The 57,671-nt window shown below is 29.6% G+C and carries 57 protein-coding genes and 1 tRNA gene (2 of these 58 cut by a window edge); 20 read left to right on the top strand and 38 right to left on the bottom strand.

The features are described from left to right. On the bottom strand, positions 1 to 302 hold the beginning of the coding sequence (locus AALI31_RS01210) for a ribonuclease H-like domain-containing protein (RefSeq protein WP_489884704.1). The gene continues 406 nt to the left of window position 1, outside the view; the window shows 302 of its 708 coding nt (coding positions 1-302); the start codon lies at positions 300 to 302; its stop codon lies beyond the left edge, outside the window. Positions 303 to 792: 490 nt separating this feature from the next. Between AALI31_RS01210 and AALI31_RS01205 the strand changes: the two genes are divergently transcribed. Further along, a complete protein-coding gene (locus AALI31_RS01205; RefSeq protein ID WP_489884703.1) occupies positions 793 to 1,938 on the top strand; it encodes a pyridoxal-phosphate-dependent aminotransferase family protein in 1,146 nt (381 codons plus the stop codon). Positions 1,939 to 1,957: 19 nt separating this feature from the next. On the opposite strand, the gene AALI31_RS01200 is transcribed toward AALI31_RS01205, so the two are convergent. From AALI31_RS01200 to AALI31_RS01190, 3 genes are all read right to left on the bottom strand, one after another. Beyond that, a complete protein-coding gene (locus AALI31_RS01200) occupies positions 1,958 to 4,309 on the bottom strand; it encodes a GH36-type glycosyl hydrolase domain-containing protein (RefSeq protein WP_489884702.1) in 2,352 nt (783 codons plus the stop codon). Positions 4,310 to 4,427: 118 nt separating this feature from the next. Further along, positions 4,428 to 5,468, bottom strand: coding sequence for a hypothetical protein (locus tag AALI31_RS01195; RefSeq protein ID WP_489884701.1), 1,041 nt, complete (start codon positions 5,466 to 5,468; stop codon positions 4,428 to 4,430). A 10-nt stretch (positions 5,469 to 5,478) separates the two neighbouring features. Further along, a complete protein-coding gene (locus tag AALI31_RS01190) occupies positions 5,479 to 6,291 on the bottom strand; it encodes a mechanosensitive ion channel family protein (protein WP_489884700.1) in 813 nt (270 codons plus the stop codon). A 306-nt stretch (positions 6,292 to 6,597) separates the two neighbouring features. On the opposite strand from AALI31_RS01190, the gene AALI31_RS01185 reads away from it, so the two are divergent. Next, the gene (locus AALI31_RS01185) at positions 6,598 to 9,519 is read left to right on the top strand and encodes a hypothetical protein (protein ID WP_489884699.1); all 2,922 of its coding nucleotides are present in this window, start codon (positions 6,598 to 6,600) and stop codon (positions 9,517 to 9,519) included. Positions 9,520 to 9,560: 41 nt separating this feature from the next. Further along, positions 9,561 to 9,956 carry a hypothetical protein gene (locus AALI31_RS01180; RefSeq protein ID WP_489884698.1) on the top strand — a complete coding sequence of 132 codons (396 nt, stop codon included), beginning with the start codon at positions 9,561 to 9,563 and terminating at the stop codon, positions 9,954 to 9,956. 36 nt (positions 9,957 to 9,992) lie between these two features. Here AALI31_RS01180 and argS read toward each other — a convergent pair whose 3' ends face one another. After that, positions 9,993 to 11,687: an arginine--tRNA ligase gene (gene argS / locus AALI31_RS01175; RefSeq protein WP_489884697.1), complete on the bottom strand. Its 1,695-nt coding sequence runs from the start codon at positions 11,685 to 11,687 to the stop codon at positions 9,993 to 9,995. A 1-nt stretch (position 11,688) separates the two neighbouring features. Continuing rightward, entirely contained in the window at positions 11,689 to 12,333 is a 645-nt protein-coding gene (gene trmB, locus AALI31_RS01170; protein WP_489884696.1) for a tRNA (guanosine(46)-N7)-methyltransferase TrmB, read from the bottom strand. A 151-nt stretch (positions 12,334 to 12,484) separates the two neighbouring features. On the opposite strand from trmB, the gene AALI31_RS01165 reads away from it, so the two are divergent. Continuing rightward, positions 12,485 to 13,261, top strand: a complete 777-nt coding sequence (locus tag AALI31_RS01165) for a biotin--[acetyl-CoA-carboxylase] ligase (RefSeq protein ID WP_489884695.1) — start codon at positions 12,485 to 12,487, stop codon at positions 13,259 to 13,261. Positions 13,262 to 13,280: 19 nt separating this feature from the next. Here AALI31_RS01165 and AALI31_RS01160 read toward each other — a convergent pair whose 3' ends face one another. From AALI31_RS01160 to AALI31_RS01135, 6 genes are all read right to left on the bottom strand, one after another. After that, a complete protein-coding gene (locus AALI31_RS01160) occupies positions 13,281 to 13,646 on the bottom strand; it encodes a hypothetical protein (RefSeq protein WP_489884694.1) in 366 nt (121 codons plus the stop codon). A gap of 78 nt (positions 13,647 to 13,724) precedes the next feature. Next, positions 13,725 to 13,961 (bottom strand): hypothetical protein, encoded by a 237-nt coding sequence (locus AALI31_RS01155; protein WP_489884693.1) that lies wholly within the window; start codon positions 13,959 to 13,961, stop codon positions 13,725 to 13,727. Between the two features lie 220 nt (positions 13,962 to 14,181). Next, entirely contained in the window at positions 14,182 to 14,583 is a 402-nt protein-coding gene (locus tag AALI31_RS01150) for a peptidylprolyl isomerase (protein WP_489884692.1), read from the bottom strand. A 17-nt stretch (positions 14,584 to 14,600) separates the two neighbouring features. After that, a complete protein-coding gene (locus AALI31_RS01145; protein WP_489884691.1) occupies positions 14,601 to 15,230 on the bottom strand; it encodes a hypothetical protein in 630 nt (209 codons plus the stop codon). A 21-nt stretch (positions 15,231 to 15,251) separates the two neighbouring features. Further along, positions 15,252 to 15,593 (bottom strand): hypothetical protein, encoded by a 342-nt coding sequence (locus AALI31_RS01140; protein WP_489884690.1) that lies wholly within the window; start codon positions 15,591 to 15,593, stop codon positions 15,252 to 15,254. Positions 15,594 to 15,717: 124 nt separating this feature from the next. Then, the gene (locus tag AALI31_RS01135; RefSeq protein ID WP_489884689.1) at positions 15,718 to 16,266 is read right to left on the bottom strand and encodes a CRISPR-associated protein Cas5; all 549 of its coding nucleotides are present in this window, start codon (positions 16,264 to 16,266) and stop codon (positions 15,718 to 15,720) included. A 146-nt stretch (positions 16,267 to 16,412) separates the two neighbouring features. Here AALI31_RS01135 and rocF point away from each other — a divergent pair, with 146 nt between their 5' ends. Genes rocF through gdhA form a run of 3 tightly spaced genes read left to right on the top strand, consistent with a single transcriptional unit; the run spans position 16,413 to position 19,292 of the window. Beyond that, a complete protein-coding gene (gene rocF, locus AALI31_RS01130; RefSeq protein ID WP_489884688.1) occupies positions 16,413 to 17,306 on the top strand; it encodes an arginase in 894 nt (297 codons plus the stop codon). After that, the gene (locus tag AALI31_RS01125) at positions 17,306 to 17,920 is read left to right on the top strand and encodes a 3'-5' exonuclease (protein ID WP_489884687.1); all 615 of its coding nucleotides are present in this window, start codon (positions 17,306 to 17,308) and stop codon (positions 17,918 to 17,920) included. The genes rocF and AALI31_RS01125 overlap by 1 nt, the downstream gene beginning before the upstream one ends. A gap of 25 nt (positions 17,921 to 17,945) precedes the next feature. Next, positions 17,946 to 19,292: an NADP-specific glutamate dehydrogenase gene (gene gdhA / locus AALI31_RS01120; RefSeq protein WP_489884686.1), complete on the top strand. Its 1,347-nt coding sequence runs from the start codon at positions 17,946 to 17,948 to the stop codon at positions 19,290 to 19,292. 74 nt (positions 19,293 to 19,366) lie between these two features. Here gdhA and AALI31_RS01115 read toward each other — a convergent pair whose 3' ends face one another. Continuing rightward, on the bottom strand, positions 19,367 to 20,629 hold the full coding sequence (locus tag AALI31_RS01115) for a BadF/BadG/BcrA/BcrD ATPase family protein (RefSeq protein WP_489884685.1): 1,263 nt from the start codon (positions 20,627 to 20,629) through the stop codon (positions 19,367 to 19,369). Next, positions 20,569 to 21,123, bottom strand: coding sequence for a TetR/AcrR family transcriptional regulator (locus tag AALI31_RS01110; RefSeq protein ID WP_489884684.1), 555 nt, complete (start codon positions 21,121 to 21,123; stop codon positions 20,569 to 20,571). The genes AALI31_RS01115 and AALI31_RS01110 overlap by 61 nt, the downstream gene beginning before the upstream one ends. A 129-nt stretch (positions 21,124 to 21,252) precedes the next feature. On the opposite strand from AALI31_RS01110, the gene AALI31_RS01105 reads away from it, so the two are divergent. The 6 genes from AALI31_RS01105 (at position 21,253) to AALI31_RS01080 (ending at position 25,779) form a co-directional block, all read left to right on the top strand. Next, positions 21,253 to 21,828, top strand: coding sequence for a hypothetical protein (locus AALI31_RS01105; protein WP_489884683.1), 576 nt, complete (start codon positions 21,253 to 21,255; stop codon positions 21,826 to 21,828). A gap of 21 nt (positions 21,829 to 21,849) precedes the next feature. Beyond that, positions 21,850 to 22,275, top strand: coding sequence for a sugar phosphate isomerase/epimerase family protein (locus AALI31_RS01100; protein WP_489884776.1), 426 nt, complete (start codon positions 21,850 to 21,852; stop codon positions 22,273 to 22,275). A 208-nt stretch (positions 22,276 to 22,483) separates the two neighbouring features. Further along, complete coding sequence (locus AALI31_RS01095; protein WP_489884682.1) at positions 22,484 to 22,669, top strand: hypothetical protein; 186 nt, start codon at positions 22,484 to 22,486, stop codon at positions 22,667 to 22,669. Continuing rightward, positions 22,641 to 23,831: an MFS transporter gene (locus AALI31_RS01090; protein ID WP_489884775.1), complete on the top strand. Its 1,191-nt coding sequence runs from the start codon at positions 22,641 to 22,643 to the stop codon at positions 23,829 to 23,831. The genes AALI31_RS01095 and AALI31_RS01090 overlap by 29 nt, the downstream gene beginning before the upstream one ends. A 59-nt stretch (positions 23,832 to 23,890) precedes the next feature. Beyond that, positions 23,891 to 25,225 carry a beta-N-acetylhexosaminidase gene (locus tag AALI31_RS01085; protein WP_489884681.1) on the top strand — a complete coding sequence of 445 codons (1,335 nt, stop codon included), beginning with the start codon at positions 23,891 to 23,893 and terminating at the stop codon, positions 25,223 to 25,225. A gap of 44 nt (positions 25,226 to 25,269) precedes the next feature. Beyond that, positions 25,270 to 25,779 (top strand): hypothetical protein, encoded by a 510-nt coding sequence (locus tag AALI31_RS01080; RefSeq protein ID WP_489884680.1) that lies wholly within the window; start codon positions 25,270 to 25,272, stop codon positions 25,777 to 25,779. Between the two features lie 160 nt (positions 25,780 to 25,939). Here the strand turns inward: AALI31_RS01080 and AALI31_RS01075 are convergent, their stop codons facing one another. The 4 genes from AALI31_RS01075 to AALI31_RS01060 form a co-directional block, all read right to left on the bottom strand. Beyond that, on the bottom strand, positions 25,940 to 26,425 hold the full coding sequence (locus AALI31_RS01075) for a DUF4358 domain-containing protein (RefSeq protein ID WP_489884679.1): 486 nt from the start codon (positions 26,423 to 26,425) through the stop codon (positions 25,940 to 25,942). Between the two features lie 91 nt (positions 26,426 to 26,516). Continuing rightward, entirely contained in the window at positions 26,517 to 27,611 is a 1,095-nt protein-coding gene (locus AALI31_RS01070; RefSeq protein WP_489884678.1) for a 6-phosphofructokinase, read from the bottom strand. A gap of 86 nt (positions 27,612 to 27,697) precedes the next feature. After that, positions 27,698 to 28,534 (bottom strand): undecaprenyl-diphosphate phosphatase, encoded by an 837-nt coding sequence (locus AALI31_RS01065; RefSeq protein ID WP_489884677.1) that lies wholly within the window; start codon positions 28,532 to 28,534, stop codon positions 27,698 to 27,700. Positions 28,535 to 28,664: 130 nt separating this feature from the next. Next, a complete protein-coding gene (locus tag AALI31_RS01060; RefSeq protein WP_489884676.1) occupies positions 28,665 to 30,542 on the bottom strand; it encodes a tetratricopeptide repeat protein in 1,878 nt (625 codons plus the stop codon). A 506-nt stretch (positions 30,543 to 31,048) separates the two neighbouring features. Here AALI31_RS01060 and AALI31_RS01055 point away from each other — a divergent pair. The 5 genes from AALI31_RS01055 (at position 31,049) to ytvI (ending at position 36,676) form a co-directional block, all read left to right on the top strand. Next, positions 31,049 to 32,392 carry a MurT ligase domain-containing protein gene (locus AALI31_RS01055; RefSeq protein ID WP_489884675.1) on the top strand — a complete coding sequence of 448 codons (1,344 nt, stop codon included), beginning with the start codon at positions 31,049 to 31,051 and terminating at the stop codon, positions 32,390 to 32,392. Positions 32,393 to 32,408: 16 nt separating this feature from the next. Further along, the gene (locus tag AALI31_RS01050) at positions 32,409 to 33,128 is read left to right on the top strand and encodes a type 1 glutamine amidotransferase (RefSeq protein ID WP_489884674.1); all 720 of its coding nucleotides are present in this window, start codon (positions 32,409 to 32,411) and stop codon (positions 33,126 to 33,128) included. Between the two features lie 33 nt (positions 33,129 to 33,161). Then, entirely contained in the window at positions 33,162 to 34,409 is a 1,248-nt protein-coding gene (locus tag AALI31_RS01045) for a phosphodiester glycosidase family protein (protein ID WP_489884673.1), read from the top strand. Positions 34,410 to 34,554: 145 nt separating this feature from the next. Then, a complete protein-coding gene (galE, locus tag AALI31_RS01040) occupies positions 34,555 to 35,553 on the top strand; it encodes a UDP-glucose 4-epimerase GalE (protein WP_489884672.1) in 999 nt (332 codons plus the stop codon). A gap of 64 nt (positions 35,554 to 35,617) precedes the next feature. Beyond that, a complete protein-coding gene (gene ytvI, locus AALI31_RS01035) occupies positions 35,618 to 36,676 on the top strand; it encodes a sporulation integral membrane protein YtvI (RefSeq protein ID WP_489884671.1) in 1,059 nt (352 codons plus the stop codon). Positions 36,677 to 36,877: 201 nt separating this feature from the next. Here the strand turns inward: ytvI and AALI31_RS01030 are convergent. Then, positions 36,878 to 36,960 (bottom strand) — tRNA-Leu (locus tag AALI31_RS01030). Between the two features lie 149 nt (positions 36,961 to 37,109). Between AALI31_RS01030 and AALI31_RS01025 the strand changes: the two genes are divergently transcribed. Next, positions 37,110 to 37,613, top strand: a complete 504-nt coding sequence (locus AALI31_RS01025; protein WP_489884670.1) for a DUF4883 family protein — start codon at positions 37,110 to 37,112, stop codon at positions 37,611 to 37,613. Between the two features lie 135 nt (positions 37,614 to 37,748). After that, positions 37,749 to 40,481 (top strand): ABC transporter ATP-binding protein/permease, encoded by a 2,733-nt coding sequence (locus AALI31_RS01020; RefSeq protein WP_489884669.1) that lies wholly within the window; start codon positions 37,749 to 37,751, stop codon positions 40,479 to 40,481. Between the two features lie 41 nt (positions 40,482 to 40,522). Here the strand turns inward: AALI31_RS01020 and folK are convergent, their stop codons facing one another. The 19 genes from folK to lepB form a co-directional block, all read right to left on the bottom strand. Beyond that, positions 40,523 to 41,353 (bottom strand): 2-amino-4-hydroxy-6-hydroxymethyldihydropteridine diphosphokinase, encoded by an 831-nt coding sequence (gene folK, locus AALI31_RS01015; RefSeq protein ID WP_489884668.1) that lies wholly within the window; start codon positions 41,351 to 41,353, stop codon positions 40,523 to 40,525. After that, on the bottom strand, positions 41,350 to 42,153 hold the full coding sequence (gene folP / locus AALI31_RS01010; protein WP_489884667.1) for a dihydropteroate synthase: 804 nt from the start codon (positions 42,151 to 42,153) through the stop codon (positions 41,350 to 41,352). The genes folK and folP overlap by 4 nt, the downstream gene beginning before the upstream one ends. Beyond that, positions 42,150 to 42,917, bottom strand: a complete 768-nt coding sequence (locus AALI31_RS01005) for an HAD-IIB family hydrolase (protein ID WP_489884666.1) — start codon at positions 42,915 to 42,917, stop codon at positions 42,150 to 42,152. The genes folP and AALI31_RS01005 overlap by 4 nt, the downstream gene beginning before the upstream one ends. A gap of 109 nt (positions 42,918 to 43,026) precedes the next feature. After that, positions 43,027 to 45,270, bottom strand: coding sequence for a DUF4214 domain-containing protein (locus tag AALI31_RS01000; protein WP_489884665.1), 2,244 nt, complete (start codon positions 45,268 to 45,270; stop codon positions 43,027 to 43,029). Positions 45,271 to 45,445: 175 nt separating this feature from the next. Beyond that, positions 45,446 to 46,837 carry an aminopeptidase gene (locus AALI31_RS00995; protein WP_489884664.1) on the bottom strand — a complete coding sequence of 464 codons (1,392 nt, stop codon included), beginning with the start codon at positions 46,835 to 46,837 and terminating at the stop codon, positions 45,446 to 45,448. Positions 46,838 to 46,969: 132 nt separating this feature from the next. Next, complete coding sequence (gene hprK / locus AALI31_RS00990; RefSeq protein WP_489884663.1) at positions 46,970 to 47,875, bottom strand: HPr(Ser) kinase/phosphatase; 906 nt, start codon at positions 47,873 to 47,875, stop codon at positions 46,970 to 46,972. Further along, the gene (locus AALI31_RS00985; protein ID WP_489884662.1) at positions 47,876 to 48,103 is read right to left on the bottom strand and encodes a DUF896 domain-containing protein; all 228 of its coding nucleotides are present in this window, start codon (positions 48,101 to 48,103) and stop codon (positions 47,876 to 47,878) included. Positions 48,104 to 48,352: 249 nt separating this feature from the next. After that, on the bottom strand, positions 48,353 to 48,580 hold the full coding sequence (locus AALI31_RS00980; protein ID WP_489884661.1) for a DUF1292 domain-containing protein: 228 nt from the start codon (positions 48,578 to 48,580) through the stop codon (positions 48,353 to 48,355). Positions 48,581 to 48,628: 48 nt separating this feature from the next. Continuing rightward, on the bottom strand, positions 48,629 to 49,012 hold the full coding sequence (locus tag AALI31_RS00975; RefSeq protein WP_489884660.1) for a PH domain-containing protein: 384 nt from the start codon (positions 49,010 to 49,012) through the stop codon (positions 48,629 to 48,631). Positions 49,013 to 49,059: 47 nt separating this feature from the next. Continuing rightward, a complete protein-coding gene (locus AALI31_RS00970; RefSeq protein ID WP_489884659.1) occupies positions 49,060 to 49,455 on the bottom strand; it encodes a hypothetical protein in 396 nt (131 codons plus the stop codon). A gap of 93 nt (positions 49,456 to 49,548) precedes the next feature. Beyond that, positions 49,549 to 50,931 (bottom strand): hypothetical protein, encoded by a 1,383-nt coding sequence (locus AALI31_RS00965; protein ID WP_489884658.1) that lies wholly within the window; start codon positions 50,929 to 50,931, stop codon positions 49,549 to 49,551. Between the two features lie 470 nt (positions 50,932 to 51,401). Next, positions 51,402 to 52,286 carry a DNA-3-methyladenine glycosylase family protein gene (locus AALI31_RS00960; protein WP_489884657.1) on the bottom strand — a complete coding sequence of 295 codons (885 nt, stop codon included), beginning with the start codon at positions 52,284 to 52,286 and terminating at the stop codon, positions 51,402 to 51,404. 2 nt (positions 52,287 to 52,288) lie between these two features. Beyond that, a complete protein-coding gene (locus AALI31_RS00955) occupies positions 52,289 to 52,912 on the bottom strand; it encodes a redox-sensing transcriptional repressor Rex (RefSeq protein ID WP_489884656.1) in 624 nt (207 codons plus the stop codon). 107 nt (positions 52,913 to 53,019) lie between these two features. Further along, positions 53,020 to 53,511 carry a hypothetical protein gene (locus AALI31_RS00950; protein ID WP_489884655.1) on the bottom strand — a complete coding sequence of 164 codons (492 nt, stop codon included), beginning with the start codon at positions 53,509 to 53,511 and terminating at the stop codon, positions 53,020 to 53,022. Then, complete coding sequence (locus tag AALI31_RS00945; protein ID WP_489884654.1) at positions 53,504 to 54,109, bottom strand: hypothetical protein; 606 nt, start codon at positions 54,107 to 54,109, stop codon at positions 53,504 to 53,506. The genes AALI31_RS00950 and AALI31_RS00945 overlap by 8 nt, the downstream gene beginning before the upstream one ends. 781 nt (positions 54,110 to 54,890) lie before the next feature. Continuing rightward, entirely contained in the window at positions 54,891 to 55,550 is a 660-nt protein-coding gene (rpe, locus tag AALI31_RS00940; RefSeq protein WP_489884653.1) for a ribulose-phosphate 3-epimerase, read from the bottom strand. 23 nt (positions 55,551 to 55,573) lie between these two features. Further along, positions 55,574 to 56,260, bottom strand: coding sequence for a hypothetical protein (locus AALI31_RS00935; RefSeq protein WP_489884652.1), 687 nt, complete (start codon positions 56,258 to 56,260; stop codon positions 55,574 to 55,576). 27 nt (positions 56,261 to 56,287) lie between these two features. Next, positions 56,288 to 57,373: a mannose-1-phosphate guanylyltransferase gene (locus AALI31_RS00930; protein ID WP_489884651.1), complete on the bottom strand. Its 1,086-nt coding sequence runs from the start codon at positions 57,371 to 57,373 to the stop codon at positions 56,288 to 56,290. Between the two features lie 67 nt (positions 57,374 to 57,440). Further along, positions 57,441 to 57,671 carry the end of a signal peptidase I gene (gene lepB, locus AALI31_RS00925; RefSeq protein ID WP_489884650.1) on the bottom strand. It continues 363 nt past the right edge of the window, so the window shows 231 of its 594 coding nt (coding positions 364-594); the start codon falls outside the window, past its right edge; it ends in the stop codon at positions 57,441 to 57,443.

The following is a 57,671-nucleotide window of genomic DNA, read 5'->3' as shown; positions in this document are numbered from 1 at the left end:
AAGGTTACTACATACTTCTTTTTAAATTCAGTACTCATCTTCTGAAAATAGTCTCTAACAAGTAACAATATAGTCTGAACTTCATATCTATTCTCTATCATGTACTGAACCACCGCTAACTTATTTAACTCCTCATCATAATAACAAGACCCAAACACACCAACACAAATAGGTCTCTTATAAACATAATGTTCTAGATCAAAATATACAGCATTCCTAAATACGTCCGGTGTACGCTCTCTATCTAAGACCTCATTGAGATCAAATTCCTCCACTTCATGATACTGCTCTAGTATTCTCATAAATCTTACCGCTCACTTATCTAACAATTTACAGTTACTATTATAAATTTACATTATCAATAAAACAATATAATTTTAAAATGTTAATTACAACTTACTTTAAATTAAAATTTCACAAAATAACTTCCATGTTAATCCCAAATCACAAAATTACATTTTGAAATTTGTATTTTAGATAAAACCACATCTCAATGTAAAATTTTTCTACAAGTCAGTTAATAATTTTATAAACACTTCTAATCCCATAACTCTCAACTATATATTGCAAATTATGTATAATTTAATCAATGTAAAATTATTTTTCTCAATTATTCCACACTTTTAATAATTTTATACACATTTTTTGTTAATAACTATATATTTTTTTGATTTATTACTAAATGTTTTAACAAAATATATCGCTTAAAAATTTTATCTACAAAATAAGTGTGAATATGTTTATAATTTTAAAATGACTATGTTAGTTAATTTAATTGGGAGGTTTTTATAAATGAAACTTACATATTATCCTGGACCAACTAGTGTGAATTCTAATGTTTTACTATCTAGAGCTAAAATTTTTACTAATCCGGATTGGGATTTTATTTTTTTTGAACAATATAAACTTATTTGTTCAAAACTCCAAATCATATTTAAGACTACCAATAAAATAATTCTAATGTCAGGAGAAGGTATGATAGGTCTTGAAGCTGCTTGTTCTTGTTTGACTGAAAAAGGTGACAAAGTTCTTGTTATAAGTAATGGGATATTTGGAGCAGGCTTCAAAGAACTAGTTGAAATGTACGATGGGGATGTAACTCTATTCGAATCACCGAACGATTCTCCATTCGAGTTGAATAGATTTGAATCTTTTCTCAATGAAAATAATAATTTTAAATACGCAACAGTTGTTCATTGCGAAACACCGTCGTCTATGCTAAATCCAATAGATAAGATTTGTAAATTGCTTAAAAAATATAATATTATAACAGTTGTAGACATGGTTGCATCTCTTGGAGGTAGTCCAGTAAATGTAGATGAGTCAAAAATAGATATTGCATTGTGTGCATCTCAAAAATGTTTTTCAGCTCCACCTGGATTGACTTTTCTTAGTATATCCGATGATGCAATTGAAAAAATTAAAAATAGAAAATCAAAAATCCCTACCTATTATATGAATTTTTTAAATTACATAGATTATTACGAAAAAAAATGGTTCCCATACACAATGCCTATATCAGATATAAATGGACTTGAAACTTCAATAGATAATATTTTAAATGAAGGTTTAGAAAATGTATTGACCAGGCATAAAAATATATCAAGCTGCCTCTTAAAATCAATGAAAGATAATCATATAAATTCATTTGTCCCTGATACATGTTCATCTGAGACTGTGTCAACAATACTTCTTGAAGAAAATATTAAATCCTCTCAAGTAATTGAGTTTGTGCAAAAAAAATATAACATATTATTGAGCGGATCATTTGGGTTTTTGAAAGATAAGGTTATACGCATAGGACACATGGGAGAAAACGCAAGATATGAAAATATAATTCCTGTTTTATCTGCACTCGAAAGTGCCTTTTCACACCTATACAAAAGAGAAATTAATTTAGTAAAACAATTTAATAAATACTATAATGAAATAAACTGAGATTGATGTAAACTCAATCTCAGTTTATTTTCACGACCACATCATAAATTTTACCTTCCTCAATATCAGTTATGAGGTTTCCTTCTATGTAATTTCCATTTACGAATATTTTAATGTCGTTTCTACTACCTTCATTTTCAAATTCTATATTAAATCTTGAATTTTTATATAATCTAGATATCGAAAATTTCTTCCAAGATTTAAATGGTTTTGGATCTATTAATAATCCATTTAATGTCGCTCTAACTCCTATCACAAAGTTTGTGATTATTCTATGAAACCAAACACTAGAACCTGTATTAAAACTCCAATTCCCAACTCCAAAAGTCTCTGAGTAATCTCCGTCTACGCTCGATGGCATTACATAAGGCTCTAATTTATAAGAATCTATGATCCTTGACTTGTTTGGAGGTAAGATTTTATCGACTATATCCTGAGCAATATCTATCTCATTTATCATTATGAATGCCAAAATCCCCCACATACATGAGTGATAGTATATAGATCCATTTTCTCTAGTTCCCTCAGCATATCTAGTTATATACCCTATATTAACATCTGGACTATCGTAAGGAGGATCCAATATTTTTAATCCAAACTCCGTGTTCAATTTTTTATAAACCTGCTCCATTATTTTAAACTTCCTATCATCTTGGGCAATTCCACTTATTACAGCAAAAGCCTGAGACATCAAAAAGATTTTCCCATGATCATTATCAATACTTCCAATGAATCCACTATTAGAAATTCCTCTTAGATACCAAAGCTTGTGAAATCCAAATTTATTTACTCCCTGTTTTATAAATTCCATGTATAGCTTTATTTTATCAAGAAACGAAAAATCTTCTTTTACTTCACATATTTCTGTGAATTCATCTAGTACCAAATATAAAAACTCGCTTACAAAAATACTTTCTCCTTTAAAGTTACTTATAGCATCGTTCCAATCATGTTTTAAAATATTTGACAAACCCCTACTGCTTAAATTCCTCAAAGAATATTCAATGGACTTTTTCAAATGCAAGTACAAACTCTCACATTTATCGGAGTCTGCATATCTAATTTCGTGATCGAGTATATCTGTATCACAACTTTCCTTTATGTAAATAGATGAAATATAAACAAGCCATAAATTATCATCGCTTGAATAAGTGTCTATTAAAAAATCTGATTCATCCAGAAAAAAATGTACAGCTCTGCCATTAACAAACTGCAAAGTGGCCTGAAAGAGAATTTGATTTTTAATGATATCCTTGCTGCTAGTCAAAAATATTAAAGAATCTTGAAGGTGATCTCTATATCCTATACCTTTGTTTGATTGATAATAAGATGCTTTAGAGAAAAATCTACACATTATGGTTTGATATTTACACCAAATATTTATCATAAAATTAATTGCAATATCTGGGGTTGTTATCTTTTCATCATCTATGAATTGTCTAACATAATTTTTAAACTTAATAAATTCAAAATCTATATCAAATGTAGTTTTGTATTTACTTAAAACATCTTTTATATCATCTACAGATTCCCCAATTCCCATGTAAAAACTAAGATTTTTAGTTTCACATAAATCAAGTTCGACAACATTGTGTATACAAGATATACAATCTAGATTTTTACCACAAGTATTAGAAAGATATTCCATGTATAATTCCACAGGATTTTTAAAACTCCCATACATACCTATAAAATTCTCTTTCGAGGTTTCATAAGATTTAATTTCCTCAGTTGAACCCATAAAAAACGTATACTTGTAGTTCCGATTGTTACAATTTCTATCTTTGTCAATTACACCCCAAAGACTTTTATTTACCGTTATTAAATTCATATTTTTTAAAAACTTTGTTTCAAAAAACAGTTTATCAAATTCTCTATTCTCTTCAGGAAAATTTGAGAGATACATTTCTGCACAAAGAAACACACTTAACTTTCTCGGCTTTTCAGATTTGTTATTTAGAGTTATACTAAAAAACTCTATTCTATCTTCCTTAGATAAAAATACCTTCAATTCCGAATTTATTCCGTTATATGTATGTATAAATTTAGAATACCCAAGACCATGTATTACTTTATAATCATTGCCACACTTTTCAGTTGGCTTATATGTTGCACCCCATATATCGCCAGTCTCGTCATCACGTATATAAACATATTTTCCAAAATCATCTTTTACAGAGTCTTGAATAAATCTTGTAATTCTATTTTCTATAGAGTTTCTACCCCATGAATATCCACCACCTGTCTGAGTAATTAGAATGGAATATTCTCCATTACTTATTATGTTACTCCAAGGTTTTGGTGTTCTAGGATCAGTAATTACATATTCATACCCATCCTTTGAAAAATATCCGTACTTACAAAGAAACATAAGATCACACTTTCACTTTAAATTGAACTTATTTTATGTAATCTTATATAAATACATACTAATTTTCTAAATTTTAATTTTCAAGACGAGAGCATCACTATATTTAACTTTAAAAATTTTAAAAATCGTAAATTATAATTCCTGAAATAACACTATTTTCATCAGTTACTAGTTCTACGTGTTTGTGCAAACTAAAATCATCTGCATTGTAAATATACAAAGAATCATTTGATAAAATAAAAATTTTATCATCAATAATATCAAATACTCTTACACTATAGTCTAAAGTTCTTTTACGACTCTCCAAAGAATCCTTATCAATTATAACAACAGTATCATTCAAAATATTATCATTATCTGCTCTCACTATTACATATATTTCGTCACTATAAACCAACACTTTATCCAAATTTTTACTGTAAATATTTATATGTTCAAAGCTTTCAGTACTAATATCATAAATTCCAACTTTACCGAAATCACTTTCAGTTAATGGGTTGTAGTTTGTAAAATATATTTTACCATCATGATAAAATATATCATTTTGATAAATGCCAAAACTTGTTATATCAAAACTTTTAACAACTTCTAGATTATCTTTACTCAATATATTTAAAAAGGACGTCTCTTTACCATCACGACTAAACAGATAAATATTCGAACTATCTACGTAAAATTTATCAACCACGTAATCATTCAATTCAATTGTATCCACTATCTTTCTTCTATTTTTATCATATCTACTGAATTTATTTATAGAATGCGTTATGTATATATAATCATCATCAACTGCAATTTTATATATCTCTCCTATGTTAAGATTAATTTTTGAATATCCATTAGTAAATTTATCAACAGCAATTATGTAACTTTTTACATCTCTTGAAAGCACATTACTCGATTTTACATAAAAATTTTCTTGATCAAACGGTATAAAATCATCTAAATATCCCATACCCTCTATCGAGAATTTAACTTTATTTACATGCTCTCCATTGTCATCATACTGATTTATAAAAGATACCTTCCTATCTTTGTTAAATGAAATTACACCTATATAACTCCCAATATTAAAATTATCGGAATTCAAAGATCCACAGGAAAACAAAGATAAAATCATTACCATAAAAATTGCTAACTTATATATAGCATAACGCATTAACTTCCTCCTATTTTTCCAAAATAGAATGTCTATTTATTGGTAACTTAATATTACTATCTAGAAACTCATCTATTATCAATGCCCTTAAATCACTTTGTATTTTCCAGTGTGAAAGGGACTTTGAGTAACCAACAACCCTATAGGTTGTGCTAACTTCATTGACAGAAACAATTCCATATATACACGGTCTAACTATTATGTCTTCGTGGTTAAATTTATTTAATGCTACATTGATAATTCGAATAATATCTTCAGATTTTTGGTTAGAGTCCACCTGTATATCCACGAGAACTCTTGAATCTTTTCTTGAATGATTAGTTACATAATTTATAAGTCCATTTGGTATTACGTGATAATCTCCATTGAAATCTTTTAATTTTGTAATTCTCGCTTGTACACTATCAACAATCCCACAAAAGCTATTGCTTCCATTACCTATCGTTATATAGTCCCCAACTGTAAATTGATTTTCAAATGTAATAAATATCCCATTAAACAAATCTTTAATAATACTTTGAGACGCAAACCCAAGAGCAACTCCAATTATGCTAGTTATCGTGATACCAACAGCACCAACAAAATTTTGAATAAAAATCAATACTATTATGGAGATAAATGAGTATTTAACTATACTTAAAATAAGAGATTCTAAAGTAATAGCATGACTACGTTCAAGTTTATTGAAAAATTTTTTACTGAATACATTTCTTAACATTTTGCATGTAACTTTATAAAGAATGTACACAATCAAAAAACTCGAAACCAAATCAAAAACTTTTAATCCAAACTTAAATAAATAATTCTCCAAACCATTAATCAAGCCCTTCTACAAAATTATGGAAACAAAAAAGAAACATTTAGAAAAAAAGACACTTACAAGAAATGAAATCAAAATAAGACAAAATTTAAAAAAATATAAAGTTATTATGTATTGTATACGAGTCTATAACTTATGTAGTAGATACGCTCTTGATAATATCACAAACAATCTCTAAAATCTACATAAAAATTTTTGTAGTTTTGTATTGAGTTTGCAATTAATTCATTGTATTATTAACATATTATTAATAATATGTTTTTTATTTTTAGTTATTATTGTTTTTTATAAATTTGGAGGAACTCATTTATGAATAAAATAAAAATAATATCTTCCGTATCTCTTGGAGTCGCCGCATCTTCGATCTCTCTTTTTAGCGGAGTTGGTGTCAGTGCTATATCTGAAACTACTTATTCTATAACAAGTGATGCTTACGATATTAGTTACGTAGATGATACAATTACTCTGAAATTCCATAACACTAACATCCATAATAGTGTAAGTGACATAAAGCTAGTTAGCTCTTCTACAAATAAATCTTTCTCCTTCACTAAAGATTCATCTAACTTTAAGCTTAAGATATCAAAAGAAAATTTAAGTGCAGGAGTATATAATCTAGTGTTTAATGCCAAAGTTTCTAGTTCCTCATCACTGAAAGAGTTATATTCTCCTGTTTATGTTAGTTCCCCAGACTTGTCAACTCTAGATGTTACAGTTACTTCACTCAATCCTATAATATCTTTCGTAAATTCAAATGGAACGTACAAGGTGAACGCTAAGTTCTCGCTTTTGAATATAAAAGACTCAATAACGAGTGCTCGACTCATTGATGAAAATAATTCGCAGGTAGGTTATTTAGAGAGCATATCCAATCCTAGAAATCTTACTTTCAATTTAGGTTCTTCTTCGTTGGTCTCTGGAGATATTTACTACGTGGAGTATACTTTGACAGATTCTAACAATAGATCCAAAACTTTAAAAGTTCCATTTAGTTACTCCTCAAATTCAGTTCAACTAACTTCTGCGACAACAAATGAATTTACTTATACCTCTACTAAGAATTCAGAAGATTCAGTCGACTTATCTCTCAAATTCACAAATGTTGACAGGAATAACATAAGGTTTTTTGATGCTAATAATTTAAGTGTGAGTCTTGTCCCAACTACAGATTCAGATGGAAGATTAGTTTTAAAAGACTTGTCTGTAGATAAGGTTATAAGAGTTGAAATTATGAATGGAACTCACAATGAGATTTTGAACTTTAAGGTTCCGAGTAATAGCACCAGTACGGAAACTCCAATACCATTTTTAAAACTTGTAAATGCATCTGGTCTAAATCTAAAATATGGAACTAAAATAAATGTTCCTATAGTAAAAGGTGATTTGGATTCTTTAGGTTTTACAACGCCGAATACTTACATTAAATTCGTCTACTACGATTCTCTTGGAAATGAAATAGATTTGACAAATGAGGCTAGGGTTTCGCTTTCAAGTTATCAAGCAGAGCTTACTACAAATTCTAATTTTTTAAATGTAGAAAATACATCAATAGTCTATGCAAAAGTGTACACCCCAACTAAGTCTGTTGTATTCCCGTTTGTTGTTTCAAATTCATCATCGACTTCTCAAGCTCTTGCATTTGATGTTATCAAAAATTCATCTGCTAATAATAGTTCAGTGTCACTGACATTTAAACCAAATAGCTCATTTATATCCTCTAGCGAAACTTTCTCAGATAGCGATATGCTCATCGTAAATAATTCCTTTACTGCCAAGCTGTCTAGTGATAAGAAAAGTTTCGATATTTCAATCCCCAAAGATAAGTTAATAAACGGCACAAATACGTATACATTTATTAGAAATAGTTCAGGTGGTACTGTTTCATTTACTGGTGAGTTTATGAGTAATATGTCCTCGACAGAAATGAAAATTACTCCTTTGATAAAAGACTTATCTCCAACAACAAATAACGATAAAGAGTTGGTTATCAAGATGAGCGTAGATGATAATTATATATCTTCTAATTTGTACACCTCAGTCAAGATAACTGACGAGTACGGTAAAAGTATATCCCTTAAATCATCTGTGAAAGGATCTTCCTTTGACAAATATGTTGAAATGATTATAGAACCGCCTTCTCAATTAATTGTAGGTAGAACCTATACCTTACAAGTAAATACGGGAACTAACTCGTTCAAAACAAATTTTGTATATAATGCCAGTGGTTCTTACAATTTAAATCTTGATTTAACGTTTAATGGATTCTCTACTTTTACGGTTGCGAATTTGAGTAAAATACCAGGATACGCTCTCTACGATTTCAATCTTAAAATTTATGATTACTACGATTCCTCAGACGTTCTGTATGAAAACTTCAGTCAATCGTATTATGGAGAAAGTTTTAAATCTGACAACATAAAGCGTGATCTTAAGAGTGGTAAAAGTTTTATAGATGGAAATAAGTATACAGTCGAACTTAGAAATACCACAACTGGTGATGTCTATAAGCAAACATTTACATTTAGACAAAATAGTATCAGCGATCAAGGTACTGATACTACACTTCAATCGAGCATTAGTTCAAGTTCCTTTACGTATTCAAATAACTCGATTAACTTTTCGTACTCTATCCCTAATAACAAAACAGTCACTAATATAACTTCAAGTATTCCAGAACTTAAAGTTTCATTTTCAAATGGAAGAATGCATGTTGATGGGTTAGTTCCAAGTAAGTTTTATAGAAATTTATATCTAACAATAAAATTCTCTGATAATACTGTTCAAAATGTAAAGCTAGATGATTTTACCGCACAGGTATCAAGTGATCCATTGAAGAACTATCTTGCAAATGTATATACCTCTACTTTAACTCCAGTAGGTGAAACCGATAAATATAAATTTAGATATGCTGACGAGGCAGGTTTTAATTATTGGTATGGTCTACTCTATAATCGTCAAATTACAGGTAGCGAATTTATATTTAGGATTTTAGATTCTTCTGAGTTCAATTCTGTGCATTCCTCAGCTGAAGATAAGACTCGTGCTCTGTACAAAGTAATTGTAAATAGAGATGGAGATATAAATGGTGTGAATTTTTGGATTAATGAGTTCACTGCAACCTTGAATTCTGTAAATAGTCAAGACGTTGCTCTTAGAATCACGATATCTAAAATGTTAAATGAAAATGAACCAAAACAATTATTTAAAAATTTAGGTATAAGAGTTGAATAAAAAAACCACCCTACAGTTAATGAATGTTGTGGGGTGGTTTCTTGATCTTTAAAATTCTATTTCCGATTGTTATACTATTTTATGCATTATCTAATAACTATTCAGTTCATCCTTCGAAAACTGCTTCTTATAATCATGCACCAAGTATAAGTTCAATATATTTACAAAACATCTTTGTATGTGGCAATAATCAAATTGCCTTTATTATTCCTCCAAGCTACCAATTTAAATATCTTCACCCTTTATCTTTTATATCTCCATCTGGAAAACAAATAGTTAATACAATTCCTCAATCCATAGATATTCTTCAGCCAATAATAAGGATTAATCTTAGATGTCCTTTGGAAGAGATGGGAATGTATAAATTAATCTTCACGGGAGTTGAAAAAAATACCAATCAGCAAATAGATGTAATCGGAGAATTTTACTATAAATAAAAAAAGAGAATTGCAATTAATTCTCTTTTGCTTGTGTTACATTTCGTCAACTGTCTCTAATCCAATTAAATATAGTGCCTTATTTATAACTATAGTTGTTGAATGAACTAAAATCAATCTAGCCATTCTTAAATCTTCATTATCTAAATTTAAAATATTGTTCGAATTGTAAAACTTATTAAACCTCTTAGACACATCTACAACATATCTTGTAACAATCGATGGCTCTAAAGAATTAATTGACGATTCTATAGTTTCATTAAAATCTCCCAATAATTTTATGAGGTAAATCTCATTATCATCTACTAACAATTTTAAGTACTTTGCGTAATCGATTTGATTTATATCTAAGGAACTCTTTCGCAGTATAGATTTTGCTCTTGCGAATGTGTATTGAACATAAGGACCCGTTTCCCCTTCAAGAGATAAAATCTCATCAAAATCAAATACTATATCCCTCTCTCTATTCATTTTAAGATAATTAAATACGATAGCTCCTATACCAATTTTTTCTGAAACCTCATCTTTATTTTGAAGATTTGGATTTTTATCTTCTATAACTCTCTTTATTTTCTCGACTGACATGTTAAGTAAATCCTCTAATAATACTACCTCTCCTTTTCTAGAGGAAAGCTTTTTATCTTTAAATTTAACAAGACCGAATCCAACATGGATACAATCCTTCACCCAATTATTACCCATAAGCTCTAAAGTCTTAAAGACTTGCTTAAAGTGAAGTAATTGAGGATTACCCGCAACATATATGTTTTTGTAAAAATTGTAAGTTTTCTTCCTATAAATAGCTGCTGCAATATCTCTTGTAGCGTACATAGTAGCTCCATCTGATTTCATTATTATACACGGTGGCATATTATAATCATCGAGTTTAACAACCCTAGCCCCCAATGAATTTTCTAACAACCCTTTAGACTCTATTTCTTTTACAACATCGTCAATTTTGTTAGAGAAAAATGCTTCTCCATCATAAGAGTCAAACTTAACTCCGAGTCTTTTGTAGAGCTTATTGAATTCAATCAAACTTAATTCTCTAAATTTTTTCCAAAGTTCTTTGCACTCCAAGTCTCCCTCTTCGAGCATCTTGAAATATTTTCTTCCTTCATCTTCAATGGACGGATTTATATCTGCTTCATTATGAAATTTTACATATATTCTGAAAAGTTCTGAAATAGGATTCCTTTCAAGCTCCTGTAGATTTACCCAATTCTTGTAAGCATAAATCAATTTTCCAAACTGCGTGCCCCAATCTCCAAGATAATTAATTCCCACTACATTATATCCTTGAGACTTATGTATCCTATATAGTGCATTGCCAAGAACTGTAGTAAATAAATGTCCCACATGAAATGGCTTTGCAATATTGGGAGAGGAATAATCTATTGTCACTGTTTTCCCCTCTCCAAAGTTCGAATCTCCGTAATTACTTTTCTCCTCTAAAATGCTAGTTAACACATCAATAGAAATTTTTGACTTGCTTATAAAAAAGTTTAAATAAGCACCAACCACCTCAATTTGTGAAATATCCTCATGCCTTATTCTAGATTTTAAATCCTCAGCAATTGATTGTGGAGATCTTTTAAGTTGCTTTGCAATTTTAAAACATGGAAAAGCAAAATCCCCCATACTACTATTAGGCGGAACCTCTATCGAATCATAGACATCTACGTTTAAAATTTCATATATAAGGTTACTAATCAATCTTTTATAATCCATTTTATAATTTCCCTTCTTTGAGTATTGAAGTTAAATACATTATTTTAATACCCCTGCTTAAAAACTTTTCCTCATATTCAGTCATTACATTTTCAATTTCCTCACTGTGTAGATCCATCGTCTTGTACAAAACTTCAAAATTATTTTCTTCTAAATACTCGATTGAATCTTTAAAAAATGATTCATGATCGGTCTTCAATATTATTTTTGAATCTTTACTTATGATTTCTAAATATTTATTTAAAAATCTGGGATGAGTCAATCTTCTTTTGTGATGCTTTATCTTTGGCCAAGGTGTTGAGAAATTTAAATAAATATCTTTAACCTCCTGCTTGTTGAACACTTCGTTTATGTAGTTAATGTCAAAAGAAATTATCCTAACATTACGTAGATTAAATTCCTCACACTTTCTTTTCACATAAACTAAAACCTCATCCTTTAAATCCACTGCAATAAAATTTCTACATAAATATCTCCTAGCCATCTCAGATATAAACAGTCCCTTGCCACACCCCAGCTCTAAGTAAATATCGTTGTCATTATCAAAAACCTTGTTCCAATAACCCTTAAACCTTCTAGGACTATCAATGAATAAATCACTTTCCAAAAGTTCTGGACGAGCCCACGGTTTTCTCCTTAGCCTCATATTTTCTCCTTTATCTTTGAAGACAAATTTTCGAATTACATTATCTTATAACCTCCATATTTTAACATATCTCGTATAATTTTTACATAATTTGAAATAGTTTTTGAAATAATTTATAATTGTCCTTAAATCTGTAGTTTGGAGAATTTTTATGAATTTAGTCAACAACTTCAATGCACCTATTTATGAATTTGAGATATTAGATTCTACAAATAAGTTTGCCAAAGACTTGTGCAATAAAAATCCCAAGAGTGGAACTATAATAATTGCAAAGGAACAAACAAACGGACGTGGAAGATTGGGCAATACATGGGAATCACAAAAAGACAATGGACTTTACTATTCAATAGTTTTTAAAAAATCAGATGCACAATTAAAGTATGAAACACTAACTCTTTTCATATGTCTTAGCATAACGAGACTTTTGGAAGAATACTCAATATCTTCCTATATAAAATGGCCAAACGATATTTTAATATCTGGTAAAAAGGTATGTGGAATCTTGTCAGAATCCACATCAACTGATTTTGGTGAATTTATAATTATTGGTATTGGAATAAACCTATATCATAAAATGACCGATTTTTCACAGGAAATAAAAAATAAAGCAACTAGTTTAAATTTAAACACTACAAGAAAAATAAATAGAACATTCTTTATAAACAGTCTCACAGATTATATATTTCAATACTATAATCATTTTTTAATGGACAATTTCGAGAATTTCTTACTGGAATACACTAATAAATCATTTCTAGTGAACAAAAAAATAAATCTAAATATGAATGGACAAGAAATACAAGGAATTGTAAATGGTTTTGATAAATTTGGGCGTTTGATACTCAAAGTATCTCAAAATAAATCTATTTCAATTAATTCTGGGGAAATCTCTTTGGAAAATATATACAAAAACAGTGGTCGTTTTTAAAAAACTGACCACTGCAGAATTACAAAAATATATGATTAATAATTAGAGCAGCAACTACTAGCGACAAAAATTTATGAATAATTAAAACAAACTTCTTCCGTACTATCTTAATCATAAATCCAGAAATAGCCGTCAACAAAACTGTAATTAAAATCAAAGTCCCTGAATTTATTTCAAATATATTTGCTCCAGTTGAAACTCCATGGCACACAATTAAAACTATCATTAATATTCCCAAATACTTGTGATATTTTGTAAGCAAACCATTTACCTTGGTCAATGATCTATTTCTTAACTTCCTATTTATAGCTTTAAGAGGAACCTTTATTACTAGCAAAACAAATATAATTACATTAAGCCATCCTAGAATTTCGTATTGACTCATTACTTACTTGTACCATACAAATCTTTATAATTTCCGGACTTAAATTCTTCATGCATAATATTCTTCACTTCATTTTTATCAGTAGCCAAACTCCAATTTCTCTTTTAAATTATTAACTCTACTAAGCTTATCTTTCTCTAAATTAACCTTTTCAGTATTCCCTTCCTCATCATACTTTTCTATATCTTTATTAATTCCTGTAATCATACTATCTATATACGAAATAACGCTACTCTTTACTTCATCAAACGTTCCAGTTTGCCATGATTTATGTACTGAATCTGGAAAAGCAGCCCGTCCATCATACAAATTCACATATGAAGACTCTCCAGATGTGGTATCCTGTGAACCAGATACCTGACTACTAGACTGCGTATTTGTCGGCTTATTCTATGTACACTGTACCAAAACAAAGGCTGAAAATGCCAAAACTGAAGAATTTAATAAGATCTTTCTAAGATTTCTCATTCATAATCACTCCTTCCCTCGAAGATTCTAACACAATATCCGCTGCATTTACAACCTTTATTAATATTCATAAACTATCTTTATGTCTAACCTGTATCGCTTTTTTTAATTCTTCTTTAGTCCTGGCCATACGAACGTTGGTAGATATAATATTTAAACGTTTAATTTCATTTTCATACAAACGTATCTTGTCTAGATTGTTATCAATCTTAAAATCCTGTAATCTTAAATTAGTAGAACTGATCATATCATCTACGTATGCCAAAATAGATTTTCTTATATCATCCATTGATGTATTATCCCAATAATTATCAGCCTCATTACCTGGACCAACAACATCTAATTTATTCACACACTCAGAAGTGTTAATGACCACCTTATTATTTTTGCTTGAATACCCATATCCAATAACCAATGAACAAACAACCGCACTAGCAACATAGTAAGTAATTAACTTCCAATTTCCCATATTCAACCCCCAAATACTCAAAATAGTAATTTACTTTCTGTATAATCAACAGATTTGATATCTTTTACAACTAAGAGCTGATCATTCATACCTCGCTCAATCCTAAAATCAGGTCTATATCCTGCCTCTTCTGGTTGCTTGGAGAAGACTAACAAAATTTCCTTCTTATCTTTTTTATTCCCAAATATTTGCCTAAAAAGTCCCTCGAGTTCTTCATCAAATATTTTGTCTAAATTTTCTACCACCACTTCACAATGATAAATGCTTTCACCATCTTGTTTATACTCCATAGTTTCAAATATCTCATAATGTAAATCAATACCTTCACTGTCTATGTGATGTTTTAAAGTCCTAAAAGTATCATCTCTAAGACTTTTCCTCAATTCGATTTTCACGAAATCTCTATATTCCTTTTTCAAATCATCCCTGATATTTTCCCTAAATTTATCTGATAATTCCTTATGTAATTCCTTCTCAACTTCAAATTTAATTTTACTTTGCATATTATTAAAGATTTTATTTCTCTCCTTTTGTATATTTCCAGCTACAAAAACAACTGCAATCAACAGTGATAATACAGATATTAATACGAATTTTGATAATTCACTTTTTAAAAATTCATTTTTTTTACTTTCATTTCTTAACATTTGCAAACTACCTTTCCCAAGTTAATCCTTTATATTAATAATTTTAGAGGATGATGTGTTAATCCATTGTCTGCTTTCTCTGATTTCTCTAGTCAAATCTTCTCTCAAATTATCAAGCACTTCGTCTAGAAGTTCTACTCTCAGTTCTTGAATAACTTCAGATTTCATTACATCTCTTAAATTATTCCTAACATTTGATTCCACAACTTTTAATATATCTTTCCTCAGATCTTCCCTATAATTTGTTAACATATATCGTGAAGATTCTGTCTTGACAAAACTAATTATTGGAATTTGTACTATGAAACATAAAGTCAAAACTATAAGTGGTATCACTGCATACTTAAATTTTAATAACTTCATTTCTACACTCTCCTACCAAGTATTTCATATATATATTTTGGTATAATTGGATGTTTTTAATGCAAATATAATATTTAAAAAAATATGAAGCCAAAATTAATAGATGGCTTCATATTTCCAAACTTTATTTAGCCGTATACAACAAAACGTTAGCAAACATCTCATTGTCTACATTTTTAATTACTTTTTCGTAACCATTATACTGCAAGAACAAATCAACCTTACCATCAGGATGCTCCAATTTATCTATATTTCTCATATCTGAAAAATGAATAACTTCTCTTGAATTACCATCATCAGGAGTAAATACAATTGAATTTCTTGTAACTTCGAAGCTTCCTAAAATATCCTCATCATTTAAGTTGTACTTACCATAGTATATATTTTTAACATCCAATACTTCCTGTTGATTAACCTTATCTTTAGAATTATTGCCCTTAAAACGTATTGTTTCATCAATATCTTCTTCTGAAGTACTCGTCACAAAATCTTTTTCAAAATTATACACATTTTTGTTAACTAATTTTTTTTCTAAAGAATCAGTTTTATTTGTATTTAACAGAGTTTTACTATGATTTTCTCCATTACAACTCATCAAAACAGCAAATATTAGAATTATACAAAATATCAAAATAGACCTAGTTATGGGTAAATAATTTTTATGCTTTTTCATTTTTTATTTTATCCTTCCTTAAAATAACAATTTTTGTTATAATTAGTTTATTTAGAACTAATTAACTGTGAAAATATGTGTTATGTTTCCATTTTTCTTGTCATTTTATACTAATTTTTATATTTTTTGGAGGACTCTTACACGAAATGAATTTAGATATAATAAATGTTGCAACATTTTATGGATGCGGCAGAAGAGGGGTGGAACTAGCTCCCAGAACACTTTTAGATAATGGTCTCGAAACCATACTTTACAATTGCAATCACAGAATAAACAAAATAGTAAATATAAATATTAACCAAAATGATATGTGTAAGTTACAGGTTAATGATAAAATAAAATATTATAGTAAGATAGTTCCATTTGTAAAAAGCTTGTCCCAGCAGATCTATAAAAGCTACTCTGAAAATAATTTTCCACTGGTTCTCGGTGGAGATCATTGTATTTCAATTGGGTCTCTTTCGGGATTTTCGAGATTTTTTAAAAATAGCGGGATAATATGGATGGATGCTCATGGAGATTTGAACACTCCCTCTACATCTCCGTCACAAAATGCTCATGGTATGCCTCTCGCATGTGCACTGGGATATGGAGATATAAACTTTATATCATTATTTAAAAATAGGATGGATCCTAAAAATGTTTTTCTGTTTGGTATACGCTCGCTTGACAAAGGTGAAAAGAACTTTATAGTGCAAAATGAAATGCACATATATGATACAAATTCTTTTAACTCTTTAAATTGTGATATTATGATAGAAAACCTAGAAAAATATATGATAAAAAATAAAGTTGAAAACTTCCATTTATCTTTTGATATCGATATATTTGATCCTACATATGTCCCCGGTACTGGTACTCCTGTAAAAAATGGATTGTGCTTAGATAAAGTTGAATTTTTTTTAGACAAACTATTGCCCTCAATAAACTTAGTCTCAATGGACTTCGTGGAGTTTAACCCACTATTAGATAAAAATAATCAAACTCTAGATCTTTGCCTCGAAGTACTAGAATTTTTATTCAGGAGGATAAACAAATAATGAAGCTTGTGTTTTTAGATACAGAAACTACTGATAAGTCTCCAGGTCAAATTTGTCAATTAACCTATATCATACATGATACTAATCCTTCTTCACATGATGAAAAAGTAAAGGCAAAAAATTTCTTCTTTGCAGCAGAATTTATGTCTGACGAAGCATGTGAAATTCATGGTTTCGACTTAGAAAAATTAAAAATACTAAGCGGCAATTTAAAATTTAGGGATATATATACACTCTTCAAAAATGATTTAATGGAAAGCGATTTTATAATAGGTCATAATATAAATTTCGATATTAGCTTTCTTAAAAAAGAGTTTGAAAGAATAGATTTACAGTTCGAGCCCAAAAATGTATTTTGCTCGATGAATTACTTCAAGAATATATTGAAGTTAAAAAGCTCAATAGGTACAATTAAATCTCCAAAGTTATCTGAAGTTTTAAGCTACCTCAAAATTCAAGAAGAAGATATATTATCATCAACAAAAAAATTTTTCGATAGTGGTGACTCTCATTTTCATGATGCGAGATTCGATACAACAGCACTTTATTTAGCCATAATTAAAGCTATAAAAACTAACTTAATAAGTAACGGATACTTTTCAAGTAAATTATAAATTTTTAGAGGGAAGGTCTTATAGATTGGTTAATGTAAAAAATTATACAAAGTCTATTTATGAAAAGGTAATTTCCAAGAACCCTTCTCAACCGGAATTTCATCAAGCTGTGTATGAAGTTTTATCTTCGATTGAACCATTGCTTATAAAATATCCCAAATATTTAGAAAATAATGTACTCGAAAGGATCGTAGAACCAGATAGATTGATTGAATTTAAGGTTTCTTGGATGGACGATTCCGAAAGAATACAAATAAATAAAGGTTTTAGGGTTCAATTTAATAACTCACTTGGTCCATATAAAGGTGGTCTTCGTTTTCATCCCACTGTTACTTCGTCTATAGTTAAATTTTTAGGATTCGAACAAATATTTAAAAATTGTTTGACTTCTCTACCTCTAGGTGGTGCAAAAGGTGGATCAGATTTTGACCCAAAAGGGAAGTCAGATCGAGAGATAATGAGATTTTGTCAATCGTTTATGAATGAATTGTATAAATACATCGGAGAAAATATCGATATTCCCGCTGGAGATATTGGAGTATCATCTAGAGAAATCGGATATCTCTTTGGTCAATATAAAAATATTAAAAATAGTTTCTCAGGAGTTTTGACTGGTAAAGGACTTAATTTTGGTGGTAGTCTTGTAAGAACTGAAGCTACAGGATATGGTTTGTGCTATTTTGCTGAAAATATGTTGAATACTTATGGAAAGTCATTTAAAAACTCAAAAGTTTTGATTTCTGGATCTGGAAATGTATCTATTTATGCTGCAGAAAAAGCTTATCAACTTGGAGCTACGGTAATATCAATGAGTGATTCAAATGGATATGTTTACAACGAAAATGGAATTGATTTATCTATAATAAAACAACTTAAAGAAGTTGAAAAAAGAAGAATTAAAGATTATTTAGAGTATGATAAGTACGCCAAATACACGGAAGGATTTACAAATATATGGAAAGAAAAATGTGATATTGCCCTTCCATGTGCTACTCAAAATGAAATAGATGAAGTATCTGCAAAATATTTAGCAAATAATGGCTGCTTATGTGTTTGTGAAGGAGCAAACATGCCTTCAAAACCTGAGGCTGTAAAAGTATTTTTAGAAAATGAAATGTTGTTTGGTCCTTCTAAAGCTGCAAATGCAGGAGGAGTTGCTGTATCTGGTCTTGAAATGTCTCAAAATTCCATTAGATATAACTGGAGTTTTGAAGAAGTAGATAAAAGGTTAAAAGAAATCATGACGAACATATTCGAAACATGCTATAAGACGTGTGAGGAGTTTTCCCTTGGTAGAAATTTCTTGGCCGGTGCAAATATATCAGGATTTAGAAAAGTGGCAGACTCAATGATATCTCAGGGTATACATTAAAAGAGAAAGCATCGCAAAAGCGGTGCTTTCTCTTTTCTATAAATGTATGGAAAATTTTAATTAAGTAAATTACCTCACTTTTCAAGTAAATCATAATCAATCATAAACTGTTTCTCTAAATTCTTCAAATCTAAATTGCACAGTTTACAACACATTATACACGCACCATACACAGGTGGATAATTTGGAATATCTAATTCCGCATCAGGTTCTAACATTTCTTTTAACATTTGACCAAAACAAGGTATTTCTTTTAAAATACCTCCTGAAGCAACAATATACTTTCCAACATCATAATTCTTTATTGCAAAATTAATTAGCTTCGCTAAATATTCTGCATTGCTTTTCAGTATAAGCTCTGTAACATTATCACCATTTTCATATGCTTTAATCACACAATGTGTAAAAGAAGATATATAAGATTGCCCTTCCTTGTATATGTTATGTATGCTATTCCACACACTATCTCCTAATTTTTGCTCTACCAAATCTGTCAATATACTGTGTTTCTTAAGACCATCTCTTACATCTTGTGCCGCATAAATCGCATCCCTACCTATATGATATCCACTACCTCCTTTATCAAGTAAATACCCACGACCTCCCAAATGTGTAAACTTACCATTCTCATTTATATAAATTATCATTCCTGTTCCACAAATCGCTGCAACACATTTATTTAAATTTTTACCACATGCAATTACATTAAATATGTCATTTTCACATCGTATTTTTAAGCCGGGGTACTCTCTTTCTAGTGACGACTGTACCTGAAAAGTATTGTTTCCTGAATCCAACCCAGCAGATCCTATGAAAATTCCACAAACACATTTATTTGTTTTGAGAAGAGTATCAATCCCAAGTTTCAAAATGCATAATGCTTCATCAATTCCTACAACATTTGGATTACATCCATCAAGAACAATTCTTCGAACTATGTTCCCATAATGTGAAAATAGAATAAACTCTATTTTCGTTCCTCCACCATCAATTCCCATCATAAATCTTTCATGGTATTCATTACCATTAATCGAATCACCAAAATAGTCACTTAAAATATTCGAATCTCCATAAAAGCTTTCACTACTTTGAGAAAATTTACTAACATTTAACTCAAATGAATTTTGAGAATTTATCTCTAACCTCTTTGTAAATTTATATCGATTAACATTCCCTCTACCATTATGCAATTTTAAATTCTCTATCGATAAAACATCCAACATCACATGTATTCCTCCTTTAATTTTATAAATGTCTTTATCATATATTCTCTTAATCAGTAACACTTCAAGATAAATAAAATCAACTCTGCTTTCTCCTGTGCTGTTTCCTGGCAACCTGACTTAATCCAATCAATAACAATACCAGTGATCCCCTGCTGAATAAATACAGACATTGCCTTTTTGTACTGCAGCGACCATTCAGCAGGCTGTCTGCTCATAATTACCTCATCAAACTGTGGCAGACAAATATTAATTGCAGAAAATATTTGAAAATGTTTCTGTGAAAATAATAATTGTGAAAACCCCGTATGCTCCTTCATATATTGCAATGCATCTATAAAACAATCTTTAAAGTCAATCCCTGCTGCCATTCTATCCTGCATCAACAACGAGGTATTTTTTAAATAAGTTTGGACAATCTCATGTAAAACATCATGTTGAGTACCATAATGATTATAAAATGTAGTACGGTTAATCTTTGCTAGACTGCACAATTCCATGATTGTAACTTTATCTATATCCTTTGACTCCAATAGTGTCAGTAATGCATTCTGCAATTTCTTCTTTGTCGCTGTATTACACTTATTTAAAACTTTCCTATCCTGCATGATTTTCCCTTATCCTTATCTCAACACTTTTATAATATCTGTCGGTTGTAAAATCAACATATATTGATATAATTATATCTCAATTGTTATTACAAATATAATCATTTTAAAATGGAGATTATTAACACGATGAAACATATTTTTTTAAAAGGCCGTAAAGGCAAGATCATAACATGCATCATCCTTATTTTTATTTTATTCTTTACTGTGCTGTATATCAGTAATTCTGGTGATTCCAGGCATTATAATGCAGCATATGACACACAGGTTACACGATCCATAAATCGTAATAACGGTCACATCACTACTGCAGTGCAGCACATTATGATTGGTTCTCAATGTGGAAGCTATGAAGAAGCTGCAGCTACTCTAAAATCTATTAAGGATACAGGCTATGAGGCTATTGAATTAAACGATTTTATGATTCACAAAACAGGACTTATAGTAAAACTGATGACAAAATTTGCAGGCATGCCAGTTGGAAATGGAGGAAAGCTTGACTGGTCACGTTTAATTGAAGAAAGTGATCTTAAAGTTATTAGTCTTCACTGCTATCTTGATGCAATTGAAGCAGATCCCCAGACTATTGCCGAAGAAGCCAAATGCTTTGGTACTGATACCGTTGTAATTACTGCCATGTATCGATATGATTATAGCGATCTTGAATCAGTAAAAAATCTAGCTTCTAGACTCAATGCTACCTGAGAATCTCTCTCCCATTATGGTATCCGCCTGCTCTACCACAATCACAACGCAGAACTTCAGAAAGTTACTCCAAATAAAACCGCCTATGATATTATCATAGAAGAAACCAATCCTGATTATGTAAATTTTGAATTTGACAGCTATTGGATGACCGATGGTGGAGCTAATGTACCATCTATTATGGAAAAGCTCGGAACCAGACTTAAATTATGGCATATCAATGACCGCGGTTACAAAGATCCTGGTCCTTATATGACTCCATTATTAGAGGAGAATGCAACTGAACTCGGTTATGGAAATATGGATCTAGAAACCTTATCAAAGATCGCAATTAAAAATGGAGTAGAAGGTGTTGTATTAGAAACACATCAAAACTGGGCTGACAATAATCCCATCACCAGCTTACAACTTAGTGAACCTTTTATGCAGAAGCATTTTGTAAAATAGAAAACCAAAAACGAGTAGTAACCCTGTATTAATTTTGGTTTTCTGCTCATTTGTTGATTTATTTTATATTCAAGTAGCTTGTTAATAGAATTTTCTACATTTCTTATCACAAAATTCTGCCATTTATAATTGTTATTGCATCAATAACTGACATCTGATATGATTATCTCGTCAATTAAAAATACCATTCCATATGGAGGTAATAAGTATGGTTGCAATTCGTAATAAAAAAGGAAGAAGATCTACCTTGTTTTATCTTGTGTGGTCTGCTCCCATAATTGGCACTTCGGCAGTCATTGGACTTCTAAACTACATTACGTTTTTTGCTACAGATGTTCTAGGGCTTAATACTGCTCTAAGTAGGTATACTGCTGTTAGTTTCAAAGATATTTGACTGTTTTACTGATATTATTGCAGGTTTTCTTATCGATAAAACTCATACTAAAATTGGTAAAGCACGACCTTACGATATTACATGTGCGTTCTTTTGTCTAAGTGCATTACTATTCTTCTTCATTCCCAATATAGGAACGTTTGGAAAAGCAACATTGCTATTTATAATTTACCTATTGACATATTCCGTATTTCAAACTCTTTACACTTGTGCTCAGACGGTATATTTATCGCGTGCAGTTACATCTAATGAAGACAGAATTTCACTTAGTTCTTTTAGTGGAATGGCTGCAACTATGACTTCAATTGTGTTATCCGTTGCTCTTCCATCAATCATCAATCATGCAGGTAATGGACAAGCACATTGGAAAACTATTGCTCTCACAATATGCCTACCCTCTATGATGCTTACTTTAATCCGTATTTTCTTTATTCCTGAAACACACAATTCGGAAATAAAAAAGATAAAGGAGAATTTATCTATTAAAGAAAATATAAAATCATTATTTTCCAATAACTATTTGATGTTTTTTACATTTTCTCTCTTGCTAACTAACATTACAGTAACCTTAGTATCAACTTCCCAAACCTATTATTTTAAATACATTATTGGTAATATAGCATCTATGACAGCTGTCTCTGCTGTATCGATCATTGCACCCTTATCCATCATTTTATTCCCATCCTTATCAAAAAAAATAGGAATGCGTAATCTCATGATGATAGCATTAATGCCTGGATTTATAGGAAGGATTTTACCAATTTTTCAGACTACAAACATAGCTCTACTAATTATTGGATCTCTGTTATCTGCAATATCCTACATGCCAATTTATATTCTCTGTTCAAATGCAATTATTGGATGTATGGATTACGGCGAATATAAAAATGGTGTTCGCAGTGAAGGAATTTATAGCTGCGTCTCTGGTTTCTGTAGTAAAGTTGGAATAGGTCTAGCTAGTGGAATACTCGGCATTGTAACTTATTTAGGAGGTTATGATGGAACTCTCTCTATTCAATCATCTTCAGCAAATATATCTATTATTATCTCTTATACTCTACTTCCAGCGTTCTTAATCGCACCACTTGTACTACACAAATTTGATTTAGAGAAAAGACTCCCAGAGATTCAGAAAACATTGGAAAACCGTAAACGTTTGTAGACTTTACACAAATTTATACCAGTGACTATCTTTTTAAAATATTAGGAGGGGTTTCCTGTATGAATTTTACAATATTCCCAAAACCAAAACAAATAGAAGAATTATATGGACAAATAACTGTTTCATATCCATTAACAATAATGCTACCAGAAGATTTAAATTCTCTTTATTCTCTTTATTCTCTTTTAAACGAAACTCTAAAATGTGAAATCAATATAATTTGTGACCGCAAAATGAAATCTACTATTAAATTTGAAAAAATAAATACTATCGAAAATGAAGGCTACTATATTGAAATTTCATTAAGTGAAATCACAATTTCCTATAATTCAAAAAGCGGAGCATACTATGCTCTAATAACATTAAGTCAAATACTTAATCAGCATCAATCTAAAATCCCATGTTGCAAAATCGAAGACAAGCCTTCGTTATCTATACGTGGCTATATGCTCGATATAAGCAGAGGGAAAGTACCAACATTAGAAGATCTTTGCAACTATGTAGATCGTCTTGCAAGGCTTAAGTATAACCAATTACAATTATACGTAGAAGGGGTTTTTTTCGCTTATCCCTCATACACAGAAATGTGGAAAGATAAAACTCCAATTACGGGAGAGGAAATTCAATATCTTGATAAATATTGTAAAGATAGATGTATAGAATTAGTTCCAAATCAAAATAGCTTAGGTCATATGTCAGCATGGCTTTCGAGAAAAGAATTTAATCATTTGGCAGAAACAGAGAATGGTATGAAATTTATGGAGTCCTCTATGCCTGTAAGCACATTGGATGCAATAAATTCTGAAAGTCTTGAATTGGTTACTTCAATGATGGATGATATGCTTCCATTTTTCACTTCCAATAAATTTAACGTAAATTTAGATGAGCCATTTGAATTAGGAAAAGGCAAAAATAAAAAGCTCGCTGAAGAGAAAGGTGAGGCATACATTTACATGGATTACCTGAAAAGACTACACGAAAGAGTCGAGGCTAGAGGAAAACATATGTATATGTGGGGAGATATTCTTGCAAATCATCCAGAAACTCTAAGCCAATTACCAAAGAATATAACTGTCTTAGATTGGAGCTATGAATCATTTTCTCCATTTGAAAAACGTGCTTCCATACTTCAGAAAAACAAAATTCCATTTATACTTTGCCCCGGTACATCTGTTTGGACAACACTTACTGGACGTACGGACAACATGATGAAAAATATTTTCAATGCAACCAAGTCTGCCATTACCTACAATGGAAAAGGTGTCCTTCTTACCTCATGGGGAGATGGTGGACATCTCGAATATGAACCACTCAACAATGGTGCAATTGCTTATGCAGCCTCATGTATTTGGGGAAATTTAGATACGGAAGATCATGAGTATGTGATTATCTAAATCATTATGTATATCAGGATAAATCAAATAAGATTGCACAAATTATGTTCGACCTAGGACGCTTGTACCACTATGAAGAATTCTCAATGGTAAATATGACAATCGCTAGTATGAATATTTCAATGGGAATTTTGCCTTCTGGTTCGCTCATGGAAATGCTTAAAGGAACTTTAAAAGAAATACAAGAGTTTGCTCCATCAGCATCAAAATTCATAGACAAAATTCTTATGGGAAAAATGGAATTTGATTATAATGGTGCCATGAAAAGTATTCAAGATTTAAAAGAACGCTTAAAACAAGTTGATCTAGAATGTCCTGAAGCATTATTGATATATTCAGAATTAGAAACCACACTTCGCATTATAGAATTTGCTGAAGGAGTACATTATATAAACGCATCAGGAGATACAATTCTAGAAGAAGAAAAATCTTCACTCATGATTCATCTTAAGAATTTAGGCAATTCAATTCTTGACATTCATCCAAATCTCTGGATTGCAAGAAATAGAATCCACGGCATGTATGAAAGTACAAAAAAATCTCTAGGATTATAGAGCAATTGTAAAATTTCTATTTCAATATTTCTATAACATCAAAGATGCAGGTTCTTAATAACCTGCATCTTCATACCTAATATAGAATAAGAGCTCTTGTTACAAAACAATTTTAACTTAATATTATGAAGCTATCCTCTCTTTATAATGTCATATGAATCTATTTTAAGGCAGCCTCAATATTTGAAACAATTTTATCTGCATCTTCTGCTACAATATACCCTTTTACATTTTGATATTTAAACTTCTTTGCATTCTTAACAAGCTCATATTGATCTGGCAAATATCTCTTCCATGAATTCTCTAAATCTTTTAGTCTAGATTCTATAGCCTTATCTATAGAATTCTCCTGATCGCTATTATCAAACTTAAATATTCCAATTTCTGTTGCCTTGACATTCATGGGGCTCATATACACAACCAAATCTTCAACGTCAGAAGTCTTTAACCCAATTAAAGAACTTAACTCATCTGAAGTAAGCTTCTCCAAACTTGGTAATTCGATTCCCTTAACAGCTTTTTCATATACCTCGTTAGCAGATAGAGATACTTTTTTACTAGATGAACCCAAACTACAAGAAACCAACATTCCAGCAAATAAAAACACGTTTAAAAATAATACTACCTTCTTTAAAAAGCTATTCAATACTACCAACTCCATTTCCTTAAATATAGGTTAGTCTTTCCCAAAAAACTATTTTTATTCAAAGCAAAGAGAACATCAAAACAACGTTCTCTTAATCTCCAAAACCAATTCCCATACTCTTAGACATCTTAACTAATTCATTATCTGGATCAACATATTTTTCTTTTCCGATTACATCCTCAAGACTTACAAAACTTATTTCATCGCCTTTTAAACAAACCATGTTTCCAAACTTTCCTTCATTTACAAGCCTAGCAGCAGCAGACCCATATCTAGTAGACAACACTCTATCGTATGTAGAAGTATTCCCACCTCTCTGTATATGCCCTAGTGTAACAGACCTTATCTCTTGATCAAATATCTTACCCTCGAGATCGTGAGCAAGCTTATTTGCAATTCCACCAAACCTTATGGGATCCGGGGAATCTTCTACGACCTTTGCTACAACAGTCTCACCAGTTGTAGATCTAACACCTTCAGAAACAACTATCAAAGTATGGTGATATCCCTTAGACTTTCTTTCATTAATTTTATCAATTATCTTATCCAGATTATATGGTATTTCAGGTATCAAAATTATATGTGCATCACCTGCAATACCTGCATGAAGAGCTATCCATCCCGCATTTCTACCCATAACCTCTGCAATCAATATTCTATGATGAGACTCTGCAGTCGTATGAAGTCTATCTAAACAATCTGTAACTATATCAATTGCAGTATTAAAACCAAAAGTAAAATCTGTTGCACCCAGATCATTATCTATGGTCTTAGGAACTCCTACAATATTTATACCCTTTCGAGCAAAATCCCGAGCAGAAGTCAAAGTCCCATCGCCACCTATTATGATTAAAGCATCAATACCTTCCTTTTTAATATTCTGTATGGCTACATCTGACACATCCTTCTTTATCCTCTTGCCATTACACTCAACTGTATAATCAAAGAGATTGTCCCTATTGGAACTCCAGAGAATCGTTCCTCCTTTATGAAGAATATCATCAACTGCAGCTATATCTAGTTTAATATAATCATTATTGTATAAACCTCTATACCCAAATCTATATCCTATAACCTCATACCCATACTGCAAAATAGCTGTCTTCGTTACCGCTCTTATAACTGCATTAAGACCAGGGCAATCTCCACCACCTGTAAGCAAAGCAATTTTCTTAACTCGATTCATAGTAATCCTCCCAATATCTGAGTACAATTACCACCAATTCTAACACAAATGAAACTTTATGTAAATATATTGCATTTCATTAATCATCAAACTTTAATGACATTGATACTAACCAGAAATATTAATAATACCGCAATTAATATTCTGTAATGGGAAAAATATCTCATAGGATATTTCTTAAGGAACTTTATGAACGTATCAACGACTAGAAGAGCTACTAAAAACGCAACTAAAAATCCTACAATTAGTGCTGTACCGTGACTCGATGTAAAGTTTGTATAATCCATTCCAGCCAATTCAAAAATTGATGCACCTATCATAGTTGGTATAGCTAAGAAAAATGAAAACTCTGCTGCAAGCTTTGTTGAACATCCAAAAATCCAAGCTCCTGATATAGTTGAAGAAGATCTGCTCATCCCAGGCCAAAGAGCTAAAATTTGGAAAAACCCTATTCCAATTGCCTGTTTTAGACTAATATCCTTTATATCATTTGCTTGATTATTTAAATCCCTGTTTGAAAATTTTTTCTCTGCAAATAGCAATATCATAGCTCCTAAAATCAATCCAACAGATACACTTACAGAATTAAATAAAGTTGATTTTATGAAATTATTTATAAAGACCCCAACAATAGCTGATGGCAAAAATGCCAAAAATATGTAAAACCACATTCTAAATCCATACTCCTTTAAATGGATTATGGAATTTATAATTTTTTCTCTGTATAATACCATAATTGCAAGTATAGCACCGAGTTGAATTACAATTTCATACATATTAACAAAATCAACCCCTGCTGTTTTCGAAAAATTTATCAAATCACTTACGATAATCATATGACCTGTTGATGACACGGGTAAGAACTCTGTTATCCCTTCAACAATAGCAATTATAACAGATTTTAAAATTAACAAAACTTCCAAAACATTGCCTCCTTGTTTAACTATAGTATTTTGAAACTCACTCAATAATTATATTACCATTTTATACTGATCAATAATAACAAAATAAAAACTTTAAGCCTGTTAACAAGCTTAAAGTTTTCATAAACACCTAATACAGGTAGTCCATAAATGGTATACTACTACTATCAAACTCTCCTGTAGATTCATCATATATTGAACTCAACTTTAAGTAATTTCCCCTTATTATGAAAATCTCATATTCACTATAAGTACCATCAAGCCCCTCATAAGCTACTTTTGCATTCGAGAACGCTCTTTGAATATCTTTTTCAACATTTACGTAATAAGCTGCCGCATTATTCAAATTTAAAATATCTTCAGGATCCATGGAATATGCCTTCCTTATATTTGAAATTCCATCTTCAGCTTCACCAAGTTCAATGAGCAACACTCCAAGAGTTCTAAAATAGATTGCTCTCTCATTTAAATCTATTGCCTCATACAATTTTTGTTTAGCATCACTATATTTTCGTTGATCTATATATATATTTGCTATTTCATATTTTAAATCAGATTCAAATACAGAAATTTTATTTGCAAATTCCAATATATCAATAGCTTTACTTATATCACTAAATGCATCTAAGTACACTTCAGAAAATTCTTTATCGATATTTGTATTTAGCAAATCCAACGACTTAGTCTTTAAATAAAAATAATTTACGTTCGTAGACTTACCTTGACTTGACAATATATTCAATAAAACATTATAACTATAACCAAAGCTTTCATTTAAATGTAAACTCTGTTTTATATAGTTTAAAGCATCATTGAAATTTTCTGTATCTAAACTATGACTAGCAAGTGCATAATAAATATCAAAAGTCTTATTTTCAATACTTTTAAGTTCGTTAACTAATCTTGTAATATCATCATCTCGTGAAGTATAAGACAAAATATCGAGTTTTATAATTTTAGGCAAGTTCTTGTCTAAATTCTTCTTTATGACTTTATCTATATCCTCCACACTTTTGCCATCCTCTAATAAATACCCCCTAAGCACCCTAGCTCTTATCAAATTAAGTCTTTCATTATCCGGCTGACTCTCTATCAAAGAATCTAATATCCTTCTCAACTCTTCAAAATCATAAGATGCCATCATATCTATTATACTCAGCACATTTATATTATCTATTTCTTTGCTTAAAGCCTTGTCCAACGCCGATACTGATCTACCAATATTATTGAAAATTATACTCAAGTTCGCATAACTTAAAAGTGATTCAGTATCTTCAATACCATCTATTGATATCGAGGAATAGATATTCAACGCTTGCTCATTATTATCAGTTAAAAGTAAGTACACTATCTCTCTTTCCAGAAACAAAATTTCACTACCTAAAATTGATCTATTAGTCTCTAGAATATCCCCTACAGTATCAAGATCATTAATCAAAATCAATTCGTCAATCAATCTATAAAGGTTTAACTTATACTCATCTGATCCTCTATTGAAAGATCCATGCTCCAGTCTACTTTTAATTTTAGATAACTCGTCTTTAGCTTTACTAAAATTATTTATACTACTTAACAGGGTAACAAGCTCAAAACTTTGGCTTATAGAGCTGTTTTGATTAGCTAAATACGCATCAATTACTGTATTAAAATCTCCCTGCATCACATACTCAATACGATTTTCAATAATATCCGAAAACTCGCTTCTTCCATCAACTTTGCTTACAAAAATATCCAAATTCCTTTGAACTAAACTCCTATCCTCAATAATAGTACAAAAAATTATTAAGAATACTGCAAACAAAGATGTGCATACTATCCTCTTCAAAAATCTATTTGAAGGAAATACTTTATAGTTTTTTCTTACATCTCTATCTCTTAAATAGTTTATAATCTCGTATGGAGACATCTCTGCAGAATTGAATTTCTCCTTACCCTTGTTTCTCTTAAGTAATTTTTCAAATCTGCTAGATCGAAACTGTTGTTCAACATTTTCAAACTTCTCACCCATTACAAAACCTCATTCAAACACATTTTAAATTATAAACCCCAATAAATCAAACGTATTTCAACCTAAACAGTTACGTAACAATTTACCTACGACCAATATCATCAAAACTCCCATTATAATTTTTAATTCCAGTCATAGACACGCATACATAAAAGTTCAACCACAAGAGTTTGTATACACTGCAACGCTTGAAGTGAAAACACATTAAACATTGTACCACAAAGTACCAATTTTAACAACTTGTATACGAAAATAAGACTAAGCAAATCAAATTTGAACTAACGTGTAATTACATCACCTAAATAACTTTTGGAGCAAAAATCAATTTTAATTTCTATTTTCTATAAACCTCACCCACGCAATCGCAATATAGAAATTTTTACAGTATCACCACAATTAACCTTTACAAAAATCTATGTTTAGTTCAAAATTTTAACATATTTGTATTAATTTCGATAAATATGATATACTCAGATATAGATATTAAATTTTTGAGGTTGTACATTATGAAAAAATTATTATCTATTATCGTTACGAAGATAATTATTTTTGTTTTGAAATTTAAAGGTAAAGGAAGCTCATTCCCTGGAAAAATTGCCCTAAAAATTTGTCCAGATATACTAAAATATATCTCAAAGAATGTAGAAACAATTTTAATAACTGGAACAAATGGTAAAACCACTACAACTTCTCTTACACAACATATTTTCAATAATGCATTTATAGAATCCTTCTCAAATTCGACGGGAGCAAATATGCTACCTGGTGTAGTCACTACATACATGAAAAACTATAACATCTTCAATAAAAAAATATATAAAACTGCAATAATAGAAGTTGATGAAGCAAGTCTAAAACATATATGCAAATATATTCAACCAAAAATCATAGCTGTTACCAATATATTTCGTGATCAATTAGATAGATATGGGGAGGTTTATACGACACTGAATCACATAAAAGATGGTATTAAGTTATCTAGTAATTCAAAACTTGTCTTGAATGGTGATGAGCCCTTACTATGCTCTCTTGAAAAGATTTATAATAACAAGTTCTATTTTGGATTTGATAATTTTACACAATCTGACATGAATGAAAAATTAAATATTGAATCTAAAAATTGTAAATTTTGCGGTAATCAATATACCTATAATTTTGTGACCTATAATCATCTTGGAGATTTTCAATGTACAAAATGTAATTTTAAAAGAGAAAGACTTGACTTTTCTATATCTGAGATTTTAGAGAAAACTGTTTGTACTAGCTCTATAAAAATTAAAAACAATATAATTTCATTCAACCAAGGTGGTATATACAATATGTACAATGTTCTATGTGCATATGCCATAAGTTCAATTTGTAGTATACCTGAATACATAATCATAGATTCTATAAAAACATTCTCAAATGTCTTTGGAAGACAAGAAAGTTTGAAAATAAAATCGAATTCCGTAACTATGTTCTTAGTGAAAAATCCTGCTGGATTCAATGAAATATTAAATACTTTAAACTTAGATAAAGATAATGAATTATCATTGGGAATCTTAATTAATGACAACTTTGCTGATGGTCAAGATGTGTCTTGGATATACGATGTGGATTTTGAAATGATCAAAAATTTGAATGTAAAAGATATTTTTACCGGTGGTACTAGAACGCATGACATACATCTGAGAATTGAGCTTGCTGAAATTGAAAGTCCTATGAAGATATTTGAGAAATATGAAGATATATTAAACTATATAGAAGAGAAAGAAAATGAAAAAATTTATATCCTATGTAGTTATACTTGTATGCTTGAATTCAGAAATCTTTTGCACAAAGAGAAATATTTAAATACATTGTGGTAATAGGAGGGCATCAGAATTGGAAATAGTAATTCATCATTTTTATCCTGATCTATTAAACACCTATGGAGATATAGGCAATGTTCTATCAATTAAAAATAGATGTAAAAAACGAGGTATATCAGTTAAGATAAATAATGTTAAACTTGGATTTATCCCAGAACTAAATAAAGGCGATATTGTTTTTATTGGCGGTGGACAAGATTTTGAACAATCTATAATAATTGGAGATCTTTTAAAGAATCAAAAATCTTTATATAATTTTGTAGAAGACAATGGTACTGTTTTATGTGTATGTGGTGGGTATCAATTAATGGGCAAAAGCTACACTACTGCTGATGGGAAAGCACTTGAAGGGTTAAACATTTTAGATACTTATACCGAATCTTCAGAACACAGAAAAATTGGAAATATTGTCGTAACCAATGAAGAATTAAATGAAACTTATGTTGGATTTGAAAATCATTTAGGTGAAACATTTATAAATAACCATACTCCTCTAGGAAAATGTTCAATTGGAAATGGAAATAATGGAAAAGATAAAACTGAAGGTGTTGTTTATAAAAATTTGATTGGTACATATATGCATGGTCCTCTATTACCTAAAAATTATGAAATAACAGATAGATTAATTTTTAATAGCTTAAAACAAAAATATAAGATTGAGAAGCTTGACAAAATAGACTCTCAAAATGAAATTAAGTGTAGAGATATTTTAATTAAACGTATTTTGAATTAGGCATATTAGAAGATATACCTCGGAGAAATTTTTATGAGATTTTATAAAATATTTTTAGTTATAACTATAACTTTGTTAACAGTACTTACATTTAGTGTATATGCATACTCTAAAAATTCTTACTTTTATAAAATAACGTTATCTAAAGACGAGGAAATAACATTTGTTCATGATACGATCTTAAATTATGATGGTAAAGGTAACAATCAAGAGATAAATTATATTGAATTAAGTCTTGACAATTCTAATGTAAATTTATCATTGATACAGGCTCATGACTTATCCTCTTCTAAAGACACTCTTCTAAATCAAATAAATGAAGAACGTGCATCCACTGGTAAACACATAATAGGTGGAATAAATGGAGAATTTTTCCAACTCAACAATGGTCAGACCTTATTTACAACAATATCAGATGGCATAATATTTTCATCAGCAATTGAAGAAAATGAGAAAATAAAAAGACCTACCTTTTATATAGATAAAGATAAAAATTATGGATTTGACTATTTAACAGTACTTGGTACTCTAAAATTTTTGAATACTAGTATTGATAATTTAATCATAACATCTATAAATAAACTCGACTCATATAATAATGTAAACATAACTAACTACAAAATAAACGAAGAGTCCACTTATTACCCCCATGAAGGTTTACCTTCTAGGTATATGCTTGTAGAATTAACAAATAGCAACGGCGAAGTTCATCCTGGATTTGAAATGTTTGGAATAGTAGTTGAAGTTGGTGAGATGACGAAACCAAAAAAAATTAATAAAAACCAAATATTAATAACATCTTATGGAGAATTAAATTATCACAAAATTAACTATGAGTTTCTAAATTTACCAATATCGTTGAAATTTAACATATTTTTAGATAATAATAAAAATATTAAAAACGATATCTTTACAGCGTTTACTGGTCATGAATACTTAATTAAAGATGGTAAAAAAATGGATTCCAATTATTACAATTCTTTAGCTGAATACTCTTTAATTAATACTAAAAATTCTAGGACTGCAGTTGGTATTACTAAGGATAATAAAATTATACTATTTACCGTAGATAAGTCCTCTAACAGTATTGGTATGGATTTATATGAACTTTCAATATATCTTGAATATTTAGGTATTGTTGATGCTATTAACTTAGATGGAGGAGGATCCACTTTTATATCATTTGAAAATAATGAACACGAGATATTTCTGATGAATGATCAAAATAAACATCAAAGATCCATACCAAATGTTATATCAGTGGTATTACTCCAAAAATAGAACGTAATGTACTCTTTGCGTTCTATTTTTTGATTGAACGGTTAAAAAATTAATATATAATTTGTCTTTTAAAATATATATCTCATAAAAATAAATATTTAAATGTAAATGTATAAAAATTTCTAAAAAATGGGAGTATTTTTATATGAAAAACATATTAGTGACTGGTGCAACTGGTTTTATAGGAAGCCATACTATAGTTGAACTTCTAAACAACGGTTATAATGTGATCGGATTAGACAACCTCTGTAACTCCAAAATAGAAGTATTGGATAAAATAACACAAATCACAAATAAGAATGTTGCATTTTATAAATGTGACTTACTCGATTCACATGCCATAGATGAAATTTTTTGTAATAATATTGATGCTGTTATACATTTTGCAGCACTAAAGGCCGTTGAAGAATCGATTTTATATCCTATCAGGTACTATTTAAACAATTTATCTGGAACATTGAATCTATTAAACTCTATGAAAAAATTTAGATGCAAAAACTTTATATTTTCATCATCTGCAACTGTATATGACAAAAATAATACTACTCCATATTCAGAGCATTTTAAAAAATCTGCAACTAATCCTTATGGCTATTCGAAAATAATGTTGGAACAAATATTATGTGATATCTGTAAATCTGACAAAGAATTTAGTTGTATTATGTTAAGATACTTTAATCCTATAGGTGCTCATAAAAGTGGTCTTATAGGGGACAATCCTAAAGGTATCCCCAACAACTTAATGCCTTATATATGTGATGTTGCAATTGGAAAGCGTAAGCACCTAAATATTTTTGGAAATGATTATAATACTATTGACGGAACTGGCGTAAGGGACTATGTACACGTAAGTGATGTAGCCATAGGTCACGTCGAATCTCTCAAATATCTTTTTAATAATACTGGGAATATGGCTTTGAATTTAGGTACTGGAAAAGGTACTAGCGTACTACAACTTATAAAATCTTTTGAAAAAGTAAGTGGAAGAAAAATAAATATACATTTCTGTGATAGGAGGGATGGAGATATTGATGAGTTCTATGCTGATGTAAGAAAAGCTAAAAAAATTTTAGGATGGACATCGAAAAACACACTTGATGAAATGTGTAGAGATTCGTGGAATTTTATAAAATCTAAAACTTAGATATACAAAAATCCTTTATAACTTAATAAAAATATACATAATTATCGAGGAAAGGGATAAGAAATTGGATAATGTAAACAAACAAAAAACTTTTGTAATTAAATTTTTATACTTTACCTTAATACTCGGTATCATATTTTTCATACTAAAATATGCTCTGCCAGTTTTTTTCCCATTCATAATAGCCTTTTTAATCTCCTCAATATTACGTAAACCAACTGATCTCATATCAAAATATTTAAATATAAATAGAAAATTAGTTGGGTTTATACTATTATCAATCTTATATCTATCGATATCTTTTATATTTATATTTTTTGGTACAAAATTATTTAAGTATGTAGGGGAACTGTTCCAAAAATTACCTGATATATATTCCACCCAAATAGAACCAGCTCTAAATATATCTATACAAAAAATTAAAGATACAATTCCCAGTCTCAGTGAGACCTTAAACCTCGAAAATATAAATAAATATTTAGCAAATATAGTAAATTCAATATCCCTAAGTGTAGTTAATTTAATAACGTCTATAGCAACCAAACTTCCATCTTTCCTAATAAAATTTATAATTTCAATAATAGCATCATTTTTCTTTACATTAGATTACTATAAATTTACTAGATTCATAATGAGACAATTTCCTATTAAATTTCAAAAAATTATTCTAGATATTAAACATAATATATTTGGTACAACATTTAAATTTGTGAAAGCTTATTCTATATTGATGGTCGTAACTTTTATAGAGTTAAGTATTGGATTCACCATATTTAAAATTCCAAATGCAATAATATTATCTGTAATATTCTCAGTATTAGATGCATTACCAGTTATAGGTGTTGGAGGAATACTAATTCCATGGTCAGTTATTGAGCTCATAAAAGGTAACTACAATTTGTCTATCGGTTTTATAATTATATATATAATAATTGCGATAGTAAGATCTGTTTTAGAACCTAAGGTAGTTGGTAAACAAATAGGTCTTAATCCAATAGTAACTTTAATTACAATGTTTCTAGGGGCAGAACTATTTGGATTTTTAGGTATGTTCATTCTACCAATTATTGCTACTATCATAAATTATCTAAATGACAGTGGTACAGTAAAATTGTTTAAATAGGTCTATAAACTTATATCCATAAAAATGGAACGTAAGAAATAACATTTCATACGTTCCATTTTGTTTTAACACTAAATTCCAACCTCATAGACTTATTTCAAAACACAAAAACTTTGCGATCCAATATAGATAAAAGAACCCCAAAGTACACACAATATAACAAAAAACCTTAAACGAACTTATAAACTAAACATCAAATTTTGGTACCGCTGATGGGACTCGAACCCATATGGTTTCCCGTACGATTTTGAGTCGTATGCGTCTGCCAATTCCGCCACAGCGGCATGCCACCTTACCAGTAGATTCTATCATAATTTATATAAATATTTCAACTACTTTTAAAATATTTTTATCATAATTATTCACAAAAAATAATAATTTTAAAATAAAAGAAATACTTAAAATAATAAAAATATTTTAGAGGTAAATAGCTATGCTTAAAAAATTAACCACATCCATAATAATTATTGTATTTCCCTTAATTATAATTGGCTGTAATAAAAACTTCGCACAAAATATACCTACTCCATTAAATTTCTCCAAACCATCATTAAACTACTATACAAATACTTTAGTACATTCAATTAAAGATTCTCAAAATATACAAATATCCATTTTATATTCCAAAACTGGAAAAAATAAAATACTACCTAACGAGTACATAGAAAATTTTAATTTATTTATAAATTCCATTAAAAAAACTTTCTTTTTGCATAATACCTCACAAATAAATTTGAAAGATCCTGAATACAAGCTTACCATATCTATAGATGGTAAAAATTCATTTGTAATAAATATATTCGATGAAAATTTAATATCCATACATCCATGGGATGGATCGTATGAAGCAGATTTAATAAATATATCTTCTCTTAATAGTAAAGTAAATATATTTAATATGATAGATTTTATAATTAAAAATAATGATAGTAAATAATTATATTTTAACTACAAAATATGTATAATACGAATTTAATAAAATTAAAGTTTAAATTTAATTTAACTAGACATGAATTTATTGTTTGATGTATCCTTATGTCATATAACGTTATAACAAACTAGGAGGTACGTTATGTTGCAACTTAAGAATATTATAAAAACTTATGTGAGTGGTGAACTGAAGCAAACTGCTCTCAAAGAAATTAATATTAACTTTCGTAAGAATGAATTTGTTTCAATACTTGGACAAAGTGGTTCAGGTAAAACTACAATACTAAATATTATAGGCGGACTTGATAAATATGATAGTGGTGATTTAATAATAAATGGTGTGTCTACAAAAAAATATAGTGATTGCGACTGGGATTACTATAGAAATAATTCAATTGGTTTTGTTTTTCAAAATTATAACCTTATACCACATCAAACAGTCCTAGCTAATGTAGAAATGGCTCTTACCTTATGCGGAATTTCAAAACAAGAGCGTAGAAAAAGAGCTATTGATGTTCTCAAGAGAGTAGGTCTAATTGATCATGTTCACAAAAAGCCAAATCAAATGTCAGGAGGACAAATGCAACGTGTTGCTATTGCACGTGCTCTTATTAACAATCCTGATATTCTTCTAGCCGATGAACCCACAGGTGCACTTGATAGTGAGACCAGTTTGCAAATTATGGAATTGTTAAAAGAAATTTCAAAAGATAAATTAATAATTATGGTTACCCATAATCCCGAACTTGCACAGGAATATTCAACAAGAATTGTCAAACTTTTAGATGGAAATATTGTAAATGATAGTAATCCTTTCAATGAAGAAAATATTCCAATAATTCAAAAAGATAGCAAAAAAATATCAATGTCATTTTTAACTGCACTGTCCTTAAGCTTCAATAACTTGAAGACTAAAAAAGCAAGAACAGTGCTTACGTCATTTGCAGGCTCAATAGGAATTATAGGTATAGCTCTAATACTCTCCTTGTCAAATGGAATGAATAAATATATAGATAACATACAAAAAGAAACAATGGCATCCTATCCCATAACCATTAGCTCAGAGGATATGGATATTTCAAACCTAATAGGTATCAGAAGTGAAATTATAGGAAATGTAACTAATAACGATAAGAATATCGATAGATCAAAAATTTATGCTGATTATTCTTCAATTAAAAATAGTGAAAAACTCTCTTCGAGTGTAGTTAAAAATAATCTAAAGCAATTCAAAAAATATATTGATGATCCAAATAACGAAATTCATCAATATTTAAGTGAAAATGGTATTGTATACGCTTATGATACAAAATTCAAGATATATTCTCATGATAAAAATGGAAACTTTATAGATAGCGATACTGAAACAATAGACAGCGAACTTCCAATAGCATTCAGTGGAAATACTATGAATATACAAAATATAACAAATAACAATCCATTATTATCTAATAATCAAACATCCTTTTCTAAAAACTTCTCCCAAATATTGCCTGGTACTAATGATACTCTCATAAGCAACATGGTTAAAGATAGTTATGATATTGTACATGGAAAATGGCCAGAACATTATAACGAAGTCGTTCTTGTTTTAGATAAAAATAATCAAATTCCTGCAACAAAATTATATCAGCTAGGCTTAATAACAAAGGAACAGTATAATGATATAATTGAAAAAATCAAGAATGATGAAGATATACCTGATTTGAATCTCAATTATTCAGATATTTTTGGACACGAATTTTATCTCATTACTAAATCTGATCATTATGTAGAAAATACAGATGGCACCTTCACATATATCGAATCATACCTAACAAATGAAAATACTCTAATCGAAAAATCGTTAAAACTAAAAATCGTAGGCATCATACGACCAATAGAAGATTCTTCCACTGTGACTATATCAACCACCGTAGCATATACAAAGGAACTTACAGATTATGTAATTGAACAAACTGATAAAAGTCCTATCGTTTTAGCTCAAAAGTCTAATCCTGAAATTAACGTTCTCAATAATACAAAATTCATACACAGTAATGATGATGAAAAGATTGATTATATAAAAATATATTTGCGTTCTCTTGGTGTATCTGAAAAGGCTTCCTTCTATAACCTTATGTTAAACCAAATGCAAGGAACAACACAAAATCAAAATTCAGGAAATGAAATATCAATGGCTTCCTCATTAGATAGATGGCTTGATAATAATCCGGATAGAGATATATTACTAAAAATATACGACGAATACTTTACCGAATCAAGTTATGATAATAACATGACATCTTTTGGAAAAATAGATTATGATGATCCTTCTTCAATAAGTATTTACACAGATAATTTCGAAAATAAAGAACACATTATGAAATTAATTGAAAAATATAATACCATAGTTGATGAGAATAACCGAATAACTTACACAGATTACATATCAATATTAACATCTTCTCTTACTTTAATTATTAATGGAATATCATGGCTATTAATTGGATTCGTTGGAATTTCACTTTTAGTTTCATGCATAATGATAAGTATAATAACTCATATATCTGTCATGGAACGCACAAAAGAGATCGGTATATTACGATCCCTTGGAGCATCCAAAAAAAATATATCTCAGGTGTTTAATGCTGAAACATTTATAATAGGGTGTTTTTCTGGAATTATAGGTATTGTTTCATCAATTATATTAATAGTTCCAATCAATTCATTGATTATGAAATTAACAACAATCTCAAACCTAAATGCAATTCTCCCATTTAATGCATCTATAATGTTGATAATATTGAGTATCGTAATTACGATAATCGGAGGTTTAATTCCTGCTAAAAATGCTGCAAGAAAAGATCCTGTAATTGCATTGCGTACAGAATAAATATTTGCATAAACAAAAAGTGCTGTTCAAGATACAAAATTTTAAACAGTACTTTTTGTGTTTTTTAAATCCTCAAGCATTTCAAAAGCAAATTTCCCTAATCGTGGATTATATGAAAATCTATTTATATAACACAATGGCTCTAATACAAAATCCCTATTTTGCATATCGTAGTGTGGAATTACAATACCATCTTCATTTATTATTTCATTATCATATAACAAAATATCTAAATCTATGGTTCTAGGTCCCCACTTTATCATTCTCTCTCTTTTCAATTTGCTCTCAACATTTAACAGCACTTCCATAAGTTCATATGGAGTTAGTATTGTATTACACTCAATTACAGAATTCAAAAATTTACCCTGAGGTACATTCCCATAAGGATCAGTCTCAATCATTTTGGATCTTGATACTATAACAATATCATTTTGCTCTATCATCTCATAAGCATTATTTAAATTCTGTTCACGATCCCCGAGGTTTGACCCCAAAGAAATATAAACTTTATGGATACTCCTACTACAAAACACACTCATACCCTCAAACCCTACATCCACATGGTATGCAGGTTTAAAAATTTCAAGATCAACCTTAACTATATTCTGAAATTTACTAAATATCTTAACGACTATCTCATATGCAATCGTTTCCAATAAATCTCTTGCATTCTTCTCAAAATACTTTCTTACAAATACTACGAGTTTTGAATAATCAACAGTATTGCAAATATCTTCTCTTAAATCCCTAAAAGATTTCATAGGATAAACATTTAAATTTATATAATATTTTTGCCCTAATTTCCTTTCTTCATGAATAGTTCCATGATACCCAAATACCTCAAGCGAATTGATTTTTATAAAATCATTCATCTTCTATATCCTCCGAATAAAACAGAATTTATAACATCTATAACCTCTTTGTTATCCTTTACATCATGGACTCTCAAAATATTAACACCCTTAGACGCCAAATACGCTGTGATTGAAATAGTAGAAATTTTATCCTCCAATGGATCCATGCCATTTAATTCCATTAAAAATTTCTTCCGTGAGGCTCCAACTAAAATAGGTAATCCAAATTCCTTAAACTTAGAAATGCTCCTAAGTATGAGTATATTGTTATGACCATATTTTGAAAAACCAAGTCCAGGATCCAATATTATTTTATTTGGAGATATTTTGGCACTTATTGCCTTATTATATCTAAGCTTCAACTCATTATAAGTATCTTCTACAACATCTAAAAATTTATTTTTTAAATTTAACCTGTTGTGAGCTATACAAATGTACGAGTTATACTTACTAACAGTATCAAACATCTTTCCATCATAAAGCCCACCATAGACGTCATTTATAATATCGCACCCTACTTCTAGACACTCTTTTGCAACCTCACTTTTATAAGTATCAATTGATATTAATACGTTTTTAAATTTCCTAACTTCGCACAAGACATCTAATAATCTTCCTATTTCCTCATGAGAAGAAACTTTTAATGAATTCGGCTTTGTTGATTCTCCTCCAATATCAAGTATATCTGCACCGTCTTCTATAATCTTCAAAGCATGTTCTACAGCCTTGTTTTTCTCAAAATATTTCCCTCCATCATAGAATGAATCTTCCGTAATATTCAAAATACCCATAATGTAAACTTTATCATTAAAATTCAAATTAAACCACCCAAAATATACTCATCTATACACTCTGAAACAGATCCAACAACATAATTAACACTATCTTTAATTTGTTCATTCACTCTATGAAAGGAAAATGAATTCTTGGTTATATTAAACATGCTTAAATCATTAAAAGAATCTCCTATAACACAAACTTTTTCATTCTCAATTCCCAACTCTCGAGCCACAATTTTAACACCATCTCCCTTTGAACAACCTGCAGGAACAATATCAACAAATGAATGATTCCTATACGTAGTAAGGATACCAGAAAATTTAATATTTATATCTTCACAGATTTCATCAATTTCATCAGAAGACTTATTAGAAAATTCCAGAGAAATTAGAGAACAATCTTTATGTTTCAAATCATTTATATTTCTAAAAAACATATTGTCCCAAGTATACGAATCGTTCCCAGATAAAATACTAGTCTCGTATCCTTGATCTATACCAAATAGAGAATAATCTCTATATTTGTAAAAAATATACTCAACTATATCAAAGGAAATCTTTTCATGCTTTAAGACATTTGAATTTTTATCTAATACAAGTGCCCCATTTAACAAAACATAAAAGTCAATTTTAATTCCATAATCTTTCGTAATAAATGAAACTCCATTATATGGTCTTCCAGTAGAAACTCCAAAAAAATTGTTTCCATCCTGAAGTTTTGAAATACTTTCTATATCATCTTTACTAATTTTACCATTAAAAACAAGCGTACCATCTAAATCAGATGCTAACAACTTAAACATACACTTCCCTCCCTAACAATAATTTGCAAAAACTAAGGGCAGAGAATCCTTCTCTACCCTTTTATAATAACCCAATGACCATACCAATTTCAAGGAATTAATAAGATCCCTACGGATTAACCCCTAACCTCTCAGCAAGATTTGCAAATTCATCACTTGTAGTCATGTCAATTAAAATTTTAAGCGTAGCCTCACTGTGTGAAACTCCCTTACTAATCAATTCACTATAAACTGCCGTCCAAAATTGAAGACCTTGAGGTTCCGGATTCCTTAAAACTAAAACATTATAAAGCCTAGTTATAAGATCTTGAGGAGAATTAATCAAATTCATAAACTCAGGAACGAATGCCAAGTTTCTCATAAAATAACTCAACGTAATATCCCTACTTAAAAGACCCCTTCTCCAGTAATTGTATCCTTCTTCATCTATATTCTTAGTATCACGACTCACTGCTTTGTTATATGCAGTAACTAAAAATGAATCTAAAGAACTTCCTCTATTTATTGTAAGATTAGCTATATTTATCGATTTAGTTTCACCATTTTTATCTTTATAGCTCAGACTTATATTTTTATAGTTCTTAGTAGGAATAAATCCTGATATGTTTATCGCATTACTTTCTGCAACATAAACAGCTGAAACGCTAGATATCTTTTTAGTATCTACCAAAACCTCAACGCTAGAGCTAGGGTTAACATCATAAATAGACTCATCTAATAAAAGCGTTAACACACCAGGAGATATATTGTATCTAGCTGTTATACCAGACACTCCATCTATTGAAACATCCGCAAGTTCTGACGAAGAAGATTGAATCTGTATAGAAGAAACATTTCCTCTATAAACTTTAGAATTTTGATCAACCAAGTACAAACTTACATTATACTTGCTACCTTTATCAAAACCTCCAACGGTTAATGTATTTGTGCTATTTAAGGTAGCCAACTCTGAAGAAGATAGAACATACACACTATCGTTAACCTTTATTAATCCTGAAACAACATTAGTACCTATCCTGTCCCAACTAAACTCAGCTGAATTATCACCTTTGTAAAATCCTTTCAGATTTGACAATTGTGCCTCAGAATTACCTAAGGTCAAGCTCATAACATTTTGACTAAGTATTCTTCCTTGCTCATTATAATTAGTTAACAATAAATAAATTGTCTGTCCAGAGGCAAGTTTCGTATCAAAATAAGCTCCATGAGCTCCCTTACTTATATCAACAGTTTTATAATCAGAAAAGTCTGATGATGTACTCCATATTAATTCAGTAGAGTATACGCCACTTAAAGCAGACCACGACGCTGCAACTTCACCACCGGAGAGTCCAATTGACACAAAATTAGAAACTGAATTCAAAGCATGTCTATAATCATAAGTGTAAACATCGCCTGTATCTAAATCTGTAATGGTAACAACGTAATCCGCATTATAAAAAGTCATACCAGAATCAGGATGTATATCAAATGAACCTTTATCATCACTCAATACAACATTAGCATCATTTACAACTACGACACTATCCTGTTTTTGGGCAACCCTTACATTGAACCTATTTCCTTTCTTAAAACCAGTCTTCGATAAATCTACACTTATACCTGTTCCATCTTTGCTTGGCCCTAAGCTAATGTTTGACGAAGATTGAAGACTGCCTTTCTTCACGAAAACAACTCCATTATATTCAAGTCCATTTCCATTAATTATCTTAACCTTAATCTCAGAACCTTCTGAGACATTCGCTAAAATATATGAATTATCCTTTATATCTGTTAGAGGAACTGTTTGATAAATTCCACCATCTTTAGAAATCTGCACAGACTTTATTCCAGCTGTAAAATTAGACCAACTTATTTTCACTCCAGTACCAGATGTCGCATAAGTTAGTCCCTTTATTTCTCTTGTCTCTGTAGAATTCCTTATAACTTTCCTAATGCTTTCATAACTCACATTACCAGACGAATCCAAGAACCTAACCCTAAGATAGAAATCACCTGATACATTAGGAACAAATTCTGCTCCTTTAGGTTTAACCTCTATGTAACTTGGATTTGAAAAATCGGAACTACTATCTATAACAGCTTCAATTTTACTAGGTCTGTTTGCAAGATGACCATAATCCCAACTTAAATATACATTTTCTCCACTTGTCCAATAATAAAAATATGGAATATCCGGTTTGTCGGAATTTATTTTAACGACAGTGTCACTTGTAGTCTTCTCCTGAACTTCTTCTGCTTGACCATCTGATGTAACAGATACAGCCGCTGAACTCGGAAAAACAACAGCAGCCATGGCAGTAGTAGTAGCAACTGCCCCTTTCAAAATATTAAATCTCTTATTACTAGCCAACTACACCCCTCCTAAACAACCTTAACTCATTAATATATTTTTAATTTTATTTCATGATTATTTACATTTTACCATATCTTAAAATAGTTATCAAGAATTTAATATTTATTACAAAATAGTAATTTTCAAAACGATAAAGAACCACATCAAAAGTGCGATGTGGTTCTTCAAATTATTATTTTAAATTTTTATAAAAACTCGTATAAGCTTTATGAGTTTCAAATATATCCACTTTGGATGAAACCTCAAACGGTGCATGCATATTTTGAAGAGAAACTCCTATATCCACAACTTCCATTCCATATTTTGATAATAGATATGCTATAGTTCCTCCTCCTCCTTGATCTACTTTCCCCAACTCCGAAAATTGGTAACTTACATTATCACTGTCAAATATATTTCTAAGCTTCGCTAAAAACTCAGGATTAGCATCATTACATCCATATTTTCCTCTTGAGCCTGTATACTTAGAAATCGCAACTCCATTACCGAAAAATGCTGTACTCTGTTTAGTGGTTTCAGATGGGAAATTTGGATCATAAGCACAAGTAACATCTGCAGATAACATATATGAATTTTCAAGCGACCTTCTCAGTATTAAATCTGAATAATCTCTACATAAATTTATTAACTCAGCACAGAAATTCTCAAATACCCTAGATTCCATACCTGTTGCCCCTACGCTTCCTATTTCCTCTTTATCAGAAAAGATAGCTATACAACTTCTTTCAGGAACTTCATTTAAATTCATGATTGACATGAAAGATGTGAAAGCACACACACGATCATCTTGACCATACCCTATTATCATGCTCCTATCAAATCCATAATCTCTAGCTGCACCAGCTGGAACAACTTGTAACTCTGCTGAAGCCAAATCTTCATTAAATATTTTATATTCTCTACTCAAAATATCAATAATGTTATCTTTAACACCATTCTTATCATCTAGCGGCTTGCTTCCGATTAATAAATTCAACTGCTCTCCTTCTATAACATCTGAAGCTTTCTTAACTGATTGATCTTTCGCAAGATGAGGAAGCAAATCAGAAAATCCAAAACAAATATCGTTCTCTCCATCTCCCAAATTTATATTAATCTTCTCACCATCTTTTTTAATTACAACTCCCTTTAAACACATTGGCATGGCAACCCATTGGTATTTTTTAAGTCCACCATAATAATGGGTATCAAAAAAACATAAATTTCCATTTTCATAAATTGGTGTCTGTTTTAAGTCAACTCTAGGCGAATCAATATGGGAACCTATAATATTAAATCCACTTTCTAAGTCTTCTTTACCAATTACTGCTAAAATTAAAGTCTTATCCATTTTAATGTAATAAATTTTATCCCCAATGTTTAACTTTCTTCCAGTTTTAATGACTTCTCTCAAATCTCTAAATCCATTTTCAAGAGCAATATCCTTAAAATATTCCACGCATTCTCTTTCCGTTTTGCAACTGCTCAAGAATTTCTTGTACGAATCACAAAATTTTTCAAGACTATCCAAATCATCCTTGTTGTACTTAATCCAAGCACTTTTTGATTTAACGCACTCGCTCATAAGAACCCTCCATTTTGTAACACTATTTTTATATAAACTTTCTCAACAATATTTAAAAAATTGTTATATTAAAAAATTCAAACATCATTTAACTAATTGATGAACCTTAAATTTTATATCTTGAATCAATAATTAATTTCTCTCTATCATTCTTTTTTCCATTATGTCAACGGCATTTGGTCTACCAGTCAATTTATATCTGTAATTTGCAACTGCTGCCTCAACAAGTACAGCTATGTTCCTTCCAGGTCTTATAGGTATACGTATAGATTTTATATTAACGCCCAAAACTTTTTCATATAAATCATCAATACCTAACCTATCATAAGTTTCATTGTCATCCCAATGCTCGAGCTTTATTATCAAATCTAATTTTTTACTATCAAGAACTGAAGATAACCCATATATGGATGTTATATCTATTATACCAACGCCTCTGACCTCAAGCATACCAAAAGTTATATAAGGACAGCACCCTATTATTTCTCTATCAATTTCCCTAAAATCTACAGCATCATCTGAAATTATTCTATGTCCCTTCTTGATAAGTTCAAGAGCAGTTTCACTTTTCCCTATACCGCTGTCACCTGTTATCAAAATTCCACATCCATATATATCAAGAAGAACTCCATGAACTCTAGCCTCAGGTGCAAGCCTAGTATCTAGATATCTCTTTAGCCTACTTATAATCCTCGTAGTCTCTTGTTCTGTTCTCAAGATTGTCCTATTATATATTTTAGCATATTTGATCAAATTTTTCGGTATCTCTAACCCACGAGTTACTATTATGCATGGGGTAAATTTTTCTAAATAATCTTTAAACCTCATATCACAAATATCTTCTGGCAGAGATTTGATATATGACCATTCAGTCATACCAATTAATTGAATTCTTTCGTTAGAAAAATATGAATAATATCCTGTAAGTTGTAATCCTGGTCTATTTAACTCTGTGTTAGATATTTGAACTTCTGAATCGCCTCTAACTATTATCTCAAATTTAAATTTATCTACTAGCTCATCAATAGTAACAGCCATCTACTCACTTCCTTTCTTTTTATACCTTGATAGTTGCATTTTAAAATTTCCCTTTATTATAGCGATATACCTTTTCCTCAAATTCTCTTGTTCAATTTTTTCCCCATTGGTTAGACCGACTCCCTTAGATTTATGATACAAATAGTTTATTCTGTCTATAATTTCCTTCATAATACCAAAAGATCCCTTCAAAAATATAGCTTCAAGTATAATTCTATAATAAAACACACCGATTTCAAGTTCATGTTCTGTAAAAAATACAAAAAGCCCAGAATTTAAAAAACTCTAGGCTAATATCCACGGAGACGCTAACTTATAAACTTAAGACCTGTTCTCCAACAGGTGGGCAATCCACATAGCATATATTTATCTACTCCGCTTACGAAAACTGGAAGCATGATAGCAATGCCAATTTCGGAAATCCCTATTTTAAAATGTAGGTTAAGTAAAAAGTCTGACGTTTACCGCAGAAAAAATCTACCCATAAATAATTTTCTTGTAATGTTTCCTCACTCGATTGAACTCTTCCTCATCATCTAGAAAATTATACTCAATCGCACCATCCACTATATCCTCTCTGACAACATATGAATCTTCAGTAAAATCTCCATCATCACCTAATATCAAATACTTTTTATCTCTAATAAATATTTCTGAAATAACCTCAAATGTTATTTTATTTCCATCTTCATCTCTAAAATCCATATAGTATTTATTATCTTTTATATAGTATCCCACTTAACACACATTCCTTTAATTATTTGAACTTATAGCCTTTGCAATGAGTTTTTGTACTTCATTTAAATTTTTATCCCCAGAAAACTCTCTAGTAACGGGCTCATTTATACCAGATATCCAAATTTTAATTTCAGAATCATCATCAAAATATCCTGTAGTCTCAATAGAAAACTTACTTATACTTCTATAAGGAATTGATAGGAACTCCTTTTTCTTTCCTGTAACACCTTGCTTGTCTACAAAAATAACTCTACCTGTAGTAAATAAAATAACATCCCTAACGTAAGAAAAGGCATACAATATTTCTTCGCCCTCATAAGCAATATCTCTTAAACTTCGAGACAATTCATCCACACTTACATTAGAAGCATTCCCAAGTAGAGTACTAAATATCCCCATATCAAAATCTCCTCAAAAATCATGAAAGTCTAACAGGGTATATTATATCAATTATTTTGTTTATCTTCCAGAAGAAATTTACATATATCTTCTCCAATTTTTTGTTTTTCAAGACTTTTTAGAAGCTTTTCGCAATCTAAATACACTCCTATACTTTTCAAAAATTTATTAAATTCATCAAACGTAGGTTTATGATTTCTTAAGATAAAATCAAATCTAGAATCATCTTTAAAATCATTTTCAAAATCATTTAACCTGTTTAATTTTCTATAATTCATTATGGTTAAGCCCTTTATGATTAATACAACTTGCGTAGAAGTTAAATTATTATCTATAACAAACCTTGTAAAATCAAAGCTTTTATTCATTTCTCTATAAACTTCTTCTAAAGTCAGAGTTAAGAAATTTATTTTACTTTCTAAAACCTCAATATTCGATACCATTTTGAGCCTCCATATATTTTTAAAAATGCTAAACATAGTTTGTACATATAAATAAACTTTTATGTAAAAAAAATGGAACAAAATAGTTCCATTTTACACACAACTTAATATAGTTTTATAATTCTCTATATCATTTTCCAAAACACATAATTTCTTATCAATTGTATCAATTAAATAATATTTTTTATCACTATTGCCTGACTCGATACTACTTCTTTTAGATTTTAAATCAGAAACTTCAACATCATGCTCTCTTATTAATTTCGGAATTACATTATTTACAACATTTATATGTCTATTTGATGGTTCGTAGCTACCATCAAACAAAACTTTTCCATTTTTATCAAATGTTATCTTAACACCAATCCCACTATCATCCTCTATATAATATCCATTATAACTAGGAGTATCGCCTATAGTAGTTTCTATAGAATAATCTGATATCCGATCGATTTTTTCATTAAACTCTTTTAAAATTTTCACTTTTTCATTTATTATCTCTTGCAAATTATTAAGTTTTTCTTCCATAAATTCTGCACTTATTTTTGTATTTTTAACAGCTTCTTTTTCTAAATTCAAAAGTATGATCTCTTGACCTATTTCATAAACCTTTACGGATTCTACTTCCTTCCTCAAGTTAAGAATTTCACTCTTTAAATCTAAACCTTGATTCATAGATTCGGTTAAATCTTTTATTTTCTCTCTCAAATATCTTATCTTGATATTTTCAAACTCCAAATTTGATTTTATAGTATCTACCAAATCTATGAGAGAGATATTTTCATCCTGAAGCGTAACATTCCCCTCTGAGTTTACAGAAACTCTAAATACATCTTCAAAGTCTAAATTTGGATAAACACAGGAGAAAATTACACCATCATCGACTTTATTTTCATCCAATGAATCATAAAACGTTCTTTTATACGTTGACGAATTGAAATTCTCTACACTGTAATTTATCCATCTAGATAAACCATCAATTTCATCTTGTATTTCATTAATTTTTAAGGAAATATTCCCTTGATTTCCCTCAGTTTTAATAACAGATTGCTTATCCTTTAAGTCCGATATCCTAGATTGAATACACTGAATCTCTTCCATTAAAAAAGTCCATGGTCCTAAATCAAGAGTAACAGGAAAATTCACAAAATCCTCAGGATTATCTAGGTAGTCATCTAATAACTTAGAAACCTCTCTTAATCTCTCATTCTTATCTTTCTCATTTGCATTACCGCTATTTACATAATCAAAAGTCCTAATAACTGTTTGAATAACTGCTGGATTTACTAAAGACAAATCATACTTTTTACCTAATATATCCACATATTGGTAATTTTGTAAATTACCCTCTGTTATAACATCCTTCAAAGATACATTTCGAATCGCACCACTACTAAGAGCATTTGTTGTATATCCCAATATAAAACCGAAAGACAATCCCAATAAAATCGAACGCAATATTTTATTTTTGCCCATAAATAACCTCAATTTTAAATTTTAATGACTTCATAAATAAAGACCTCAAACTCACAATAAAAGTTTTAAAAAATTGAAAAATTATTTTAATAGATTTATATCTTTATGTTGTGCTTTCTTGCAAATATCTAATTAAAATAATTTCAAGTATGCTGATTTAATATCTAATTAGATTAATTATTACAATTTATATAGGAAATACTTTATGAAACTAAAGAACACATGAAAAATACTAGGAGGCTTTATAACTCTTTTAAATAATTAATCGTCAAATGGAGAGCACTGAAACTAGAACTTATGAGTATAACAATTCATAAAGAAATGAAAAAAATTAATGAAGTTTGAGAAATGCTTAAAATCGAAAATGTTTCGTAGCAAGCTTGAAATTCACCTACATCGCCTTTTATAATACAAACTCCAAACCCACATATCTAATCTTAAAATATGTTTCAAGCTTCTTAATTATTAGTTTATACCATGTTCATAACACTTTTATTTTCTCTTATATAATAAAATAAATATTGTTGTGCAAAACCACTTAAATTTTTAAACAAATCCCTACCAAAATTCCTTATTTCTTTAAGAGAAGTATCAGGAGCTACATAAAACTTCATCATAGCACGCTTAACCCAAACATCTACAGGAAAAGCTGAATACTTCTTCATCGAAAACAACATTATGCAATCAGAAACCTTAGAACCAACCCCTGGGAACTTCTGTAATTCTTTATGGCAGTCATCATCTAAAAGGTTCTTTATTTCATCCAAATTGTTATTATCATTAATCATCTTTATAGTTCCTACCAAGTACTTATCTCTGAAACCTACAGAACAATCACGAAACTCTTCCTGAGTTACTGATACTAGATCATCAATCCTTGGGAAATAATAGTATTCATCACCCTTATACAATGTACATTGACCAAACTTTTTGCTTATATTATTAATAGCTTTCTTTATCATAGGTATCCTATTATTAGACGATATTATAAAAGAGAGAATAATTTCAAAAGGATCTTGATTTAGCATTCTGAGACCATTACCAAAATTTATAGCGTTTATTAAATGCTCATCTATCATCAAATCTCTCTTCAAATTTTCATAACTACGTTCTAAATCAAAATAATCTATCCAAATATTTTCAAAATCATCAATATTTGAATTATGTATCACTAAGTCTTCATCACGAAGTTCAACCTCAATGACACGATTTTTAGCCACAACTATGTACGAATTATTAAGTGTTTTCATCCATCTAAAACACTGACCATTTTCGAAGATATGAGCTGGGATAAAATTCTTAATTTTTTTAACGACTACACTATTATTAACCAAAGAATAATTTTTAAAATCCATAACTAACCCCTATTATTTAGAAAATAAACTAAAGTAAACAAACTATCATTTAAATTCACATTTTCAACTGAAGTTTTATCAGTAGGAAGTAAATCCACAGTTGCAAAATTCCATATCCCTTTAACTCTATCTTTCAATTTATCATATACTCCAATAGTCTGAGTTTCAGGAACACAAAGCATAGCAATATCAATATCACTAATACTTAGATATTTATCTAATTTATCCACATCTAAAACCTCGATTCCTCTAAAAGAAGCACCTATAATCTTCGGATTTATATCAAATATAGCTCTAATATTAAAACCTATATCTGGAAAATTTGAGTAATTCATTATTGCTTGTCCCACATTACCTGCACCAACTATGATACAAGAATACACCCTATTTAATCCTAAAATTTCTTTGATTTTAACATACAGATCCTTAACCCTATATCCGTAACCATGTTGTCCAAAATCACCAAAACAATTAAAATCTTGCCTAACTTGAGAAGCAGTAGATCCAAGCTTTGTAGCTAACTCTTTCGATGAAACTCTCTCAATTTCACGCTTCATAAAATACTCCAAAACTCTAAGATATCTCGGCAACCTCTTTATAACAACTTTGGAGACACTATCAGACATTATGTAATCCCCCTTAAGTGAATTAAAGTCTAAATAAATTTTAATACTCTTCACAAGTTATAATTCTACTCCATTTTCACTGAAAAATAAATAACCTAAATAAAGTACTAAAGAACATAGAACTTATTTACAAACTCTGTATAATTTACATCTAAATCTTTTTTACAAATATATCTAACAACATAATCATTCTCAACACTTCTAAAAAATCCAACAGCCTCATCACTTAAACTTTTTGTCGTAAAAATAAATATATCACTTATTCCCTTACTCTCAGATAGTCCTAAAATCTTGCGTGCATCATCCACATTTAAGATTTCACAATTATCATTGTCACAATACAGCCAAATATTCCTATTTTTATGTAACAAATATACATCTTCTCCACAAAAGTTAAAACTATATCCATATTTCCTATCAAAAAATTCTAAAACAAACTCCAAAAACTCTTTTTTAGAAAGATGCACAACTTTATTATATAAACGATCTCTACGAAAAAACATATTAGATATTTTTACAAGATTGTCAATAATATTCAATATCATGGGTAACATGACTATCAAACAAATAAATATAATAAACTTTGAGAAACTAAGCATACTTAAATTTTTCCTCCAAATTTTCGTTTCTTTTACGTGCAAATTTAATTATCTCGTATCCATCTACAACTTCTATTCTATATTTTTTCGAAAATTTATTTAAGTTTTCTATAAACTTAACTGCACTATCTTCAATATCAAAATTAGTGAACACTATTCCCTTATGAACATTATCTTTTATCATAAAACTTAATAAATCGAGCACCTCATTATATGTTACATAGTCAAGATCCTCACCACTAGAAACCTCTTTTAATATACATGACGCATATACTTCTTTACCACTAACATCAGTAAATTTTATATCGACTATCTCTCGTCCTGTAATATCTTGTATATAAACTTCCTTAGACATTCCTTTTTTTATAATTATGTACCTACAAAGTGTCAGATAATAATCCATACCAAGCTCAACCAAATCTTTACGACTTATGATTGAATTAGATATACTTTCAATTTTAAATTTAACTTCTACATTTTTTCTAACTATATTTAAAAATTTATTTAAAACTACAACAAAAATTATTATCAGAAAAATATTGAACATATATCTTCTCTTCACCTCGAAGTTTATAATCTTTTTTACATTCTTTCCCAAAAAATGTTTTTTATACCATAATTTATCAAACAGAATACTCTATCGCCTTTATTGCGTTTATTACTAAAGGAGTCTTAATTTCAATGCCAGTTAAACAAGTAGAAATGTTTTAAAATACTAAAAATTTGTAAATATAGTAAACTCCAAAATTCACTTCTATGCAATATGGATGTATAATGAGGATTAATCCTCTATAATCTTTATACCCACTCCATAGTAAGAGACTATTTTACATGTTGACCTTTAACCGAAACATCAGGACTACATTTTGTATGTTAATACTTGTTAAGAAAAAATCTATATCTAATCAGTATAAATTGATCATTACTCTTAATGGATATTAAGATAATCCCATTCTGAATGATATCATTGTTATAATTTTCTCAATTATTTTAGGTTTCATATTTACAAAATTTAAATGAACTTTATATAAAACCATTATTTGGAAATTTGAGAAAAATTTTATTTAACATTAATATACATTATTTTACATTTAAAATTTTTATAGTCATAAAAATGGTAATCACTAACATCAAACATTATGGTACTGTAGATTCAATTAGCAATACAAGTAAATACATATTGAAATACCTGTGCAAGTAGATGATATATATATATATCTTACACAACCAAAAAATTTATTATATAGATAAACGTTATATGTACTTGGATCAAAATAAATTATTTCAAATTAGAAACATAATATTTCTACATAAATTAAAAATCTAGTATCCATATCTCTATCATTTATATAAAAAATAAGGTAAAGATTGTATAATCTTTACCTTATTCTACTTATTAAATTTTTTATATTGTTACCCATACTATTTCCATTAAATATATACGATCCTACAACTATATCTCTGGCTCCCGCATCATATACCTCATGTATATTTGATGGATTTATTCCTCCGTCAACCTGTATTATTTTATTATCTATCCCCTTTAGACTAAACAAATTGTATAAATCACTTATTTTATCTAGCATGGAATATATAAATTTTTGTCCTCCAAAACCAGGATTTACAGTCATTATAAGTACCTTATCTACAATATCTAAAATATTCTCTATATTGTTTAGAGAAGTTCCAGGATTTAACGCAATACCACAATCTATACCTCTAGATTTTATATATTCAACAGTACGGTGCACATGATTACACGCTTCGATATGAACAGTTAAACAATTTACACCTGAATTTATAAAATCATCTATAAGCCTAATAGGCTCTTCTACCATTAAATGACAATCAAAGTAAAGATCGCTTACTTTTCTTAGACACTCTATCTGACCGAAACCAAAAGTTATATTAGGCACAAAATTTCCATCCATGACATCTAAATGTATCCTACGTATATTATACGCTCTTAATTCAGATAAATCCTTTTCTAAATTAGCAAAATTGGCGGATAATATAGAAGGACTCAGTATGTTTTCCATTTCTTCCTCCCCAACATTAAAAACTACTCATTTTCATTTAAATACTCAAACTGTTTATAATGAATCATTTGATCTAATATATATTTTCTCACCTTATCATCAGGTTCATTTAATATATTTTCAATATACTTATTTCTCCAGTAATTAAAAGATACCTCATCTATTTTTCTTCTGAATATTACCTCATAAGAAATTTCTATAAAAGCATCTAACTTCTTATTAATTTGCGAAAATTCATCACTTAATACTATATTTTCTATAAAATTGTTTACACCATTAGACTTTTTCTGTAATTTAAAATACCATTCATTAAATTCTTCTTCTTCGACATCTCTCTTAAAGGCCACCCTATATGTTGTACATATATATTCAGATATCACATCTCCAAATTCAACAGTAAAATCTTCCAATAAATAAAGTTTATTACCAGTTATATATTCTAAATTCAAAACAAGTCCAGAATATACCTTGCCTACTATAAGCCCTTTTATTTCAACAAAATCATCATTAACAATAACATCTATTATAGGAAATTCAAATATATTACCCCTAAATAAATTGTTCGTTGAAACCCTAACACACGTTTTTAATTTTGAATCAACTTCTACACTTTCAACCTTAAGTGTAGATAACTTTTTCGTATAAACCCGTGCTATATCTCTCTCTCCGTAGTCTTTATATGCCTTATTTTCAATTATACGTTCAGACATCATATACTCCTAAATTATTAGTATTAATTAAATAAAATCCTTAAATTTCGTTTCTCCCTTAATCATTTCAAACAAATATTTAACCTCCTGTTCTTTATTCTTATTCATTATCAATGTCACATCTCCCGTATTAACAATGATCAAATCTTTCACTCCAAACGTTACAGTTAAGTTACTATTTCCAAAGATTAAACAATTTTCACTATCTTCTAATAAAACATTCCCCCTAGTAAAATTTTTGCCATTTTCTTCTAATACTCTAATAAGAGAAGTAAAACTCCCTATGTCATCCCAATAAAACCTACTACGTACAACATAAGCTTTTCTCGTTTTCTGCATTATTCCAAAATCTATAGATATACCATCTAATTTCTCGTAAACCTTATCGATGATAAAATCTTCATCTACACTACCTAAATTTTTATAAATATCAACCATACCTACATAAACTTTAGGTAAATACTTTTCTAATTCTCTTAAGTATACATCAGCCCTGAAACAAAAAATTCCACTATTCCACAAATAATTACCTTGCATAACAAAATCCTTGGCAATTTCATAACTTGGTTTTTCAACAAACCTCTCTACCTTATATACATCAAAATTATGACTTCTAGTACATAAATTTAAAGGTCTTCCTACTTGTATATATCCATAACCAGTTTTAGGAATCTTAGGTTCAATTCCTATAGTTAAAATCCCTCTCTTTTTATTAGAAATATCCATAATGTATTCCAATGTATTGTAAAATATGTCAGATATTTCTATATAGTGATCAGATGGAAAAATCAAAATAACTGCATCTTTATCCTTTTTTAATATTTTAGTACATGCAAACGCTATACATATAGCTGTTTCTTTATTTAATGGTTCAACTATAACATTACTCTCATTCAAAAATTTAGCTGATTCACTGCATACTTTCTCTTTATAATCAGTATTGGTTATAATATATAAATTTTTCTTATCGATAATTCTCGAAATCCTACTTAGAGTACTATATAAAAGTGTCTCATTATTTATTATATCAAGAAACTGCTTTGGTTTATTAGCTCTAGATAATGGATATAATCTACTCCCCTTACCTCCCGCTAAAATCAATCCATATACCATAATTATATCAACCTTAACAAATTATACTTCCTTTGTTAATAGTATGATAAAACTAGTAACCAATTGATTAAAATATAGAAATTTTTGTTATAGGATTAACTAACATTATGGCTTTACCAATTATACATTCTATTGAAACAAACTTATCTTCCCAAAATCTAGAATCAAATGAATTATTTACGTTATCACCAATTACAAAATATTTATTATCAGGAATAATAATTTCCTGATTTTGTACAGTGACATCATATCTATATTCATTATTAGAATTAAAGTTACTATTTTGCGTTACATATTT

It is taken from the genome of Anisomitus miae (SeqCode), assembly GCF_054906395.1.
This window is presented reverse-complemented; position numbering and strand designations above follow the sequence as displayed.

Coding starts and splice junctions, on each gene's coding strand:
- AALI31_RS01060 (WP_489884676.1), bottom strand. CDS start 30,542: ATGGGTGAGAAGTTTGAAAATGTTGAACAACAGTTTCGATCTAGCAGA.
- AALI31_RS01145 (WP_489884691.1), bottom strand. CDS start 15,230: ATGTTAAGAAATGAAAGTAAAAAAAATGAATTTTTAAAAAGTGAATTA.
- AALI31_RS01160 (WP_489884694.1), bottom strand. CDS start 13,646: ATGAGTCAATACGAAATTCTAGGATGGCTTAATGTAATTATATTTGTT.
- AALI31_RS01080 (WP_489884680.1), top strand. CDS start 25,270: ATGTTCGACCTAGGACGCTTGTACCACTATGAAGAATTCTCAATGGTA.
- AALI31_RS00995 (WP_489884664.1), bottom strand. CDS start 46,837: ATGAGCGAGTGCGTTAAATCAAAAAGTGCTTGGATTAAGTACAACAAG.
- argS (WP_489884697.1), bottom strand. CDS start 11,687: ATGGATTATAAAAGATTGATTAGTAACCTTATATATGAAATTTTAAAC.
- AALI31_RS01135 (WP_489884689.1), bottom strand. CDS start 16,266: ATGAAAAAGCATAAAAATTATTTACCCATAACTAGGTCTATTTTGATA.
- rocF (WP_489884688.1), top strand. CDS start 16,413: ATGAATTTAGATATAATAAATGTTGCAACATTTTATGGATGCGGCAGA.
- AALI31_RS00965 (WP_489884658.1), bottom strand. CDS start 50,931: ATGGGCAAAAATAAAATATTGCGTTCGATTTTATTGGGATTGTCTTTC.
- AALI31_RS01110 (WP_489884684.1), bottom strand. CDS start 21,123: ATGCAGGATAGGAAAGTTTTAAATAAGTGTAATACAGCGACAAAGAAG.
- galE (WP_489884672.1), top strand. CDS start 34,555: ATGAAAAACATATTAGTGACTGGTGCAACTGGTTTTATAGGAAGCCAT.
- AALI31_RS01125 (WP_489884687.1), top strand. CDS start 17,306: ATGAAGCTTGTGTTTTTAGATACAGAAACTACTGATAAGTCTCCAGGT.
- AALI31_RS01185 (WP_489884699.1), top strand. CDS start 6,598: ATGAATAAAATAAAAATAATATCTTCCGTATCTCTTGGAGTCGCCGCA.
- AALI31_RS00980 (WP_489884661.1), bottom strand. CDS start 48,580: ATGGATTTTAGAGATGAAGATGGAAATAAAATAACATTTGAGGTTATT.
- AALI31_RS01195 (WP_489884701.1), bottom strand. CDS start 5,468: ATGCGTTATGCTATATATAAGTTAGCAATTTTTATGGTAATGATTTTA.
- AALI31_RS00975 (WP_489884660.1), bottom strand. CDS start 49,012: ATGGGGATATTTAGTACTCTACTTGGGAATGCTTCTAATGTAAGTGTG.
- AALI31_RS00930 (WP_489884651.1), bottom strand. CDS start 57,373: ATGGTATATGGATTGATTTTAGCGGGAGGTAAGGGGAGTAGATTATAT.
- AALI31_RS01165 (WP_489884695.1), top strand. CDS start 12,485: ATGAATTTAGTCAACAACTTCAATGCACCTATTTATGAATTTGAGATA.
- AALI31_RS01020 (WP_489884669.1), top strand. CDS start 37,749: ATGTTGCAACTTAAGAATATTATAAAAACTTATGTGAGTGGTGAACTG.
- hprK (WP_489884663.1), bottom strand. CDS start 47,875: ATGGCTGTTACTATTGATGAGCTAGTAGATAAATTTAAATTTGAGATA.
- AALI31_RS01150 (WP_489884692.1), bottom strand. CDS start 14,583: ATGGGAAATTGGAAGTTAATTACTTACTATGTTGCTAGTGCGGTTGTT.
- AALI31_RS01045 (WP_489884673.1), top strand. CDS start 33,162: ATGAGATTTTATAAAATATTTTTAGTTATAACTATAACTTTGTTAACA.
- AALI31_RS01025 (WP_489884670.1), top strand. CDS start 37,110: ATGCTTAAAAAATTAACCACATCCATAATAATTATTGTATTTCCCTTA.
- AALI31_RS01105 (WP_489884683.1), top strand. CDS start 21,253: ATGAAACATATTTTTTTAAAAGGCCGTAAAGGCAAGATCATAACATGC.
- folK (WP_489884668.1), bottom strand. CDS start 41,353: ATGAATGATTTTATAAAAATCAATTCGCTTGAGGTATTTGGGTATCAT.
- AALI31_RS01140 (WP_489884690.1), bottom strand. CDS start 15,593: ATGAAGTTATTAAAATTTAAGTATGCAGTGATACCACTTATAGTTTTG.
- AALI31_RS01095 (WP_489884682.1), top strand. CDS start 22,484: ATGGTTGCAATTCGTAATAAAAAAGGAAGAAGATCTACCTTGTTTTAT.
- AALI31_RS01085 (WP_489884681.1), top strand. CDS start 23,891: ATGAATTTTACAATATTCCCAAAACCAAAACAAATAGAAGAATTATAT.
- AALI31_RS00970 (WP_489884659.1), bottom strand. CDS start 49,455: ATGGTATCGAATATTGAGGTTTTAGAAAGTAAAATAAATTTCTTAACT.
- AALI31_RS01055 (WP_489884675.1), top strand. CDS start 31,049: ATGAAAAAATTATTATCTATTATCGTTACGAAGATAATTATTTTTGTT.
- AALI31_RS01070 (WP_489884678.1), bottom strand. CDS start 27,611: ATGAATCGAGTTAAGAAAATTGCTTTGCTTACAGGTGGTGGAGATTGC.
- AALI31_RS00950 (WP_489884655.1), bottom strand. CDS start 53,511: ATGCTTAGTTTCTCAAAGTTTATTATATTTATTTGTTTGATAGTCATG.
- AALI31_RS00955 (WP_489884656.1), bottom strand. CDS start 52,912: ATGTCTGATAGTGTCTCCAAAGTTGTTATAAAGAGGTTGCCGAGATAT.
- trmB (WP_489884696.1), bottom strand. CDS start 12,333: ATGAGGCTAAGGAGAAAACCGTGGGCTCGTCCAGAACTTTTGGAAAGT.
- rpe (WP_489884653.1), bottom strand. CDS start 55,550: ATGGAAAACATACTGAGTCCTTCTATATTATCCGCCAATTTTGCTAAT.
- AALI31_RS01005 (WP_489884666.1), bottom strand. CDS start 42,917: ATGTTTAAGTTGTTAGCATCTGATTTAGATGGTACGCTTGTTTTTAAT.
- AALI31_RS00960 (WP_489884657.1), bottom strand. CDS start 52,286: ATGGATTTTAAAAATTATTCTTTGGTTAATAATAGTGTAGTCGTTAAA.
- AALI31_RS01205 (WP_489884703.1), top strand. CDS start 793: ATGAAACTTACATATTATCCTGGACCAACTAGTGTGAATTCTAATGTT.
- AALI31_RS01200 (WP_489884702.1), bottom strand. CDS start 4,309: ATGTTTCTTTGTAAGTACGGATATTTTTCAAAGGATGGGTATGAATAT.
- AALI31_RS00935 (WP_489884652.1), bottom strand. CDS start 56,260: ATGTCTGAACGTATAATTGAAAATAAGGCATATAAAGACTACGGAGAG.